Source organism: Streptomyces sp. OR43 (genome assembly GCF_008042275.1).
Taxonomy (GTDB): Bacteria; Actinomycetota; Actinomycetes; order Streptomycetales; family Streptomycetaceae; genus Streptomyces.
On the sequence record NZ_RDBK01000043.1, the window covers coordinates 4,358,961 to 4,415,379 of the forward strand.

Sequence of the window (56,419 nt, forward strand, 5' to 3'; positions counted from 1 at the left end):
AGCCCGTCCGGCGATTGAGGACGGAACCGGCCACCCAGGGGGTCCGCGCACGCGAAAAGGCGTGGAGCACGGGACCGTAATCCGTAATCCACGCCCTGGAACAGGGGAATGACAGGGGCCGCGGCGAGGTGCGAGAGGGGGCAGGGGCCGGTTCCTTCAGGTCAGGAGGCCGGACCACCACCCACACCACCGCACTGGCATCGCACCACCGCCGCGGCCTCGTCCTGCCCGCGCCCCGCACAACCCCTCATCCGGGTGGGCGCGACGACGCGAGCAGGGCTTGTACAGGAGGCGCTCAGTCCTCGCGCAGGGCGCGGACGGCCTCCTCCACGCGCTTGCCGTACTCGGCGTCCGCGGCGTGGAAGTGGGCGAGGTTCTTCTCGATCACGTCATCGCGCGTGACCTGCGACAGGCCCCCCGCGATGTTGGCGATCAGCCGGCCCTTCTCGTCGTCCGACATCAGCCGGTACAGCTCACCCGCCTGGAAGAAGTCGTCATCCTTGGTGTGGGCGGGCGCCTCGTGCGTGCCGGTCCAGCCCTGGACGGCGATCGGGGCGGAGAACGCCGCGTCCGTCTGGGCCGGGCCCGCGTACGAGTTGGGCTCGTAGTTCTTGTCGTGCCGGGCCCCGTTGCGCGTGGCGTGCAGCCCGTCGCGGCCGTAGTTGTCGACGACGGCGGTGCGCGGCGCGTTCACCGGCAGATGGGTGTGGTTGACGCCCAGCCGGTAGCGGTGCGCGTCCGCGTAGGCGAACAGCCGGCCCTGGAGCATCTTGTCCGGGGACGGGCCGATGCCGGGCACGAAGTTGTTCGGGGAGAACGCGGCCTGCTCCACCTCGGCGAAGACGTTGTCCGGGTTCCGGTCCAGGACCAGCCGGCCCACCCGCTGGAGCGGGTAGTCGCTGTGCGGCCACACCTTGGTGAGGTCGAACGGGTTGAAGCGGTAGTCCGGGGCCTCGGCGGCCGGCATGACCTGCACGTACAGCGTCCAGGACGGGTTCACCCCGCGCTCGATGGCCTGGAGCAGGTCCGTCTGGTGGGAGCTGGCGTCCTTGCCGACGAGCTCCGCGGCCTGGTCGGCGGAGAGCGAGCGCACGCCCTGGTTCGTCTTGAAGTGGTACTTGACGAAGAAGGCCTCGCCCGCGGCGTTCGTCCACTGGTAGGTGTGCGAGCCGTAGCCGTTCATGTGACGGTACGAGGCGGGTATGCCGCGGTCGCCCATCAGCCAGGTGACCTGGTGCGTGGCCTCGGGTGCGTGCGCCCAGAAGTCCCAGACGTTGTCCGGCTCCTGACGGCCCGTGAACGGGTCGCGCTTCTGCGAGTGGATGAAGTCGGGGAACTTGATCGGGTCCTTGATGAAGAACACCGGGGTGTTGTTGCCGACAAGGTCGTAATTGCCCTCGTTCGTATAGAACTTGAGGGCGAAGCCGCGCGGGTCGCGTACCGCGTCCGCGCCGCCGAGCGAGTCGGCGACCGTCGAGAACCGGATGAACGTCTCGGTGCGGCGGCCCACTTCCGAGAGGAAGTCCGCGCGGGTGAAGCCGGTGACGTCGTCGGTCACCTCGAAGTATCCGTACGCGCCGGACCCCCGGGCGTGCACCACGCGCTCCGGGATGCGCTCCCGGTTGAAACGGGCGAGCTTCTCCAGGAGGTGACCGTCCTGGAGGAGGATCGGGCCGCCGGCGCCGGCGGTGGCGGAGTTCTGGTTGTCGGCGACCGGGGCGCCGGACTCGGTCGTAAGCACGCGCTGCGTCATGGTGTCGGGGCGACCTTCCGTACGGGAGCTGCTGAACTGCGACGGCCTGAGGGCTCGGGGGCTCCAGGAGCGTAAGTACGCTCCGAACCCGACGTCAACAGTTTGTTGAAATTCATGGTGGTGGGGCTGGTGCGTGGAGAGGTGTTCCGGACGGCGCCGGCGCCTGGGCGCGACAGGACAGGTGTCAGCGCCGACGCCGCCCGGAAGTCTGTGGGCCGGGGGATACGCACCCGGCGGGGGTGGTGCCGGCCGGGCCCGCGCGGGGCCCGGCCGTATACGGAGGTCAGTCCTGGACGGGCCGGCCGGACAGACGCTCGACCGAGCGCAGCAGTGCCGAGTGGTCCAGCCCGCCGTCGCCCTGGGCGCGCAGCGAGGCGACGAGCTGGGCGACCACGCCGCCGACCGGAAGTGCGGCACCGACGTTGCGGGCGGCGTCCGTGACGATGCCCATGTCCTTGTGGTGCAGGTCGATCCGGAAGCCCGGAGCGAAGTTCCGGTTCAGGAAGTTGTCCTTCTTGCGGGTCAGCACGGTCGAGCCGGCCAGCCCGCCGTTGAGGACGTCGAGCGCGGCGGCGAGGTCGACGCCCGACTTCTCCAGGAAGACGACGGCCTCGGCGCAGGCCTGGATGTTGACCGCGACGATCAGCTGGTTGGCCGCCTTCACCGTCTGGCCCGAGCCGTGCGGACCGCACAGCACGATCGTCTTGCCCAGCGCGTCGAGCACCGGCTTCGCGGCGTCGAAGTCGGCCTGCTCGCCGCCCACCATGATGGACAGCACGGCCTCGATGGCGCCGGCCTCGCCGCCCGAGACGGGGGCGTCCAGGACGCGGATGCCCTTCTCGGCGGCGTTCTTCGCGAGGTCCACCGAGGTCTGCGGGGTGATCGAGGACATGTCGACCAGCAGCGCGCCGCGCTTCGCGTTCTCCAGGATGCCCTCGGGGCCGTACGCGATCGCCTCGACCTGCGGGGAGGCGGGCACCATGGTGATGACCACGTCCGCGTCCTTGACCGCCTCGGCGATCGAGGAGGCGCCGGTCCCGCCGGCCGCGGCCAGCCGGTCGACCTTGTCCTGCTCCAGGGTGTAACCGGTGACGTCGTAACCGGCCTTGATCAGGTTCTCGGACATGGGCGAGCCCATGATGCCGAGCCCGATCCACGCAACCTTGGGGAGGTTGTTGCTCATGAGGGTGCCTTCCGATTCAGCGTGTGTACGAGGAGGAGTCCGCTGCCCTCAGCGGGCGGCCCGCGCGGTGGCCGGGAGCCACGCGAAGGACTCGGCGCCCGTCCGGTCGCCCGGCTTGTACTCCAGGCCGACCCAGCCGTCGTAACCGGCCTTCGTCAGCTCGTCGAGCAGCTGCTCCAGCGGGAGCGAGCCGGTGCCGGGCGCCCCGCGGCCCGGGTTGTCCGCGATCTGGACGTGACCGGTCCTGTCGGCGTACGCCGCGATGACCTGGCTGAGGTCCTCGCCGTTCATCGACAGGTGGTACAGGTCCAGGAGGAACTTCGCGTTGCCGAGGCCCGTCGCCGCGTTGACGCGGTCCACGACCTCGATCCCGGCCGGTGCGCTGACCAGCGGGTAGCGCGGCGACTCCGGCTTGTTCAGGGTCTCGATCAGCAGGACCGCCCCGATCCGGTCGGCCGCGCGGGCGGCGAGGACCAGGTTCTCCAGGGCGAGTTCGTCCTGCGCGGCCGGGTCGACGCCGTCGACCCGGTTGCCGTAGAGCGCGTTCAGCGCCTTGCAGCCGACCGAGGCGGCGAAATCCGCTGCCACCTCGATGTTGGCCCGGAAGCGGTCCGACTCCGTGCCGGGCACGGAGAGCGCGCCGCGGTCGGGGCCGGGCAGCTGTCCGGCGTAGAAGTTCAGCCCCACCAGCTGGGTGCCCGCCTCGTCGAGCGCCTTCTTCAGCGCGTCGAGCTCGGCCTGCGGAGGGGTGGGGGTCTCGATCCATGGCCACCACAGCTCGACCGCCGTGAAGCCCGCCGCGGCGGCTGCCGCGGGTCGCTCCAGGAGCGGGAGTTCCGTGAAGAGGATCGAAAGGTTCACATCGAAGCGCTGGTCCGGGTAGCCCATGAGGGTTTCGGCGCTCCTTCCGTATTGCGGAAGTTAGTTTCTGCTTAACGGAAGATTGCCCGGCGGGTGGGGGCGATGTCAAGGGGGTGTCCGGAAATCGGGCCCCGGACAGACCGAAGGCGGGGCGGAGGCCTGCCCGGCCCTCCGCCCCGCCCCGCGTGTCCGCTACCGGATCACCCGGCCGGCACCGTGTCCTGGAACGTCGTCCCCGCCGTGCGGAACGCGCTCACCTTGGCGCTGACCTGTGCCGGGGTGAGGACCTGGTCCTTCACGTGCAGCACGTAGTCCACCTGCTGGTCGTACGAGCGGGGCGCCGTGCTCGTCTGGCCTGCCAGGTCGATCAGCCACTGGTTGAAGTTGATCGACATGCCCCGCTCCGGCAGATACGCCGCTCCGTGGGTCCCGAACAGCTGACCGTCGACGTAATACGTGATCGCGCTGTCGTCGATGGTCACGACCAGGTCGTGCCAGCCCGCGAAGCTCTGCCGGGCCTCGCTGTGCGCGTTGACCGCCTCCCACGGGTCCGGGCGGTAGGTCTCCCACGAGGTCGTGTAGAGGATGTTGCCGCTCTCGCCCCAGCCGCCGTTCGGCAGGTACTCGAAGTCGTATTCCGCGTAGTCGTCCGCCATCGGCGCCTTGAGGTCGTTGATGGTGAAGAACGTCTGGACGAGGTGGTCGCCGTCGGGCCCGGAGACCGGCGCGTCGTCGAACTTCACCCGGGCCGCGTAGGTGCCGTTGCGGAACTTCATCGACTGGGTCAGGATCTCGGTCTGCTTCGTCGACTCACCGCTGCCCGCGGTCGACGTCTCCAGGTTCATCACCGAGTTCCCGCTCTGGGCGGCGAACGTGATGTTCTCCGGAGCCCAGGTGGCGCCGGGCACACCCGGTCCGCCGGAGTTGGACCGGACGCTCCAGCCGTGCGCGGCGATCCGCGGGTCCGTGTGCCCGCTGTAGTCGAAGTCGTCGAACAGTGTCGGCGCGCCCTCCGGCGGATCGGTCGGGTCCGTCGGATCGGTCGGGTCGGTCGGGTCGGTGGGATCCGTCGGGCCGTTGCCCTCCGGGACCTGGCCCCACACCGTGGCGCCGGCCAGTTGCGCGGTCACCTTGGACCAGTCTCCGTACGCCGTCCGGCCCGCGTCGAAGGAGTAGTCGTCGCTCTGCACCAGGGTCTGCCAGCTCGACCGGTAGAAGCGCAGCTGCATGTCACCGGTGTCGGCGCCCGGGGCGAGCGATCCGGCACCTGAGGTGAAACCGATCTCCAGGTAGCGGTCGGCGGTGGCGGTCGGGGAGGCGAGCGTGGCGAACGTACCGGTGATGTTCGCGCAGCCCTTCACCGCCCAGGAACAGGCGAACCGGTAGGCGTCGCCCGCCGCCTCGCCCTTGAAGTAGTAGCGGACCTTGACGGCGCTGAGCTGTACGGCCGCGCTGCCGGTGTTGCGCACCTTCAGCCAGGGCTCGCTCTGGTCGGCGGTGGCTCCCGGCGCACTGGTGCGGTACTGCACGCTGAGCGATCCGCCGGCCGCGCTCGCCGGTGACGGGACGGCCGCCAGGGCCGTACAGCCCAGGGCCACGGTGGCGGCGGCTGCCGCCATCGCGCGGATCCGGCTCTTCGCGAGTGACTTCATGAACGTGTTCCTCTCCGGAACGGTGGTGGGGGAGTGGTTCCTGCGGAGGTGGCGCTGTTCCTGGGGAGTCCTATCGAGGCGGCGCCTTTCCCGGGGAAGCGGCCTGGAGCGACCGGGGGTTCAGGGGGCGGTAGCCGACGCCCAGGGCGTCGAGCCGTGCCGTGTGCCGGCCGAGACGGGACACGAAGCCGGGCCAGTCGCTGCGACCGCCCGACCAGGCCCGGTCCGCCAGGGCGCACAGCCGTGGGTAGGTCAGGTACTCGATCTGCTCCGGCGTACCGGCGTACTCGGTCCACAACTGTGCCTGGGTGCCCAGCACGCGGGCCGCGTCCGCCGCGTCCCAGCCGTCCGGCGCCGGCCGGTGGCCGTGGACGGCCCGCAGCCCGACGGGCGGGCCGGGCTGCGCGGCCGGTTCGCCGGGGTCGGCGGACTGGGCGTAGTCGAGGTACGTGGCCCGGTAGTGCGCGGCGACCACCTGATGGCCGCGGCGGGCCGCAGCCAGCGCGTGGGCCGGGTCGCGCCACGTCATCACCGTGAATTCGGGGGGAAGTTCGGTGCCCGTCTCGGCCCAGCCGACCGGGCGCCTGCCCTGCTCGGCCAGGAAGGATCCGATCCGGCCCATGAACCAGCCGTGCAGCGCCCGGGCGCCGGGCAGCCCCTCGGCGGCGGCCCGCGCCCGCGCCGCCGGACTCGCCTCCCACTCCGCGGTCGGGCACTCGTCGCCGCCGACGTGGATGTACGGCGACGGGAAGACGTCCATGACCTCCTCCAGCACCGACCGGCAGAAGTCGAAGACCTCCTCGTGGACGCCGAACACCGTGTCGCAGACGCCCCAGCGGGTCCACACGTCCAGCCGCCGGCCGGGGTTGTTGCCCAGCTCGGGATGGGCGGCCAGCGCCGCGCGCACATGACCGGGCATCTCGATCTCCGGCACCACCCGCACCCCGCGCGCCGCCGCGTGGCGCACCAGGTCCCGCAGTTCCTGCCGGGTGTACGCCCCCGAGTGCGGAATCCCGTCGAAGTTCTCGTCGAGGCGTCCCGGCGGGCCGGACATCGACTGTCTGCGGTGGCCGCCGATGCCGGTCAGCCGGGGGTAGGCGGGGACGGGCATGCGCCAGCCCTGGTCGTCGGTGAGATGGAGATGGAGGGTGTTGAGCTTGTGCAACGCCATCAGGTCCACGTACCGGCGCAGATAGGACACCGGCTGGAAGTGCCGGGCCACGTCGAGCATCGAACCCCGCCAGGAGTGTGCGGGTACGTCGCTGATCTCGACACAGGGCAGCAGCCACGGCGCGTCGCGCTGGGCGGTGCCCGACAGGGCCTCGGCGGGCAGGAGCTGGCGGATCGTCTGCACGCCGCAGAGCAGGCCCGGGAGCCGCGCGGCGCGCAGGAGCAGGGAGTCGGGGCCGATGGTGAGCCCGTACCCCTCCTCGCCGAGACCGCCGAGCTGAGGGTCGAGTGCCAGCACGACGCGGCCGGTGGCGGAGGGCGGCAGGGGCAGGCCGGTGGCCGGGGCGAGCAGGGTGCGCAGCAGGTCGGCGGCGCCCTCCGCGCCGGGGTAGGCCCGGATGGCGGTGTCCTGGTCGAGGGTGAACCGGCCGGGGCGGACCGAGACCTTGCGGGGGCGGGGCACGAGGGACTGTTCCGGGCGTGATGCGGGCACGGGTGGCCTCCGGGTTCGGATCTCGGGCGTCAGCCCTTGACGGCGCCGGCCGCGAAGCCGGAGGTGACATGGCGCTGGAGCAGCAGGAACACGACCAGCGCGGGCAGGGCGAAGAGGGTCGAGGCGGCCATGGTGGCGCCCCAGTCGGTGCCGAAGGTGTTCTGGAACGACGACAGCCAGACCGGCAGGGTGCGGCTGTCCTGGTGCTTGATGATCAGGAAGTTGGCGTACGCGAACTCGTTCCAGGCGGTGATGAAGCCGAACAGCGAGGTCGCCATCAGTCCCGGTGCGAGCAGGGGCAGCGCCACCCGCCGGAAGGCGCCGGTCCGGGTGCAGCCGTCGACCTGGGCGGCCTCCTCCAGCTCCGGCGGAATGGTGGCGATGAAGCCGCGCAGCACCACGATCGAGAACGGCAGCGTGACCATGAAGTAGACGAGTGTGAGGGTCGGCAGCCGGTCGAGCATGTCCGTGTCGCGGGAGATGATGTAGATCGGGATGATCAACGACTCCCAGGGCGCCATCTGGGCGATGAAGACCATGAGCATGAACTGCCGGCGCCCCTTCCAGCGCATCCGGGCCACCGCGTACGCCGAGCCGATGGCGACCAGCAGCGCCAGCAGGATCGCGCTGAGCGTCACCAGGACGCTGTTGCGCCAGAACAGCTCGAACCCGTCGGCCTGCACGGCCGTGCGGAAGTGGTCGAGCGTCCAGGTGTGCGGGAAGAGCTTCGGATCGGCGGTCTGGATGTCCCGCGACGGTTTGAAGGCGGTCGAGATCATCCAGTAGACGGGGAACAGACAGACCAGGACGGTCAGTACGGCGGCGGCGTTGAGCGGGATCCGCCGGAGTCTCGGGCGCAGCAGGGTCATCGGTACTCGTCCTCCTGGCGGAACATCTGACGGAAGTAGAGGACGAGCACCCCGGACATCAGGACCACGGTGATCATCGAGGCGGCCGAGCCCAGGTCGTAGCGCTGGCCCGCGAGTGCCTTCTGCACCGCGTACACGGGCAGGATCGTCGTGGCGTCGCCCGGACCTCCGCGCGTCATCACCCAGATCTGGACGAACGCCTTGAACGTCCAGATCACTTCGAGCGAGAAGACCAGCAGGAAGATGGGCCGGAGGACCGGGAAGGTCACCGAGCGGAAGATCCGTGAACCGGACGCCCCGTCCAGCCGCGCCGACTCGTACAGCTCCGCCGGAACCGTGGTGAGCGCCGAGTAGACGGTGATCGCCGCGAACGGCACCGACTGCCAGACGATCAGCAGGACCAGGATCGAGAAGGCGGCGGTGCCGTGCGCGAACCACGGATAGCGGTCGAAGGACGCGAACCCGGCCTCGGTCAGCAGCCGGTTGACGATGCCGAACTCGGAGTGGAACAGCCACTGGAAGACCGTGGTGGCCGCGACCACCGGCATCGCCCACGCCAGCACCAGCGAACTGAGCACCACCGTCCGGCCGAACCGGCCCAGCCGCTCGGTCATCAGCGCGACCAGGGTCGCGATCACCATGATCAGGACCACGTTGACCGCCATGAACAGGAAGGTGCGCCGCACCACCTCCCAGAACCGCGGATCGGACAGCAGCGTCCGGTAGTTCCGCAGTCCGACGAACTCCGCGTCGCCCATGATCAGCTGGCGCAGCCGGAAGTCCTGCAGCGAGATCAGCACGGCCCGCAGCAGCGGGTAGAGCAGCAGATAGAGCATGCCGCCGACGGCGGGTGCGATCAGGACGTACGGCCAGAAGCCGCGCGGCTCCCCGGACCGCCGCCGGCGCGGCGGTCCTGCCGTGCCGGTCGCCGGGCGACGCAGGCGGCTGGGGGGTGCGGTCCGTTCCCGGATGACCGACACGGCACGCCTCCTCTCGGTGGTCGGGCGGATGGGTGGAGGCGTCAGGAGGCGGTGTTCATGGCCCGGGTGATGTCGGCGGAGGCCTTGGCGGCCTCCTTCGCCGGGTCGCCGCCGGTCAGGACGGCCGCCATGTAGTCCTTGATCGGGTTCTCCGCCTCGACGGCGGCCCAGCCCGGCGTGTTGGGCGTCGCGTGCCCGTTCGCCGCACCGGCCGCCATGGCCGCGGCCCCGGGATCGGCCGCCACCGCCGAGGCGAGGGTCGTGCGGTTCGGTACGTAGCTCATGGCCACGGCCAGCTTCTTCTGCCAGGCGTCACCGGTGAGTTCCTTGACGAAGGCCAGCGCGGCCTCCTGCTTGCCGGACGCCGTGGGAATCACCAGGTCGGAGCCGCCGGTGAAGACGGCGCCCGGGGTGTCCGCGCTCTTGCCGGGGATCGGGAAGAAGCCGAGCTTGCCCTTCAGCTCCGGGTTCTTCTCCATGACGACGTTCGCGCCGCCCGGGGTCGAGATCACCTGGGCCACCTTCCCCTGGGCCATCACGTCGGCCTGCGGCGGGGAGTCCTCGTCCGAGTCCTTCGGCCCCTTGCCGAGTGCCTGGAGCTGTTCGTAGAACTTCATGCCGCGCAGTGCCCCGGGAGTGTCCAGCGCGCCCTTCCACGTGCCACCGGACTCGGTGGCGAGGTCGCCGCCCTCGTCCCAGACGAAGCCGGCCAGGGCGTACCACATCTGCCCGGGCAGATAGATGCCCTGCGTGCCGCCCTTGTTGAGCTTGCCGGTGGCCTCGATCCACTGCTCGCGCGTCTTGATCGCGGACGCGTCGACTCCCGCCTTCTCGAACAGGTCGGTGCGGTAGATGACGACGCGGTTGGCCGCGTAGTACGGGATGCCGTACTGCTTGCCCTCGTACGCCCCCGGCTCGGCGAGGCCCTTGAGCCAGTCCTTGCCGTTCAGCTCCTCGACCTTGTCGCTGAGGTCGAGCAGGCCGCCGCTCTGCGCGAACTGGGCGACCTGGGTGTTGCCGCTCTCGATCACATCGGGAGCGTCGTTGCTGGCCAGCGCGGCGGTGATCTTCTCGCCGATGCCGTCCCACTCCTGGATCTGGACCCGGACCTTGATCGTGGGGTGGGCGGCCTCGAAGCCCTTCACGAACTCCTTCTGGAACGCGGCGGAGACGCTGTCGCGCATCAGCCACACGTCGATGCCCGTCCGCCCGTCGCCGGACGTGCCGGCCGAGTCGGACGACGAGTTGCAGGCACTGAGAACGGCGGCCATCACGAGCGCGGACCCACCGGCAAGCAAGCGGTACTTCACGGTTCACCTCTGGAGGACAAGGACCTGACCACCTGACCAGTGAAGCCCACTGGACAGCTCACCTCTTGATGGTGGATGAAGGTGGCATAGACCAATGGGACCGTCAACCCCCTTGGTAACTATGGGTTTTGGTGATCTCTCGGAAATGTGGACCGGGATGATTGACCGGGGACCGGCTACACTTCCCTTGACCAGTAGTCGAGTTCGCCGCACTGGTTGCTCAACTGGTAAGTGAGAGAAACGTCAGGAGGGGCAGCGCATGGACGCCGACGCATCGGGAACGGTGCTCAAACGGGAACGGGCCCGCGACGCCGTACTGGAGCTGATCGAGTCGCGCCGCCCGGGGGACGCCATCCCGTCGGAGCGCGCGCTGTGCGCCACGCTCGGCGTCTCGCGGCCCACCCTGCGCGCCGCGATCGACGAGCTGGTGGCCGTCGGCCTGCTGGTGCGCGAGCACGGCCGCGGCATGTTCGTCGCACCCGCGAAGATCACCCAGGAGCTCGTCTCGGCCGACCTGGCCCTGACGGTCCCGCAGGCGGCGGGGGCCTGGTCGAGCCGGCTGCTGGAGTTCACCACCCTCCAGGCCGGCGCCCGGGTCGGCCGCAAACTGCGCATGTCGCCCGCGGCGGAGATCGTGTACGTGGCCCGGCTGCGGCTCGTCGACGGCGCCCCGATGGCCATCGAGCACCTGCACATCAGGGCCGAGCTGGTCCCGGGCCTCTCCGCCCAGGAGCTGGAGCACGGCGACCTGTACGAGCATCTGCGCGAACGCCACGACGTGCACGTCCACGAAGCGGTCCAGGCCATCGAGCCCACCGTGGTGACCCGGGCCGAGGCCCGGCTCCTCGACGTGCCGGAGCTGTCCCCGGCCCTCCTCTTCGAGCGGCTGACCTCGGACACCACCGGCTGTCCCGTGGAGTACGTGCACTCGCTCTACCGCGGCGACCGCTACCGGATCGTCTCCCGTCTGGCCCTCGGCCCGGCGGCCGCCGTGGAGCCCGTGGAGGGTGGACACCACCCGGGGATCCCGCCGGGCGATTTCGCCCAGGGGGACCCGATCACGTCGTCCACCCGGGGCGACATCCAGTCCGGTGACTGACCCGGAGGCCGCCCCCGTACCCGCCGCGCGCACCACGCCACGGCCGGTGCGTCTCTTGTGCGGGCCGACCGCGGGAGACCACTGTGGCTGACACATCCGACGCCACCGACCCCACGAGGTGCCTCGCATGACATCGTCCACCCGCCGCCGCACCGTCCTCGGCGCACTCCTGACGGGCGGCCTCCTCGCCGCCGCCCCCACCCTTCCCACGAGCGAGCGCAGCCCCGGCCCGCCGCCGCACCCGGCGAAACCCGGGGCGCGCCGGACCGGGACGCTCTTCCTGGGCACGTACACCTCGACCACCCCCGGCGGCACCGGCATCGGCGTCGCCTCGTACGACGCGGCGACGGGCGGGATCACCTCCCGCACCGTCGTCATGGGCGTCGAGAACCCCTCGTACCTCGCGGCGCACCCCGACGGCCGCACGCTCTACGCCGTCGACGAGCAGCAGAACGGCGGCGTCACGGCCGTCGCCCTCGCCGCCGACGGCGGCTTCCGGGTGCTGGGGTCACAGCCGACCGGCGGCGCCGGCCCCTGCCACCTCTCGGTCCACCCGGGCGGGCGGTGGCTGCTCAGCGCCAACTACACCTCCGGCAGCGTCGCCGTGCACCCGCTCGCCGCCGACGGATCGGTGGGGGAGCGCACCGACCTGGTCGCCCACACCGCGCCCGCCCCGGGGCCCGGCCAGGAGGGCCCGCACGCCCACCAGATCGTCACCGCTCCCGCCGGAGGCCATGTCCTCGCCGTCGACCTGGGCAACGACACGGTGTACACGTACCGGCTCGACGAGGACCGCGGCACCCTGGAGCAGCTCTCGTACGCCGCACTGCGCCCGGGCGCCGGACCCCGCCACCTCACCTTCCACCCGGACGGCCGCCACGCCTACCTCGCCTGCGAGCTCGACAACACGGTCGTCGTCTGCGGATACGACCCCGCCACCGGCACCCTGGCCCCGGGCGCCCCGCAGTCCACCGGAACCGGCGCGGGCACCAGCTATCCCGCCCAGCTCCTGGTCACCGGCGACGGCCGTTTCGCCTACCTCGCCAACCGGGGACACAACAGCCTCACCCGGTACGCCGTCGAGAACGGCGGGGCCGCGCTCCGCCTGCTGGACACCGTGCCGGTGGGCGGCGACTTCCCCCGGCACACCGCCTTCTCCCCGGACGGGGCCCTCCTCTTCGCCGCCAACCAGCGGTCCGGCACGGTCACCGCCTTCCGGGTCGACGCGGACAGCGGTGCCCTGAGCCCGGCCGGGCGCCCGTTCCCCGCCCCGGCGGCGGTCTGTGTGCTGCCGGTGTAGGGCGTGCGCGGGTGAGCTGCCGGTACAGCGCGTGCGCGGGTTAGGGTCGTGCCCGAGCCGCGGGGCGCCCCGGACGCGGCGCGACGCATGAGGGAGACACAGTGCGCTTGAGAGTGGAGTTCACCACCGAGCCGTTCGATCTCGACGAGGCACCGGCCCACGCGGTCGTGGCCCGCGAGGTCATCCAGTCGGCCGAACTGGACGCGGTGGACGTCGGCCCCTTCGGCAACACCGCGGAGGGCGGCGCCGACGAGGTGCTCACCGCGGTGGACTCCCTGCTGCGCCAGGCACTGGCATCCGGTGCCACCCGGGTCTCGCTCCAGGTCAACGTCATCGGGGAGGACCCGAAGTGACCGGTGCCGCGGACCACCCGCTCGTCGCCGCCGTCAAGCCGCTCGTCGACGCCATGGGCGCCGAGTTGCTCGGACCCGAGCAGGCGCAGGCCGACGACGTCGTCCTGGCCTGGGAGGGCGAGGACGTCATAGCCGTCCGGCTGCCCCAGCTCTCCGACTCGCTGGACCACATCCTGGCCGCGATGGAGCGCCGGCACGGCAGGCCGCTCGCCGAGCTGGACCGCAGGACCAAGCAGGAGGTCGTCCGCACCCTGGAGGCACGCGGTGCCTTCTCGGTGCGGCACGGCGTCGAGACCGTGGCGGGGGCCCTGGGCGTCTCCCGCTTCACCGTCTACAACTACCTGAACCGGGAAAACGGTTCCAAGGCCGAGTAGTTGGGCGCTCGGGTAGATGTAAACGGCATATGAACGGGGGAGCCGTCGTCCGGATCACCGGGCGACGGCTTTTTACATGCACGGAATTTCAACAAAGTGTTGACGTGGTGTTGTGGAGGGCGTTAGCTATCCGCAGCCCGACCGACGCACAGCGAAAAACAGCCACGGAGGCTCCCGTGACTTCGAGCTCCACACCGGGCCTCGCCCGGTTCAACACCCTGGCGGACGACGAGGCGGCGACCGCGTTGCACGAGATCTGTGCCAGTGCGGCCTGGGGAAGAGCGATCCTCTCCCGCCGTCCGTACGCCACCGCCGAAGCCCTGTTCTCCGCGAGCGACACCGCCACGGCGGCACTCGACGCGCGGGACCTGGCCGAGGCCATGGCCGGTCACCCGCCGATCGGCCGCCCGAAGCCCGGGGACCCGACCTCCTCCCGTGAACAGCGGGGGATGGCCGGCGCCACCGAGGAGCTCAAGGCCGAGATGCTCGAACTGAACCTGGCCTACCAGGAGCGGTTCGGACATGTCTTCCTGATCTGCGCCACCGGTGCCACCGGTGAGCAGATGCGCGACGCGGTGAAGTCCCGGACCGGGAACACGCCCGAGCAGGAGCGCGCCATCGTGCGCACCGAACTGGGCAAGATCAACCGCATCCGCCTCACCCGTCTCGTCACGGAAGGCTCGTAAGAGCTCGTCACGGACGGAGAGCCCGTAACGGAAGGAGAGTGAAGGTCTTGAGCACCTTCGCCACCGCATCGGTGTCCACCCACATCCTGGACACCAGCATCGGCCGCCCCGCCGCAGCCGTCACCGTCACGCTCGCCGCCCGCTCGGGCGGCGACGCGCAGTGGGTGGCGCTCGGCGGATCCGCGACCGATGCGGACGGGCGCTGCAAGGACCTGCCGGCCCTGCCGGAGGGCACCACCCACGTACGGCTCGACTTCGAGACCGAGTCGTACTTCACCGCTCAGAAGCAAGCCCAGAAGCAAGCCGAGGCGCAGCAGGACGCCCCCCGCGTAAGGGACAGCGGCGCGTTCTTCCCGGAGGTGGCGATCACGTTCGCCGTCACCCCGGGCGAGCACTATCACGTACCGCTGCTGCTCAACCCGTTCGGCTACTCCGTATACCGAGGGAGCTAGCAGACACATGCCCACGATTCTCGGCCAGAACCAGTACGGCAAAGCAGAGAACCGCGTCGTCAGGATCACGCGGGACGGCGACACCCACCACATCAAGGACCTGAACGTATCGGTCGCCCTCTCCGGCGACATGGACGACGTCCACTACTCCGGCTCCAACGCGAACGTCCTGCCCACCGACACCACCAAGAACACGGTGTTCGCGTTCGCCAAGGAGCACGGCATCGAGTCCGCCGAGCAGTTCGGCATCCACCTCGCCCGTCACTTCGTGACATCGCAGGAGCCGATCAAGGTCGCCCGCATCCGTATCCAGGAGTACTCCTGGGAGCGCATCGCGACCTCGGACAACAGCTCCAGGTTCATCGGATCGGACGAGGTCAACCACTCCTTCGCCCGCAAGGGCCAGGAACTGCGCACCACGCAGATCACCTACGACGGCGAGAAGTGGGAGATCATCTCCGGCCTGAAGGACCTCACGGTCATGAACTCCACCAACTCGGAGTTCTGGGGCTACGTCAAGGACCGGTACACGACGCTCAAGGAGGCGTACGACCGCATCCTGTGCACCGACGTCGCCGCCGCCTGGCGCTACAACTGGACCAGCGACGACGACCGGATGCCCAACTGGGAGAAGTCGTACGAGCAGGTCAAGAAGCACATCCTGCAGGCGTTCGCCGAGACGTACTCGCTCTCGCTCCAGCAGACCCTGTACCAGATGGGTTCGCGCGTCATCAACAGCCGCAGCGAGATCGACGAGATCCGCTTCTCGCTGCCGAACAACCACCACTTCCTGGTGGACCTGGAGCCGTTCGGCCTCAAGAACGACAACGAGGTCTACTTCGCGGCCGACCGTCCGTACGGGCTCATCGAGGCCACCGTGCTGCGGGACGGAGTCGAGCCGCAGATCCCGGTCGACATGACCAACCTCTGACGCGGTGCCGCGCCGGTTCCCGTCCGTCCACAGCGGACGGGGGCCGGGCGGTCCGGAGGGAATTCCCATGGCACAGCCTGCACTTGGGCCCGCGGAAGCAGAAGGCCCGTGTTCCACCCCGCTGGAGAGCCCGGTCCACCCCGTGGGCCGGACGCCTGCCCCGTCGCGGCTCGTCACCGCCGCGCACCGGCCCATCGCCGCCATGTACGCGGGCGTCGTCACCCCACCGCTCATCATCGGACGGGCGGCGGGCCTCGACCCGTCCGGCATGCCCCGGCCGATCGAGGCGAGTGCCCTGATCGCCGCCCGCGCCACACCCTCCTCCGGACGCCCGGCACCGGCGGCTCCGCCGTCCCGTTCGCCGCGCCCGGCTTCTGCGCGGGATTCCCGTCCCGGGCGCGGACCGTCCCGGGTTCCGGCATCAGTGCCGGAACACTCGGCGCGGACCTGCTCGACCTGTTCTTCCACCATCTCGGCACCCACGGCCGCACGGCCGTGGCACTCAAATCCTCCTGGGGTCCTGCCGTGCCCACAACGCTGATGAGAGAAGGAAGCACCATGGCAGCACCGGCAGCCGACCGAGTGGAACGCATCGTCATCGAGAACTGTTCGATCGCGACCGTCGACGCCGACGACACCGAGTACGCCTCGGGCCACGTCGTCGTCGCGGGCAACCGCATCGAGTCCGTCGGCGCGGGCCGGGCACCGGACGGCCTGGAGAACGTCGTACGCAGGATCGACGGCGCCGGGCACCTCGTCACGCCCGGACTGGTCAACACCCACCACCACTTCTACCAGTGGATCACCCGTGGCCTGGCCACCGACCACAACCTCTTCGAGTGGCTGGTCGCGCTGTACCCGACGTGGGCGCGCATCGACGAGCCGATGGCCCGCACCGCCGCGCAGGGCTCGCTCGCCATGATGGCCCGCGGCGGTGTCACCACCGCCATGGACCACCACTACGTGTACCCGAAGGGCTCCGGCGACCTGTCCGGCGCGATCATCGGCGCCGCCCGTGACATGGGCGTGCGGTTCACCCTGGCCCGCGGGTCCATGGACCGCAGCGAGAAGGACGGCGGGCTGCCGCCGGACTTCGCCGTGGAGACCCTCGAAGGAGCGCTGGCCGCTACCGAGGCGACCATCGACGCGCACCACGACACCTCCTTCGACGCGATGACCCAGATCGCCGTCGCACCCTGCTCCCCCTTCTCCGTTTCCACCGAACTGATGCGGGAGGGCGCCGAGTTGGCGCGCCGACGCGGAGTCAGGCTGCACACGCACGGTTCGGAGACCGTGGAGGAGGAGAAGTTCTGCCACGAGCTGTTCGGCATGGGGCCGACCGACTACTTCGAGTCCACCGGCTGGCTCGGCGCCGACGTGTGGATGGCGCACTGCGTCCACATGAACGACTCCGACATCGCCGCGTTCGCCCGCACCGGCACCGGTGTCGCGCACTGCCCGTCCTCCAACGCCCGGCTCGCCGCCGGCATCGCCCGGGTCCCGGACATGCTCGCCGCGGGTGTCCCGGTCGGCCTCGGCGTCGACGGAACCGCCTCCAACGAGTCCGGCGAACTCCACACCGAACTGCGCAACGCCCTCCTCATCAACCGCCTCGGCCCGCACCGCGAACGCGCCCTGAACGCCCGTCAGGCGCTGCGCCTGGGCACGTACGGCGGCGCCCAGGTCCTCGGCCGCGCGGACCAGATCGGCTCCCTGGAGCCCGGCAAGCTCGCCGACCTCGTGCTCTGGAAGCTGGACACCCTCGCCCACGCCTCCATCGCCGACCCGGTGACCGCCCTGGTCTTCGGCGCCGCCGCCCCGGTCACGCTGTCGCTCGTCAACGGCAAGCCGGTCGTCGAGTCCAACCGCCTGACCACCGTGGACGAGGACGCCATCGCCCGCGCCACCCGCGACGAGGCCCGCCGCCTCGCGCAGATCGCCGCCGGAGCCTGACGGCTTCCCGCGGCCCCCGATACCGGCCGGCCGAGGGGGACGGCCCTCGGCCGGCCGCCGTGGACCCGAGCGGGGTCCATGGCAACCGGTGGGGGAGGCGCGTGCCTCAGACGTACGCGCCTCCCGTACCGGTGATCCGAGCTGCCCGCACCAGCTGCACGACCTGCCCCACCTGCACCAACGCACCACACGGGGCCCGGTCCCGGGGACGCATCCGGCACATGTCCCGCAGACCGGTCCCGGCACCACCTCCCTGACACCCACGTCGCCGCAGACGTGTACCCGACCGGAGGAACCGCCGTGGCAGCTACGCCCAGGTTTCGCAACGACGCAAGTGCAGCACCCGACCCGGAATCGTCCCCGTCCGACCGGAAGCATCCGGTCGACGAGACGCTCCCCCCACTGAAGATGTTCACCAGCGGTCTCCAGCACGTGGCCGCGATGTACGCGGGCGTGGTGGCCCCGCCCATGATCGTGGGGCCCGCCGTGGGCCTCAACGCCAAGGAGACCGCCTTCCTCATGGGGGCGAGCCTGTTCACCGCGGGGATAGCCACCCTGCTCCAGACGCTCGGATTCTGGCGCGTAGGCGCCCGGCTGCCGTTCGTCAACGGCGTCTCGTTCGCCGGGGTGACGCCGATGGTGGCGATCGGCAAGGACCGCGGACACGACGGCATCGCCGTGATCTTCGGCGCGATCATCGTCGCCAGCCTCCTCGGCTTCGTCCTCGCGCCCTACTTCTGCAAACTGGTCCGCTTCTTCCCGCCCGTCGTCACCGGCACGGTCATCACCCTGATCGGTGTCTCCCTGCTGCCGGTCGCCTTCAACTGGTCCCAGGGCGGCAACGCCACCGCCGACGACTACGGCTCCACCACCAACATCACGATGGCGGCCGTCACCCTGGTGATCGTCCTCGCCCTGCGGAAACTGCTGCGCGGCTTCCTCCAGCAGATCGCGATCCTGCTCGGACTCGTCATCGGCACGCTGATCGCGATCCCGGTCGGCATCACCGACTTCGGCGCCATCAAGGACGCCGACGTCATCGGCTTCCCCACCCCGTTCCACTTCGGGGCGCCGCAGTTCGAGATCGCCGCGATCGTCTCGATGTGCATCGTGATGCTGGTCTGCATGACGGAGTCGACCGCGGACATGCTGGCCCTCGGCAAGATCGTCGACCGGCCCGCGGACGAGCGCACCATCGAGGGCGGGCTGCGCGCCGACACCCTGGGCAGCGCCATCAGCCCTCTGTTCAACGGCTTCATGTGCAGCGCCTTCGCCCAGAACATCGGGCTGGTCGCGATGACGAAGGTCCGCAGCCGGTTCGTCGTCGCCGTCGGCGGCGGCATCCTCATCCTGCTCGGCCTGTGCCCGGTGGCGGCCTCCGTCATCGCGCTGGTGCCGCTGCCGGTGCTGGGCGGCGCGGGCATCGTGCTGTTCGGCTCCGTCGCCGCGAGCGGCATCCAGACGCTGGCCACCGCCGCGCTGGAGAAGGGCGAGAACGCCCTGATCGTGGCCGCCGCGGTGGGCGTCGGGCTGATACCGATCGCCGCGCCGGACTTCTACCACGCGTTCCCGAAGGACCTGCTCGTGGTCCTCGACTCGGGCATCTCGACCGGGTGCGTCGTCGCGATCGTCCTCAACTTGGCCTTCAACCACCTGGGCCGGAAACCGGGCGCGGAGCCCGACGCGGAGCCGGGAGACCGGGAGAAGGTCGACCCCGCTCCCCTGGCGGTTCACTGACGGCCTGTCCCAGCACTGTGGCGCGTACGGTTCCGTCCTGAAGGCGGCCGTACGCGCCACAGCTGATGGCGATCCGTGCGTCAGCCGATGTGGAAGCTGTCGCCGTACACCTTCCAGTCGAGCGGCGGGTCCAGGTCGAGGTTGCCGTTCTCCAGGAAGACCCGCTGGGCGGTGTCCACCCGGCTGGTGTCCGAGTGCGCCTCCTCCTGCTTCATGGCCCAGACCCGCGCGTCCAGGAAGGCGTTGAGGTAGGTGACCTCGTCGCCGCCCTGGGCCGGCGGCTTCGCCCGCGCGAGGGCGCGCTCGCGGATCGAGCCGAAGCTCGTGCTGTCGCCGCCGTCGCCGTGCATCACGATGGCGTCGTAGTACGCGAACTGGCCCAGGGTGCCCAGCCCGTCGCTCTTGCCCCGGCCGACCGCCGGGTCGAAGTACACCCGGTCGCGTTCGTCGTTCTGCGCCTGCTGGAACGCCGGATCGCCGGCCGCGCTCTCCCAGGCCTCGCTGAACCCGGGGTCGAGACCGTCGTGCGAATCCGTGCCGTCCACGTCGCGCAGGGCGGGCAGGTACGCGGCGAGCGGATTGCCCGGCTCCCGCTGCGTGTACAGCTCCACCAGATCGAGCATGTCGCCGGTGCCGGAGCAGAATCCGATGATGCCGGCCGTGTAGCCGCGGCCGTCGCCGATGTCCTCGATGTAGCCGTACTGCGCCTTCCAGTCCAGCGAGGAGTTCTCCGCGCTGGAGACCAGTTGCATGGCGATGTCCTTCTTCGCCGGATCGTCGAGCCCGGTCGCGGCTGCCTCCTGGTGGTGGACCGCCGTGGGGGCGACGGGTGCGGTGCCCGCGAAGGCGGTGGCGGGAATCGCCGTGAGGGTCAGACCGAGCGCGACGAGTGCGACGCGCACGGATCGGTTGTTGCGACGTGCGGTGCGCTTGTGGGGAGCGTGCACCAGTCCTCCAAGGGAGTTCGTCGTTCCGATTGTTCTGTTAGGAAGCTTTCCTATCAGAGTCGAACGGCGGTCGTACACCCCTGCGACGAGGGCGAGTTCGTGTGGTCCGGGCAGGGGAAAGCCCCGCACCGGGCGCACAGAAGTCCGGTACGGGGCCGCGGAGTGCCGGGTCAGCAGTCCAGGTAGGCCACGTGGATCCAGACGCCGGTGGGGCCGCCCCACAGGTCGCCCATCACCCAGTTGCCCTGCTGGCCCCGGTAGTCGAGGTTCTGGCCGCGGTTCACCTGGCCCAGCACCGGGTAGTCCGTCCCCGGACCGCCACGGAAGTTCACCCCGTTGTCGTTGACCGTGCAGACCTGGGCCGGTGCCGCCTTGACGCTGTGCGCGGCGGTCGTGCCCGGGGTGGCCTGGGCGGCGGGCGAGACGGCCAGTCCCAGACCGGCGGTCAGCATGGCCGCGCCCAGCAGAATCTTCTTCATCATGTCGCGAACTCCTCCGTGATCCGGTCCACGGCGCGTGGACCGTCCGCCCGCCTCAACGGGCCGGCCGGTCATCGGGTCACGGGTGGAGGAAGTCTTCCCTGAAGGAGTGAAAGCGCAGGTCACATGCCATGCACACCGGCGCACACGGGTCGCTCGGCCAACGCTTCGCGCGCCTGTCGATCATGGGTTTACGAAGCCTCCGGGCCCTTGATCACATAGCTGTCGCCGTACACCGTCCATCGCAGCGGTGTCTCCAGGCCGAAGTTCTCCTCGCGCACGAAGACCCGCTGCGCGGTCTCGACCCGGCTGGTGTCGCTGTGCGAGGGCTCCTTGCCGATCGCCTCGACGCGCGCGTCGAGGAAGGCGTCGAGGTACGTGCCCTCGTCGCCGCCGTCCGCCGGCGGCCGGTCCTCCCCGAGTGCCTGGCGGCGCATCGTACGGAACCCGACCGTGCCCTCCGCGTCAGCGGCCCCGTGCATCACATAGGCGTCGTAGTAGATGAACTGGCCGAGTGCGCCCAGCCCGTCCTTCTTCGCCTGGGCCACCGCGGGCTCGAAGTACCCCCGGTCCCGCTCGGTGTCCTGGGCCGCACGGAACGCCCCGTCACCCGCGGCCTTCGCCCACGCCTCGGTGAACGGACGGCCGAGTCCCGTGTGCGCGTCGGTCCCCTTCACCGCGCGCAGGGCGGGCAGGAACGGCTCCAGCGGATTTCCGGGCCGCGCCCTCGCGTACCGCTCGACGACGCTCAGCATGTCGCCGGTGCCGGAGCAGAATCCGATGATGCCGGCCGTGTAGCCGCGGCCGTCGCCGATGTCCTCGATGTAGCCGTACTGCGCCTTCCAGTCCAGCGAGGAGTTCTCCGCGCTGGAGACCAGTTGCATGGCGATGTCCTTCTTCGCCGGATCGTCCAGCCCGGAACCGGGGTCCCCCTTGCCCGAGGAGCTGTCGCGACCCGCCCCCGCACATCCGGACAGCAGGGCGGCGGTCAGGGCGAGGGCGACGGAGGCGATGACGGGAGAACGCGCGGTGAGCTTCACCTTTCCAGCCTGCCAGGCCGTGGGAACGATCTTTACTCATTCGGCTGTAGCGTCAGGGGTATGGATGATCAGTCTGTTGTGGATGTCGGCGACGTACGTCTGGCGTACCGGACCTGGGGCGACCCGTTCGGCTCGCCCGTCGTGCTGCTGCACGGCCTCGGCGATTCCGCCGCGAGCTGGGAGGCGGCCGGGAGTCTGCTCGGTCAGGAATGGCGGGTGTACGCCCTCGACCTGCGGGGACACGGCGAAAGCGACTGGCCCGACGAGTACGACTTCGAGCTGATGCTCGACGACCTCTTCGGCTTTCTGGACGCCTGCGAGCTCGACCGCGTCGGCCTGGTCGGCCACGGCATGGGAGGCGTCGTCGCCCATCTGTTCGCCCAGACGCACGCGGACCGGGTGGAGCGGCTGGTGCTGGTGGAGACCCCGCCGCCGTTCCCCGGGGCGGCGGGCCCCGACGTACCGCCCGAAGGCCCGGTCGACTACGACGAGGCCGTGATCGGTGCCGTACGCACCCAGCTGGCCGACCCCGACCCGGCCTGGGCCGAGGGCCTCGGCGAGATCGTGGCCCCGACGCTGATGCTGGCCGGCGGCCCGGCCAGCACCATGCCGCAGGCCCGGCTCCAGGACATGGCCTCCCTGATCCCGGACTGCCACCTCCTGACGATCGGCGGCGGTCACCGGCTCCACCAGGTCCACGCCGACCAGGTCGCCCAGCAGATCACCGAGTTCTTCACCAGCTGACGCGGCGGTCCTCAGCTCTCCGGCCGCCAGTCCGGGCGCCGGCCGCTGCGGGCGACCGCCCGGTCCAGCAGCGGCGCGTCGTCCGGGACCGGGACCGGCGGACCGAACGGGGAGCCGGCCGGCGGGTTGTCGCCCACGTCGGCCAGCAGCGCCAGCGTGTTGCGCAGATGCGCCTCCTCGGCGCCGTACGGCTGCCCGGTCGACCTCGCCAGGTCCCAGCCGTGCAGTACCAGCTCGTTGAGCGCGACCATGCCGGCCACCTCGCCCGGCAGGTCCACGCTCCCCGCCCGGGTCATGCCCTGCCAGGCGTCGGACGAGCGCCAGGCCGCCACCATCTCGTCGAGCGCCGCGGGCAGCGCGGACCGCCAGCCGCCGTCGAGGACCCCCGACTCCACCGAGGGCGCCGTGTCGGTCGTCGCCCCCAGCTCCTTGCGCGCGGCATCCCGGAACGCCACGGCCAGACCTTCCACGTGGGCCAGCATCGCGCCCACGGTGACATCGGGGCAGGGGGTCGGGCCGGACAGCCGGGCGTCGTCGATGGCGTCGAGCATCCCGGCGATCTGCCGGGCCGCGGGTTCGAAGTCGAGGAGGGGTGCGGAGTTCGTCTGCGTATCCATACCAGTGCAGACTGCCCGAGCGCCCAGGAATCATCGCTCGGCACGCCACGGTGTCCACGTCGTGCCACACCGGTGCGGCGCACACCGGCACATTGCGGAACGTTCCGCTCCGTCCCCTTGTCGGCGACCCCCACACCATGCGATACAGGTCTGGACCATTGCCGTCGGATGGAAGGCACCACCGTGCAACGCCCCCACGCAACCGCCGCGTTGGCCTGTTCCGCCGCCCTGATCCTCGCCACGCTCACCGCCTGCGGCTCGGACGCCGAGGCGGACACCGGGAAACCGACCGCGCCCCGCGGGGTGACCGTCCAGGCGAGCAGTGCCACGTCCGCCCATGTCATGTGGGAGCCCGCCACGGACGACACGGCTGTCACCGCGTACGAGGTCTACCGTCAGGGCCGGAAGGTCAGGTCCGTCCCGGCGGTGAAGTCGATGATCGACGTGGACGGGCTGACCGCTTCCACCGCGTACACCTTCACCGTCCGGGCCCGTGACGCCGCCGAGCAGGAGCTCCTTCGCCACATGCCGCAGGTCGACGACCGCGACATCAGCCGCGGCGAGTACGCGCTCCTCCTCCACCCCCGCCGACCACGAGGCCCCCACGCGGCCGGTGAAACTGCGCGGCAAGGCCGACGGCGGCCGCGCCGCGACCCTGTCCTGGGGCGGCTCCACGGACGATGTCGGCGTCACCTCGTACGACATCTACCAGGAGGGCTCGCGCATCCACAGCGTCCCCGGCGCACAGACCACGGCCCGCCTGACAGGGCTGCGTCCCGGCACCGTCTACACCTTCACGGTCCGCGCCCGCGACGCGGCCGACACCTCGTCGCCCGACAGCAACACCTTCGACCTCACCACCGCGACCGCCCCCGGCGCACCCGCCAGTACCGCGCCCACGGACCTGCGGATCACGAGCAGCGTCCAGGGCAAGGAGTACGCCGTCGACCTGGACTGGGAGCAGCCGGAGACGGGCGGGAAGATACCCGCCTACCAGCTCTACCTGGACGGCCGGCTGACCACCACGATCGTCTGGGGCGGCGAACCGCCCGCGGGCCGGGCGAGCTACCGGCTCACCGTCACCGACCCGCGCGGCACCCGCTACTCGATGAAGATCCGCGCCAAGCTCCCCGACGGGAAGTGGGGCGACTTCTCGGCGGCGCGCACCGTCGTGCTCGGCGGCTGAGCGGTTTCCTGCGGGGGCGGAGAAGGCGGCGACCAGGCAATTGGTCTGTACCTATTGACGAGTTGGTCCAGACCAATTACTCCCCTGTGCTCCATGGAACGACATGTATCCGCTCCCCCCGAGGACCGTCTCACCGGTCCCAGCCGCAAGGGAGAACCATGTTCGAGCACATGCCCCTCAGACGGAGGACGGCGACCGCACTGCTCGCCGTCCTCGCCCTCCTTCTCACCCTGCTGTCCCTCCAGGCCGGTCCCGCGCACGCGGCGGGCAAGCTGACGGCGACCTTCACCTCGGCCGACAACGGCCCGTGGTGGAAAGGCACCTACGTCCTGCGCAACGACACCGACACGGCCGTCACCGGCTGGAGCCTGGAGTTCGACCTGCCCGTCGGCGTCGCGATCAGCTCCTCGTACAACGGCACCGTCACCACCCAGGGCAGCCACCTCACCGCGGTCAACGCCCACTACAACGGGACGGTCGCCGCGCACAGCACCACCGAGCCGTACAGCTTCTGGTTCGTCGCCACCGGCCCGATCACCGCGCCGACCGGCTGCCGCATCAACGGCGACAAGTGCGACGGATCCGCCGACGCGCCGCCCGGCGCCCCCGGCGGGCTGAAGCGGACCGACGTCACCGCCCGTACGGCCTCGCTCTCCTGGACGGCAGCCACCGCCGGGGACTTCCCCGTGGCCTCGTACGACATCCTGGCCGGCGGCAAGGTGGTGGGATCGGCCACGGCGACGACCTCCGCCACGGTCAGCGGTCTCACCCCCGCCACCGCCTACTCCTTCACCGTCCGGGCCAAGGACACCCGCGGCAACACCTCCGCCGAGAGCGCCCCGCTGACCGTCACCACCGTCGACCCGGCCACCGACACCTCCCCGCCGACGGCCCCGGCCGCCCTGCGCGCCACCGCGACGGACTCCTCGTCCGTCACGCTGTCCTGGACGGCCGCGACGGACAACCAGCGGGTCGCCGCGTACGACCTCTACCGCGGCTCCGCCCTGGCCACCACGGTCTCCGGCACCACGACCACCGCCACCATCGGCGGCCTGTCGCCCTCGACCTCGTACACCTTCACCGTCAAGGCGCGCGACGCGGCCGACAACGCCTCGCCCGCGAGCAACAGCCTCACCGTGAAGACCGACGACATCGTGGGCGCCGGCAACTACGCCAAGGTCGGCTACTTCGTCCAGTGGGGGATCTACGGCCGCCAGTACTTCGTGAAGAACCTCCATGACTCCGGCGCCGCCGGGAAGCTCGACATCGTCAACTACGCCTTCGCCAACATCGACCCCAACAACCTCACCTGCCTCAACGGAGTCACCAAGGGCACCACCGCCGATCCCCAGGACCCCGAGCAGGGCACCGGCGCCGGTGACGCGGACGCCGACTACGCCCGCCCGTTCAGCGCCGCCCAGTCCGTGGACGGCGTCGCGGACGACGGCTGGGGCAAGCTGCGCGGCAACTTCAACCAGCTGAAGAAGCTGAAGAAGCTCCACCCGGACCTCAAGATCGTGGTCTCGCTCGGCGGCTGGACCTACTCGAAGTACTTCTCCGACGTCGCCGCCACCGACGCGGCGCGCAAGAAGTTCGTCTCCTCCTGCATCGACATGTACATCAAGGGCAACCTGCCCGCGTACAACGGCGCGGGCGGCCCCGGCACCGCGGCCGGCATCTTCGACGGCTTCGACATCGACTGGGAGTGGCCCGGCACCGGCACCGGGCACCCCGGCAACCACTACTCCCCGGCCGACAAGGGCAACCTGACCCTGCTGCTCGCGGAGTTCCGCAAGCAGCTGGACGCCCTCGGCGGCGGTCACCGCCTCCTGACCGCGTTCACCCCCGCCGACCCGCAGAAGATCGACGAGGGCTGGGACCTGTCCAAGGTCTTCGACTCCCTCGACGTGGCCAACGTCCAGGGCTACGACTTCCACGGCTCGGGCAGCGACAACTCCTGGGAACCGAACCGCGCCGGCCACCAGGCCAACCTGTACACCGACGACCAGGACCCGTACGACTTCCACTTCAGCGCGGACGCCGCCATCAAGGCGTACACCGACGTGGGCGTCGAACCCCGCAAACTGACCCTCGGCATCCCGTTCTACGGCCGCGGCTGGCAGAACGTCACCGACGGCGGAGCGGCGGGCGAATGGCAGCCCGCAGGCGGCGCGGCCCCCGGCCAGTTCGCCGAGGAGGCCGGCACCCGTGGCTACTCCAACCTCATCGGCGCCTACCCGGCGATGGCGGTCCACCACGACGAACAGTCCGTATCGACTTACGGATATACCGGCAACCAGTGGTGGTCATTCGACGACACCTGGTCCATCGGCAAGAAGACGGCGTACGTCAAGGACAAGGGCCTGCTGGGCGTCATGGTCTGGGAGATGTCGGGGGACACCCCGCAGGGCACGCTGATGAGCGCGCTCGACACCGGGCTGCGGTAGGCACCGCGACGCCTCCGCCCCCGGCGCCGTTCGGCACCGGGGGCGGAGGCGTGCACGCGCCGCGTCAGCGCAGCTGCTCGTACGCCGGCAGCGTCAGGAAGTCCGCGTAGTCCTGGTCCAGGGAGACCTGGAGCAGGAGGTCGTGGGCCTGCTGCCACTTGCCGGCGGTGAAGGCCTCGTCGCCGATCTCGGTGCGGATCGCGGCCAGTTCCTCGGCGGCGACCTTGCGGGCCAGGTCCGCCGTGGCGTGCTCGCCGTTCTCGAAGACCACGTCCGCGTTGATCCACTGCCAGATCTGCGAGCGCGAGATCTCGGCGGTGGCCGCGTCCTCCATCAGGTTGAAGATGGCGACCGCGCCCATGCCGCGCAGCCACGCCTCGATGTAGCGGATGCCGACCGCGACGGCGTTGCGCAGGCCGTCGTACGTGGGCTTGGCGTGCAGGGTGTCGATGGCGATCAGGTCGCCCGCGGCCACCGAGACGTCCTCGCGCAGGCGCTCCTTCTGGTTCGGCTTCTCGCCGAGGACCGCGTCGAAGGACGCCATGGCGATCGGGACCAGGTCGGGGTGGGCGACCCAGGAGCCGTCGAAGCCGTCGTTCGCCTCGCGGTCCTTGTCGGCCTTGACCTTCTCGAACGCGACCTTGTTGACCTCGGCGTCCCGGCGTGACGGGATGAAGGCCGCCATGCCGCCGATCGCGTGGGCGCCGCGCTTGTGGCAGGTGCGCACGAGGAGTTCGGTGTACGCCCGCATGAACGGGGCGGTCATCGTCACCGCGTTGCGGTCCGGCAGGACGAACTTCGAGCCGCCGTCTCGGAAGTTCTTGACGATGGAGAAGAGATAGTCCCAGCGGCCCGCGTTCAGCCCGGAGGCGTGGTCGCGGAGTTCGTAGAGGATCTCCTCCATCTCGTACGCGGCGGTGATCGTCTCGATCAGGACCGTCGCGCGGACCGTGCCCTGCGGGATGCCCACGTAGTCCTGGGCGAAGACGAAGATGTCGTTCCAGAGGCGGGCCTCCAGGTGCGACTCCGTCTTGGGGAGGTAGAAGTACGGGCCCTTGCCGAGGTCGATGAGGCGCTGCGCGTTGTGGAAGAAGTAGAGGCCGAAGTCGACCAGCGCGCCGGGCACCGGTGTGCCGTCGAGCTGGAGGTGGCGCTCGTCCAGGTGCCAGCCGCGGGGGCGGGTGACGACCGTCGCGAGCTCCTCGGCCGGCTTCAGCGCGTACGACTTGCCGGACTTCGGGTCCGTGAAGTCGATGGCGCGGTTGTACGCGTCCATCAGGTTGAGCTGGCCGGTGACGACGTTCTCCCACGTGGGGGCGGACGCGTCCTCGAAGTCGGCGAGCCAGACTTTCGCGCCCGAGTTCAGGGCGTTGATGGTCATCTTGCGGTCGGTCGGACCGGTGATCTCCACCCGGCGGTCGTTCAGCGCCGCCGGCGCCGGTGCGACCTTCCAGGAGTCGTCCGCACGGATCGCGGCCGTCTCCGGCAGGAAGTCCAGCGTGGAGGTGCGGGCGATCTCGGCGCGGCGCTCACCGCGCCGGGCGAGCAGCTCGTTACGCCGGGGCGTGAACCGGCGGTGCAGCTCGGCCACGAACGCGAGGGCCGCGGGGGTGAGGACCTCGTCCTGCCGGGGCAGGGGCTCGGCATCGACGATGGCCAGCGAGGACGGCGCTGGTGCGGACATGAGCGGTCACTCCTTCAGCGGGCGGTGCGGGCGACGTCTCACGGCCGCCGGGTCGCCTGAAATGGCACGGCGTGCCAGGGCTCCGGGATACGGCCGTGGTCGCCGTCTGAGGTGCAGAGGGCTTCTGGCCAGTGGATAGTAGTTTCCTCATGGTGGAAGTTCAATGGTTTGTTGATGTCGAGATTCTCCGGGTCGACAGAAGTGGACCCCTGCTGGCGCAGCGTGCCAGTGCGTTCACTCAAGGTGCGCCAGGTCCTCCGCCGTGTCGATGTCGTACGCCTGAGCCACATCGGAACACTCGACGAGCGTGATCGCATCGCGGTGCGCCCGCAGATACGACCGGGCCCCCTGGTCGCCCACCGCCCCCGCCGCGATGCGATCACGCTCGTCGAGTGTTCCGATGTGGCTCAGGCGTACGACATCGACACGGCGGAGGACCTGGCGCACCTTGAGTGAACGCACTGGCACGCTGCGCCAGCAGGGGTCCACTTCTGTCGACCCGGAGAATCTCGACATCAACAAACCATTGAACTTCCACCATGAGGAAACTACTATCCACTGGCCAGAAGCCCTCTGCACCTCAGACGGCGACCACGGCCGTATCCTCAACCCGGAGTGGACCGAGGGCATGGGCTCCTCACTGCGGGCGGGACTCGCCGCCCTCACCGGCACGGGCGCGGACGCGGTGGTCGTCCTGCTGGTCGACCAGCCGGGCATCGGCGCCGAAGAGCACCGGATGGCCGCGCTCTCCGCCGTACGAGGCCGCCGCCAGGCTCGTCCGCGAGCGGTACGCCGCACGTACCCGGGCCACCGCTTCGGCGCCGATGCCCGGCTGGTCGACCAGCAGGACGACCACCGCGTCCGCGCCCGTGCCGGTGAGGGCGGCGAGTCCCGCCCGCAGTGAGGAGCCCATGCCCTCGGTCCACTCCGGGTTGACGCTCACCGTGCAGCCGGACAGTTCGGCGCGGGCCCGCACCTCGTCGGCGGCCGCGCCGAGCACCACGTGCACCGGGCCGCAGCCACCGTCCCGGAGCGTGGCCACCGCGTGGTCGGCCAGCAGGCGGCCGCGGTGCTCCAGCAGCGCCTTCGGGCGCCCGCCGAGCCGCCGTCCGCCGCCCGCCGCGAGCAGCAGGCCGGCGACGACGGACGGGGCGGACGGGGTGGGTGAGGAGGGGGTGTGCGGTGTGCTTGTCATTCCGCCTGGATACACCGGACCGGCCGTTCGCGCACGGACCGGGCCGGCCTCCCGGCCCGCGTCGATGTGGGGGACACCCCGGGTTCCGTCCACGGAGTGGCGCCCGGCACCTGTCATGGCGTTAACTTGCCCGCACCCCCGGACACTTGACCACCGTTCGGGGCTCGGTCGAAACACCGGCACAAAGATGTGCGAGGGGGAGTGCTTTGTTGAAGAGCGTGGGGCAGGCGCGGGTGACCAACAGCGGCGAGGACCCGAGGGTGGCGGAGTTGCGTACGGCCGTCTCCCGGCTCCGGCGGGAGCTGGCCGGACATCCCGCGGAGTTCCCCGACCGGGCGATCGCCGAGGACGAGCTGGCGGCGCTGGACGCGATGGCGGCCGGTGGCGCGCCCGGGATTCCGCGGCTCCGCCGGTCGCTGCTGCTGATCGCGGGGGCGGTCGGCTCGGTCAGCGCGCTGGCCTCGGCGCTCAGGGACGTACGGATCGCCGTCGACCTGTTCGGCGAGCCGCCGCGCTGAGGCCGCCGGGGGGCCACTCAGCGGCGGATGAGCCTGCGGGCCGTCGCCGCCGCCACGGCCGCGGTGCGCGAGTCCACGCCCAGCTTGGCGTAGATGTGCACCAGATGGGACTTCACCGTCGCCTGGCTGAGGAAGAGCTGCTTGCTGATCTGCAGGTTCGACAGGCCGTCGCCGACCAGTCGCAGCACCTCCAGCTCGCGTTTGGTCAGGGCCTGGGCCGGCATCCGCATGCGGTCCATCAGCCGGTGTGCGACGGCCGGCGCCAGGGCCGAGCGGCCGGCCGCCGCCGTACGGACGGCGGCGGCCAGCTCCTCCGGCGGGGCGTCCTTGAGCAGATAGCCGGCCGCCCCCGCCTCCACCGCCGCCAGGATGTCGGCGTCGCTGTCGTACGTCGTCAGGATCAGGACCCGGGGCGCGCCGGGCACCGCGGTGATCGCGGCGGTCGCCTCCGAGCCGTGCATCCCCGCACCACCGAACTGCAGGTCCATCAGGACGACGTCGAACTCACCCGTCGCGGCCAGGGCCACCGCCCGTTCCGCGGTGTCGGCCTCGGCGACGACGCGGAAGTCCGGCTCGGTGTCCAGGACGGCCCGCAGGCCCGCCCGTACGACCGGGTGGTCATCGGCGAGCAGCAGTCGGATCGCGGTGGTCTCGGTCATGCGGCGTCCTGTCCGGTCCGGCCGTCGGGGAGGGGCAGCGGCAGGGTCAGGGCGACGGCTGTGCCCTGGCCCGGCGCCGATTCGACGCTCAGGGTGCCGCCCAGCGAACGGGCCCGGGACCGCATGGCCGGCAGGCCGAAGCCGCCCGTCCCCGTGCCCGCGCTCGCGGCGGAGTCGTCGGTGAAGCCGCGGCCGTCGTCGACGACGTCCAGCGCCACCGAGGTGTCCATGAAGCTCAGTGTGATCTCCGCCCGTCGCGCGCCGGAGTGCTGCACCGTGTTGGCCAGCGCCGACTGGGCGGTACGCAGCAGCGCGACCTCGTAGGGCGTGGGCAGCTCCACCGGGGTGCCGCTCACGGCGAACTGGACCGTCAGCCCGGGCGTGGTGGTGCGGGCCGAGAGCCGTTCCAGGGCGGCGGCCAGGGAGCCGTTCTCCAGATCGGGCGGGGTCAGGGCGCGTACGAAGCGACGGGCCTCGGCGAGATTGTCCTGGGCGGCCGCGCGGGCCCTGCGGACATGGGCCGCCGCGGGGGCGTCCGCGGGGAGGGTGCGCTCGGCGGCGCGGAGCAGCAGCTGGATGCTGGACAGGCCCTGCGCGAGGGTGTCGTGGATCTCGCGGGCCAGCCGTTCGCGTTCGGCGAGCGTCCCGGCGGTCCGCTCCGCCTCGGCCAGCTCCGCACGCGTCGAGACGAGCTCCTCGATGAGCTCGCGGCGCCGCTCGCTCTCGCGGAACAGCGCGTCGTATCCGAGGACCGTGGCGACCGCGACCGCCGCCCCGAGCAGCGGGCCGATGAACGTGCCTGGGGTGACCTGTTCGCCGTGCAGCAGGAAACTGGTGATGGCGGCCGCCGCCGTCACCACCACGGCGGGCAGGCTCCAGCGCATCGGCAGCAGATGCAGCTGGAGGAAGTAGAGCGGGAACGCCACCCACAGCGCGTCCGGCGACAGCACCAGCAGCGCCAGCCAGAGCGCCCACAGCACCGCGAGCCAGAGCGCGCCCGCGGGGGTCCGCGGCTGCACGACGGGAGCGAGAGCGCCCGCCGCGTACGCCGCGGCCAGCACCGCCGCGACCACGACGACGGCCTCCGCGTGCGGTGCGCCGTCGCTCACGGCCTTCACCGCGGCGAGCGCCAGCAGCCCCAGCAGCAGCGCGTGCAGACACAGCCGCAGCGCGGCGGCGACCGGAGGATGGACACGTTTTTCCATGATTCGTCCAGCGTAGACGCGGGGTGCGCGGGGCCGGTCAATCGAAAGGTTGATGTCTCGACCGGCCCGCGGGCGATGTTTCCGAGGCTGTGAGATCCCAGGCTGGAGTCATGTTCGTCGCATGGAGAGATCTTCGGTTCGCCAAGGGCCGGTTCGCGCTCATGGGCACGGTCGTGGTCCTGATCACGCTGCTCGTGGGCCTGCTGTCCGGCCTCACCGCCGGGCTGGCCCGGGAGAACACCTCGGCCGTGACGGGGCTGGACGCCGACCACATCGCGTTCGCCGCCCCGCCCGACGGCCAGTCGGTGTCCTTCACCAATTCGACCGTCCGGGAGACCGCCTGGCGCAGCTGGGAGAAGCAGCCCGGGGTCACCGCGGCGCAGCCGCTCGGCATCCGCACGCTGAACGCCGCCGCGGTGGCGGGAGAGCGGACGGCGGCCGTGTCGGCGTTCGGTGTCGAGCCGGGGAGCGGCCTGGCACCCCGGGGCGCCCCGGTCGGACCGGGCGAGGTCGTGCTCTCCGAGCAGGCCGCCGAGGACCTGGCGGCCGGCGCCGGTGACCGGCTGAGGATCGGCGGCGACGAGGTCACCGTCGCGGCGGTCGCCGGCGACGCCTCGTACAGCCATACGCCGGTCGTGTGGACGTCGCTCGCCGACTGGCAGCGGTTCGGGGCGGAGGGCGCCGGCGGTACGGAGCACGCCACCGTGATCGCGCTGACCACCACCGGCGGCGCCGATCTGGCGGCCGGTGACCGGGCGGCGGGAACCAGCTCGCTCACGCTCGACGGTTCCCTCACCGCGATCGGCTCCTACCAGGCCGAGAACGGGTCGCTCCAGCTGATGCGCGGCTTCCTCTTCGCCATCTCCGCCCTGGTCATCGGCGCCTTCTTCACCGTCTGGACGATCCAGCGCAGCGGCGATGTGGCCGTGCTCAAGGCACTGGGTGCCTCCACGCCGTATCTGCTGAGGGACGCACTCGGACAGGCCGTGGTGATGCTCGCGATCGGTACGGGCGTGGGCGCCGCGCTCGCCTCCGGCATCGGTGCGCTGGTCAGCGGCGGGACCGTGCCCTTCGTCCTGGAGGCGTCCACCGTCCTGTTCCCGGCCGCCGTCATGATCGCCCTCGGCGCGGTCGGCGCGGCCCTGTCCATCCGGCGGATCACCGCCGTCGACCCGCTCACCGCACTGGGGAGTGCCCGATGACCACCGTGCTGCCGCTCGGCCCACGCGGGAGTGCCCGATGACCACCACGCCGCCGCTCGGCCCACGCGGGAGTGCCCGATGACCACCACGCCGCCGCTCGGCCCACGCGGGAGTGCCCGATGACCACCACGCCGCCGCTCGGCCCACGCGGGAGTGCCCGATGACCACCACGCCGCCGCTCAGCTCACCCGGGAGTGCCCGATGACCCTCACCCTCACCGACGTCACGCTCACCTACCCGGACGGCGACGGCCGCCTCACCGCCCTGGACCGTGTCGCCCTCGACGTGCCCGCGGGCACCCTGACCGCCGTCGTGGGCCCCTCGGGCTCCGGCAAGTCGAGTCTGCTCGCCGTGGCGGCCACCCTGGTCACGCCGGACGAGGGCGCCGTCGTCGTCGCCGGTACGGACACGGCCGGGCTCGGCCGCGCGGACAAGGCGGCGCTGCGTCGCGAACGGATCGGCATCGTCTTCCAGCAGCCCAATCTGCTGCCGTCGCTGACCGCCGCCGAACAGCTCCAGGTCATGACCCACCTGTCGGGCGGCGCGGCGCGGACCGCCCGGGCCCGGGCCCTGGAGCTCCTGGACGCGGTCGGTCTCGCCGACAAGGCGGACCGCAGGCCCCACCAGCTCTCGGGCGGTCAGCGCCAGCGGATCAACATCGCACGGGCCCTGATGAACGACCCGGCGGTCCTGCTCGTCGACGAACCGACCAGCGCCCTGGACCACGAACGGGGAGCGGCGGTGCTCGATCTCCTCGTCTCGCTGACCCGGCAGCGGTCCACGGCGACCGTCATGGTCACGCACGACCGGACCCATCTGGGCCGGATGGATCTGACGGTCACGATGGAGGACGGCAGGCTGACCGCCCCGGCCCTGGCCTGACCGCCCCGAAGGCGGATACTGCGAAGGGCGGCCGGAGCCCGAAGGCTCCGGCCGCCCCTTCTCGGTCTCAGCCGGCCGACCCGCTGCTGGCCAGCGCCTCGGACAGTTCCTTCGCGGCCTGCTGGAGGATCGGCACGATGCGCTCCGTGGCCGCCTCGGTCACCCGGCCCGCCGGTCCGGAGATCGAGATCGCCGCGGAGGTGGGGGAGTTGGGGACCGGGACCGCCAGGCAGCGGACCCCTATCTCCTGCTCGTTGTCGTCCACCGCGTAGCCCACCCGGCGGACCTGCTCCAGGGCGTCCAGGAAGCCGTCCGGGCTGGTGATCGTCTTCTCGGTGGCGGCCGGCATCCCGGTCCGCGCGAGCAGGGCCCGGACCTCGTCCGGCGGGGTGTGCGCCAGCAGCGCCTTGCCCACTCCGGTCGAGTGCGGCAGCACCCGGCGGCCCACCTCGGTGAACATCCGCATCGAGTGCTTGGACGGCACCTGCGCCACGTACACGATCTCGTCGCCGTCGAGCAGCGCCATGTTGGCCGTCTCGCCGGTCTCCTCGACCAGCCGGGCCAGATACGGGCGGGCCCAGGTGCCGAGCAGCCGCGCGGCGGACTCGCCGAGCCGGATCAGCCGAGGGCCGAGCGCATAGCGCCGGTTGGGCTGCTGGCGTACGTAACCGCACACCACGAGCGTGCGCATCAGCCGGTGAATGGTCGGCAGCGGAAGCCCGCTGCTCGCGGAGAGCTCGCTCAGGCCGACCTCGCCCCCCGCGTCGGCCATCCGCTCCAGCAGATCGAAGGCGCGCTCAAGGGACTGCACACCACCGCTGGAACCGGCGGACTTGGAGTCGGAAGTGCTGGCGTGGGACGGCGGCACGTCAACGGTCCTTTCGAAGCGGAAGAGCAAGGCAGCAGCCTACCGGGCGCTTCCCGATCGGCCCACTGTCGCAGGGGCACCGTCCTGGCCGGTCAGGGCTCGTTTGTCCCGGTGTCCGGGGCCGGCCCGACGGTTCGTGCGGTGCCACGTATGGCCCATTCTACATTCCGCACTCCGAAATATGACTTTTACTTTGTGGAAATCTCCAGTCCGCGCCGCGCATGGTCGGCTGAGCGGTCCGAGGAGAGGATGGGGTCTTGACGGGTCGCATTCCCGAGTGAAGACTCCTTCAACAGTTCGTTGAATTCATGAAGTGGGGAGCACGGGTGTCCGGTACGGACGTGAAGCTGGTTCTGCGCTCGACGCGCGTCGTCACCCCCGGGGGCACCCGGCCCGCCGCGGTCCACGTCGCGGGCGGGACGATCGACGCCGTCCTGCCCTACGACGCCGAGGTGCCGGAGGGGGCCCGGGTGGAGGACTTCGGCGACGACGTCCTGCTGCCCGGACTCGTGGACACGCACGTCCATGTGAACGACCCCGGCCGCACCGAGTGGGAAGGGTTCTACACCGCCACCCGCGCCGCCGCGGCCGGCGGGATCACCACGCTGCTCGACATGCCGCTCAACTCGCTCCCGCCGACCACCACCGTCGAGCACCTGCGCGTCAAGCAGAAGGTGGCGGCCCCCAAGGTGCATGTCGACACCGGCTTCTGGGGCGGCGCCATCCCCACCAACGTCAAGGATCTGCGCCCGCTGTACGAGGCCGGGGTCTTCGGCTTCAAGTGCTTCCTCTCGCCCTCCGGCGTCGAGGAGTTCCCCGAACTCGACCAGGAGCAGCTGGCCCGGTCGATGGCCGAGATCGCGGGCTTCGGCGGCCTCCTGATCGTGCACGCCGAGGACCCGCACCACCTGGCGGCCGCGCCCCAGCGCAGCGGTCCCGCCTACGCCGACTTCCTCGCCTCCCGGCCGCGCGACGCCGAGAACACCGCGATCGAAGGGCTCATCGCCCACGCGAAGCGGCTGAACGCACGCGTCCACATCCTGCACCTGTCCTCCAGCGACGCCCTGCCGCTGATCGCCGCCGCCAAGCGCGAGGGCGTCCGCGTCACCGTCGAGTCCTGCCCGCACTTCCTCACCCTCACCGCCGAGGAAGTCCCGGACGGGGCCACCGAGTTCAAGTGCTGCCCGCCCATCCGCGAGGCCGCCAACCAGGACGCGCTGTGGCAGGGACTCGCCGACGGCACCATCGACTGCATCGTCTCCGACCACTCGCCCTGCACCACGGACCTCAAGACGCCGGACTTCGCCTCGGCCTGGGGCGGCATCTCGTCCCTCCAGCTCGGCCTGCCCGCCATCTGGACCGAGGCCCGCAGGCGCGGCCACTCGCTCGACGATGTCGCCCGCTGGATGTCGGCCGCCCCCGCCGAGCTGGCCGGCCTGACCGCCAAGGGTGCGATCGAGGCCGGCCGCGACGCCGACTTCGCGGTCCTCGCGCCCGACGCCACCTTCACCGTCGACCCGGCCGAGCTCCTCCACCGCAACCAGGTCACCGCATACGCCGGCCGGACCCTGCACGGCGTCGTGCGCTCGACCTGGCTGCGCGGCGTACGCATCGCCGCCGAAGGCACCCTCGCCGAACCCACCGGCCGACTCCGGACAAGGAACAACTGACCATGACGGCGACACCGCACTTCACCGGCGACGCGAACCCGTACGGCGGCGGCGACCCCTACGCCGACTACCGCACCGCCGACTTCCCCTTCACCCACCTCGTCGACCTCGCCGACCGGCGGCTCGGCGCGGGCGTGATCGCCGCCAACGACGAGTTCTTCGCGGAGCGCGAGAACCTTCTGAAGCCGGAGCCCGCCCACTTCGACCCCGAGCACTTCGGGCACAAGGGCAAGATCATGGACGGCTGGGAGACCCGCCGCCGCCGTGGCGTGAGCGCCGCACAGCCCCACCCGGCGGACGAGGACCACGACTGGGCACTGGTCCGCCTGGGCGCGCCCGGTGTCGTGCGCGGCATCGTCGTCGACACCGCCCACTTCCGCGGCAACTACCCGCAGGCGGTCTCCGTCGAAGGCGTCTCGCTGCCGGGCTCGCCGTCCCCCGAGGACCTCCTCGCCCCCGACGTGAAGTGGACGACGCTCGTCCCCCGTACGGCAGTCGGCGGCCACGCGGCCAACGGCTTCGCCGTCGAAGCGGAGCGGCGCTTCACCCACCTGCGGGTCAGCCAGCACCCCGACGGGGGCATAGCGAGGCTCCGGGTGTACGGCGAAGTCGCCCCGGACCCGGCCTGGCTGACGGCGCTCGGTACCTTCGACCTCGTCGCGCTGGAGAACGGCGGCCGGGTCGAGGACGCGTCCGACCGCTTCTACTCTCCGGCGACGAACACCATCCAGCCCGGCCGCTCCCGCAAGATGGACGACGGCTGGGAGACCCGGCGCCGGCGCGACCGGGGCAACGACTGGATCCACTACCACCTCGTCGAGGAGGCGGATATCCGTGCCGTCGAGATCGACACCGCGTACCTGAAGGGCAACTCGGCCGGCTGGGCCGGCCTTTCGGCCCGGGCCACGGGCGGCGGCGACTGGACCGAGGTGCTGCCCAGGACCCGGTTGCAACCGGACACCAACCACCGCTTCGTCCTGCCGGAGGCCGTACGGGCCGCAGAGGTCCGCATCGACATCTATCCGGACGGCGGCATCTCGCGGCTGCGCCTCTTCGGCTCACTGACCGCGCCGGGCGCCGCACGGCTGACGGCCCGCCACGTCGCACTGGGTGGCTGAACCGGCCCGGCCGGGAGCTGTCCGTATTCGGGCGATACCGTAGGGATGCGGGAGCCTGCCCTGGCTCCCGCACACCCCCACAGGAGTCGCCATGATCTTCATCGCCGTCAAGTTCACCGTGCGCACCGCCGAGCGCGACAACTGGCTGCCGGCCGTCGAGGACTTCACCCTCGCCACCCGGCAGGAGCCCGGCAACGTGTTCTTCGACTGGTCCCACAGCGTCGAGAACCCGGACCAGTTCGTGCTGCTGGAGGCGTTCGCGTCCCCGGAGGCCGGCGCGGCCCACGTGCAGTCGGCGCACTTCGCCGCGGCGATGGACACGATGGCGGACCTGGTGGCCGAGGTGCCCGAGATCATCAACGTCGAGGTGCCGGGCGAGGGCTGGTCGCGCATGGCGGAGGTGCAGCCGCGGTCGTAGCGTGAACCGCCGGCGCGCAGCCCCGGCTCAGAACTCCTCGTGGACCTCGGGGTCGCCGCCGAACCGCTCCTGCGGGCCGGCCGCGATACGCGCCAGCTCGTCCGGCGCCAGTTCGAACCCGAACAGATCGAGGTTCTCGCGCTGACGGCCCGGATCGGCCGACTTCGGGATCGGGACGGCGCCCAGTTGGGTGTGCCAGCGCAGCACGGCCTGGCCGGGCGTCACGCCGTGCGCCTCGGCTGCGGCGACGACCGCCGGGTCCGCCAGCAGATCACGGCCGCGGCCCAGCGGGCTCCAGCTCTCCGTCACGATGCCCTTGGCGGCGTGCACGGCCCGCAGTTCCTCCTGCGGCAGCCGTGGATGCATCTCGATCTGGTTGACGGCGGGCAGCACGCCCGTCTCCTCCTCCAGCCGCGCCAACTGGTTCGCGGTGAAGTTGGAGACCCCGACCGACCGCACGAGCCCGTCCTCGCGCAGCCGGATCAGCGCCCGCCACGTGTCCACGTACAGATCGACCCGGGGCAGCGGCCAGTGGATGAGATACAGGTCCACATAGTCCAGGCCCAGGTTGCGGCGGGACTCCTCGAACGAGGCGAGGGTCTTCTCGTACCCGTGGTGCCGGCCCGGCACCTTGGTGGTGACGAAGACGTCCTCGCGCGGTAGGCCGCTGCGGGCGATCCCGCGCCCCGTGCCGGTCTCGTTGCCGTAGTTCAGCGCGGTGTCGACGAGCCGGTAGCCGCGCTCCAGCGCCCCGGCGACCGCTTCCTCGGCCGCGTCGTCGTCCAGGGGCCAGGTGCCGAGTCCGACCGCGGGGATCGTGCGGCCGTCGTTGAGGGTGTGCGCCGGGGTCGCGGGCATGGTCGTCCCTTCTCTGCGGATCACTGCCCGGCCAGCCTAGGACGGTCCGCCCGGCCCCGCCTCGCGGTGGAGCCGGGCGATGACCTCGTCGACCCGGCCGCGCTCATAGCCGCGCCGCACCCAGCTCGAACCCCGCGACCCCGGTGGGCGGGGCGCCGGCGAGAAGCCGGGTGAGGTAGGCCTCGACCTGGTCGCGGTCGTATCCGCGCCGGGCGATACGGAGTCCGAACCGCTCGTACAGTGGACGGTCGTCCTTCTCGCCCGGCACGGACACGTGGGCCTCCTCAGGGCGCGATCGCTGCCGCCACCCTGCCACGCTCAGGCCGCGTGGCCACCGTCCACGGCCAATTCCGCACCGGTGACGAACGCCGCCTCGTCACTGGCCAAGTAGGCGATCATCGCGGCCACTTCGCCGGTCGTGCCGAACCGGTCCAGCGCGTTGGCGGCCCGCTGCCCGGCGGCGAACGGTCCGTCGGCGGGGTTCATGTCGGTGTCGACCGCGCCCGCCTGCACCAGGTTGACCGTGATGCCGCGCGGACCGAGCTCGCGGGCGAGCGGCTTGGTCAGCCCGGACAGTGCCGACTTGCTCATCGCGTAGAGCGTGCCGCCGGGGCCGCCCGCGTACCGGCTCAGGGCCGTGCCGACCGAGATGATGCGGCCGCCCTGCTCCAGGACACCGGCCGCCGCCCGGCAGGCCAGGAACACCGCCCGGACGTTGACCGCGAGGACCCGGTCGACATCGGCGTCGGTGATGCCGTCGATCGGGCCGAGGACCCCGATGCCCGCGTTGTTGACGAGGATGTCGAGCCGCCCGAAGGTCTCCGCCGCCCGGTGCACCGCCCCGGGGACGGCCTCCGGGTCGGCCGAGTCCGCACGCAGGGCCACGGCGCGACGGCCGACCGCCTCGATCTTCCGTACGACCTCGTGGGCGGCCTCCTCGTCCCGTACGTAGGTCAGCGCCACATCGGCGCCGTCCTGGGCGAGCCGCAGGGCGGTCGCGGCGCCGATGCCGCGGCTGCCGCCGGTCACGAGCGCGGTGCGGTTCGTGCTGACGTCGCTGTTCATGAGGGTTCCTGTTCCTTCGCCGGTCGTGCTGACAGGAACAAGGAAAGTCCTTTCGCGCACCGGAGACCGGCGGGAAACGGACGCCCACTCCGGTACGGCGGCGTCCGCCGCCGATGAGTTTCGGCCGTCGCCGCGGTCGGAACAGATGGAAGCGCGAACGGCGGATCTCCCGGAGGAGCACGACCATGGCACAGCTGACGTTGACCACCTTCGTGACCCTCGACGGCGTCATGCAGGCGCCCGGCGCCCCCGACGAGGACACGAGCGACGGATTCGAGTACGGCGGCTGGGTCGCGCCGTTCCTGGACGAGGGCATGGGGCAGTTCATGACCGAGGTGTTCGACCGCGCGGCGGCGTTCGTGCTGGGCCGGCACACGTACGACATCTTCGCGGCGTACTGGCCGGGCGTCACCGACCCCGGCGACCCGATCGCCTCCCGTCTCAACGCCCTGCCCAAGTACGTCGTCTCGACCACTCTGGAGCAGGCGGACTGGCAGAACAGCACGGTGATCTCCGCCGGTGTCCCGGAGGAGATCGCCCGGATCAAGGACCGCACGGAAGGCGGCGAACTGCAGATCCACGGCAGCGGCCTGCTCGCCCGGTCCCTGATGGCACACGACCTGATCGACGCGTACCACCTGCTGGTGTTCCCGGTCGTGCTCGGCCGCGGGCGGCGGCTGTTCGGGGACGGCGGGCTGCCGACGGCCTTCGGGCTGACCGGCTCCCGGACGACGCCGAGCGGCATCACGATCCAGACCTACCGTCCCGCGGGACGGGCCGCCTTCGGCTCGGTCCCGGACGGCAGCTGAGCGATCGGACCGGCAGGGGGCTCGCCTTCGCGGGAGGGCGCCGGGTAGCGTGATCGTTCCGCGTGCGAGCCAGTGAGGTCTCCACATCCGCCCTGTGGAGAACCAGGAGACCCGGGTGTCCTCCGTCGCCGTGCCCGTCCTCGCCCCGCCGCGCCGTGCGTGGCTGACCGATCTGCCCGTCCTGCTCGTCGCCGTGGTGTGGGGCTCCAGCTATCTGGCCGCCAAGGGCATCACCACGGCGCAGACCGTCATCGCCGTCCTCGTACTGCGGTTCGCCGTCGTGCTGCCCGTCCTGGTGATCGCCGGATGGTCCCGGCTGCGGGCGCTGACCGCCGCCCAGTGGCGGGGCGCGGGGCTGCTGGGCCTCGTGCTCAGCGGGATCTTCCTGGTGGAGACGTACGGCATCGTGCACACCTCGGCGACCAACGCCGGGCTCATCATCAGCCTCACCATGATCTTCACCCCCCTCGCCGAGGCCGCCGTGACGCGGACCCGGCCGACCGGGGCCTTTCTCGCGGCCGCCGGGCTGTCCGTCGCCGGAGTGGTCCTCCTGACGCAGGGCGGCGGATTGACCAGCCCCTCGGCGGGCGACCTGCTGATGCTCGTCGCCGCCCTCGCCCGCACCCTGCACGTGCTCCTGATGGCGCGCATCAAGTCCGTCCGGTCGGCGGACTCGCTGTCCCTCACGACGGTCCAGCTCGGCAGCGCGGTCGCCGTCTTCGCCCTGCTGGCCGCCGCCCCCGGCTCGGGGGAGTCACCGTGGTCGGTCGCTGCCGGGTTCGGTGCCCGGGAATGGGGCGGGCTGCTGTTCCTGTCGGTCTTCTGCACGCTCTTCGCGTTCTTCGTGCAGATGTGGTCCGTACGCCGCACCTCGCCGTCCCGGGTCAGCCTGCTGCTCGGTACGGAACCGCTCTGGGCCGCCGCCGTCGGCATCGCGATCGGCGGCGAACGCCTCGGCGTCCTCGGGGTCGCGGGCGCGGCGCTCGTGCTGGCCGGAACGGCGTGGGGGCGCCGCAGCGCAGAGCCGGTCACCTCTTGACCTTCACCCCCGGTCACTCGTCACTCCTCGGCCTTCACCCGGTCACTCCTTGACCGAGTCCGACGCGATCATGATGGCGACCCCTGTCACCACCAGCACGATGCACACGAACAACGAGTGGTCACCGAGGAACGGCAGCCGCCGGACCACGCTGAAGAACCTGAACCAGTCGAGCCATTCATGGAGCAGCCCGGCCGCACCCTGGACGAAGACCAGGAAGCCGACCGTCTCGCAGAGCTTCTTCATGGCAACGAGCCTGGCGGGCCGCGCATGGGCGTCGCGTCGGCCGGTGGTCTGCGCCGCCGGTCCGAAAGTCTCGCCTTCCACGACTTTGGTCGCTTCGCGGCCCGGAACGCCCGAAAGCCCCGCCACGGCTGCGTAGCTTTGTCGATATGACGCGCACCGAATACCCCTGGCTGCAGCCCTCGGCGATGGCCGACCCCGAGCTGCCGGGCGACCGGGGCAGCCGGACGCGCCGCACCGTACGGGACTGGATCGTCGACATCACGGCGTTCCTCTGCGCCGCGGGGTTCGGGCTGGCGGTCGTTGCCGCGATCGACGCCGACGAGACCACCTCCGACGTCTTCGTCCTCATCGACTCGCTCGCCGGGGCCGCGGCCTGCTGCGCGCTGTGGGTGCGGCGCCGGTGGCCGGTCGGCCTCGCGGTCGCGCTGACCCTCCTGTCCGTCGTCGAACCGGTCGCGGCGGGGGCCTGGCTGGTGGCCCTGTTCAGCGTGGCCGTCCACCGGCCGTTCCGCCCCGTGGCGTTCATCGGCGCGGGAGCCCTGCTGGTCGCCCCCGTACAGCCGTATCTGCGCCCGGACCCGTCCACCTCGTTCATCGCGTCCACCATCATCGGGTTGCTGCTGGTCCTGCTCGTGCTCAGCTGGGGCATGGTCGTACGGTCCCGGCGCCAGCTCGTCGTGACCCTGCGGGAGCGGGCCAGACGGGCCGAGGCCGAGGCCGGGCTCCGGGCCGAGCGGGCCCAGCGGCTGGCCCGCGAGGACATCGCCCGCGAGATGCACGATGTCCTCGCCCACCGGCTGACCCTGCTCAGCGTCCACGCGGGCGCCCTGGAGTTCCGCCCCGACGCGCCCCCGGCCGAGGTCGCCCGTGCCGCCGGAGTCATCCGGGACAGCGCCCACGAGGCGCTCCAGGACCTCCGCGAGATCATCGGCGTCCTGCGCAGCCCCCGCGACGGGGACGGCGACCGGCCCCAGCCCACCCTCGCCACCCTGGACGCGCTCGTCGCCGAGTCCCGCCTGGCCGGCATGAAGGTCACCCTCGACAACCGCATCGCCGACCCCGCCGCCGCCCCGGCCGCCGCCGGCCGTACCGTCTACCGCATCGCCCAGGAGGGCCTGACCAACGCCCGCAAGCACGCGCCCGGCGCCGAGGTCACCGTCCGGGTCACCGGCGGTCCCGGCCGGGGCATCACCGTAGAGGTGCGCAACCCGGCCCCCGGCGAACCGTTCGAGCAGGTACCGGGATCCGGTCAGGGCCTCATCGGGCTGACCGAGCGGGCCACCCTCGCCGGAGGCCGTCTCGACCACGGACCGGAACCGGACGGCGGGTTTGGGGTGCGGGCCTGGCTACCGTGGTCCTCATGACCATCCCGGCTCCCGCCTCCGCGCCCCGTCCCGTCCGGCTGCTGATCGTCGACGACGACCCGCTCGTCCGGGCCGGGCTCACGCTCATGCTGGGCGGCGCCGAGGACATCGACATCGTGGGGGAGGGGGCCGACGGCAGCGAGGCGGCCGAACTCGTCGACCGGCTCCGGCCGGACGTGGTCCTGATGGACATCCGGATGCCCGTCATGGACGGGCTGACCGCGACGGAGGCGCTGCGCGGCCGTCCCGACGCACCCGAGATCATCGTCCTGACGACGTTCCACGCCGACGAACAGGTACTCCGCGCCATTCGTGCCGGAGCCGCCGGCTTCGTCCTCAAGGACACCCCGCCCGCGCAGATCGTCGACTCCGTACGGCGGGTGGCGGCCGGGGACCCCGTCCTGTCGCCCGCGGTCACCCGGCAGCTGATGGCCCGTGCCACGGGCGCGGGCCATCAGGAGCGGGCCGGCCGGGCCGAACGGGCGCGGCAGCGCATCGCCTTGCTGGCCGACCGCGAGCGCGAGGTGGCGGTCGCCGTCGGACACGGCCGCTCCAACGCCGAGATCGCCGCCGCCCTCTACCTCAGCGTGGCGACGGTGAAGACCCAGGTCTCCCGCATTCTCGCCAAGTTCGACTTCAACAACCGTGTCCAGATCGCGCTGCTGGTGCACGACGCGGGCCTGCTCGACGACCAGGACGACACGGGCCGGTCCTGAACCCGTCGACCCCGCCGGGCGGGCGGCCTAGGCTGACCGGACCGATCAGACCGGGAGGGCGGGCCCATGTCCGATGTCGATGCCGATCTGCGCGGAGCAGCCGGCTTCACCGCGAATCCCCACCCCTACTACGCGGCACTACGGGCCGCAGGTCCGGTGCACACCGTCCGCACCGACGAGTTCGACCGGATCTGGCTCGTCGTGGGGTACGACGCGGGGCGTGCCGTCCTCGCCGACCCGAGATTCGGCAAGGACTGGCGTGAGCTGCCCGGCCAGTCGGGCGGGGGCGACCCGATCAACGCCAACATGCTCGAGATGGACGCCCCGGACCACACCCGTCTGCGCAAGCTGGTCGCCCGGGAGTTCACCCCGCGCCGGATCGAGGCGCTGCGCCCCCGGGTGCAGCAGATCACCGACGGACTGCTCGACACGATGCTGCCCGCCGGGCGGGCCGACCTTCTGGACGCGCTCGCCTTTCCGCTGCCGCTGACCGTCATCTGCGAACTCATCGGCGTGCCCGACATGGACCGGGCCGCCTTCCGTGTGATGTCCAACGCCGTGGTCTCCCCGGCCGGTGCGCGGGAGGAGGGCGACGCCGTCCGCGCGATGGGCACCTACCTGACCGAACTGATCGAGGACAAGCGCTGTTCGCCGGGTGATGACCTGCTGAGCGCTCTGATCGCAGCACGCTACGAGGACGCGGACACACTGTCGCGCGACGAACTGGTCGGCATGGCCTTCCTGCTGCTGGTCGCGGGTCACGAGACGACGGTCAACCTGATCTCCAACGGTGTACGGGCGCTGCTCGCCCACCCCGGCCAGCTGGCGGACCTGCGCGCCGACTTCGGCCTTCTCGACGGGGCGGTGGAGGAGATGCTCCGCTACGAGGGGCCGGTGGAGAACGCCACCTTCCGGTTCGCCCGGGAGAGCGTCAGGATCGGTTCGCGGACCATCGCGGCCGGTGACCCGGTCCTGGTCTGCCTGGCGGGCGCGGACCGCGACCCCGCACGCTATCCCGGTCCCGACCGCTTCGACATCCGTCGCGAGGCGCAGGGGCACCTGGCCTTCGGCCACGGGATCCATTTCTGTCTGGGCGCACCGCTGGCCCGGATGGAGGGCCGCATCGCGATCCGTACGCTGCTGGAACGCTGCCCCGGCCTCGTGTCCGACCCGGACGCCGGGGCACCGGACTGGCTGCCTGGCATGCTGATCCGCGGAGTGCGCAGTCTCCCCGTACGTTGGTGACACCGAAGGGACCCGTCGTGACCGGACTCGACCTGCAGATGGCACAGAAGGTACTCGACAGCCAGCCGTTCAGCGCCCTCGTCGGCGCGCGGATCACCGCGTTCGGCGACGGCGCGGCCACGCTGGAGATCGACAGCCGCGAGGAGTTGCGGCAGCAGAACGGATTCCTGCACGGCGGAGTGCTCGCCTACGCCGCAGACAACGCCCTCACCTTCGCCGCCGGCACGACGCTCGGCCCGGCGGTCCTGACCGGCGGCTTCTCCATCCAGTACCTCCGCCCCGCCACCGGCGCCTCGCTCGTCGCGCGCGCGGAGGTCGTCCACACCGGGCGACGGCAGGCCGTGGCACGTTGCGATCTGTCCGTCGTGGGGCAGGACGGTACGGAAACACTCTGCGCCGTCGCCCAGGGCACCGTGCTGAGCGCCACCCCGTCCTGAAGGAGCCCCACGTGACCACCGAAGCCATAGTCGACCTCGGGGCGCTCGGCGAGCGGTTCACCCGCGATCCGTTCCCCGTGTACGCGGACTTACGTGCCCGCGGCCCCGTGCACCGGGTCCGGATCCCGGAGGGCTCCCTCGCCTGGCTCGTCGTCGGGTACGAGGAGGGCCGGGCCGCGCTCGCGGACCAGCGGTTCTCCAAGCAGTGGAGCAACGCCTCGCCCTCCCTCGGTGCCGGCCAGGTCGCCTCGGGAACCTCCATGCTCAGCTCGGACGCACCCGCCCACACGCGGCTGCGCAAGCTGGTGGCCCGTGAGTTCACCTCCCGCCGGATGCAGCAACTCGTCCCACGTGTCCAGCAGATGACGGACGAGCTGCTCGACACCATGCTGGCGCGCCCGGACCGCAGGACCGATCTCGTCGAGTCCCTGTCCTTCCCGCTGCCCATGTCCGTCATCTGCGAACTGCTCGGTGTGCCGTTCCTGGACCGCCAGGTCTTCCGCGAGTGGTCCAACACCGTGGTGTCCTCCCTCGACGCCGGGGTACGCCGCGACGCGACCGTCCAGATGTCGGGCTTCCTCGCCGGGCTGCTCGACGACAAGCGGGAACAGCCCGGCGACGACCTGATGAGCGCACTGATCCACACGGCCGACGAGGAGGGCGACCGGCTCTCGGCCGGCGAACTCATGGGCATGGCCTGGCTGCTGCTCGTCGCCGGCCATGAGACCACGGTGAACCTGATCTCCAACGGGGTACTGGCCCTGCTCGCGCACCCGGACCAACTCGCGCTGCTCCGGGCCGGCTTCGGTCTGATCGACAACGCGGTGGAGGAGATGCTCCGCTGGGCGGGCCCGGTCGAGACACCCACGTACCGCTTCACGACCGAAGCGATCGACATCGGCGGCACGGTGATCCCGGGCGGCGGTGAGCTCGTCCTGGTCGCGATGTCCGACGCCAACCGCGACCCGGACCGCTACCCGGAAGCCGACCGTTTCGACATCACCCGGGACGCCCGCGGGCACCTGGCCTTCGGCCACGGCATCCACTTCTGCCTGGGTGCGCCGCTGGCCCGCATCGAGGCGGCGGTGGCCATCAGATCGCTGCTGGAGCGCTGCCCCGAACTGGCGCTGGACGGGGACCCGGCGGAGCTGACCTGGCGTACGGGCATGCTCATCCGGGGGCCGGAAGGACTGCCCGTCAGGTGGTGAGGCGCCGGCGGCGCGCCCCGGGGTCAGGCGGACGGGATCTCCGTCAGCTCCACCGCGCGCCGCTCCCGCCGCGAGAGCTCGCACGCCTCCGCGATCCGCAGGGCGCTCAGCGCCTCCCGGCCGTCGCACGGATTGGCCGCCTCGCCGCGCACCAGCCGTACGAAGGCGTCGAGTTCGGCCTCGTACGCGGCGGCGAAGCGCTCCAGGAAGCCGGGCCAGGGGTCGGCCGGGGCGCCGGGTCCCTCCGGTTCGGCGGAGGTGAGCGGGGTGCGGCCGTCGAGGCCCACCGCGATCTGGTCGGTCTCGCCCGCGAGCTCCATCCGGACGTCGTACCCCGCGCCGTTGCAGCGGGTCGACGTCGCGGTGACGAGGGTGCCGTCGTCGAGGGTCAGCAGCGCCGCCGCCGTGTCCACGTCGCCGGCCGCGCGGAACATCGGGTGCCCGCCGTCCGACCCGGTGGCGTACACCCGCGTCACCTCGCGGCCCGTCACCCAGCGGACCATGTCGAAGTCATGGATCAGGCAGTCCCGGAACAGCCCGCCGGAGAGCGGCAGGTACGCGGCGGGCGGCGGCGCGGGATCGGAGGTGGCCGTCCGTACGGTGTGCAGCCGGCCGAGCGCCCCGCCGCGCACCGCGGCGCGTGCCGCCGTGTACCCGGCGTCGAACCGGCGCATGAAGCCGAGCTGGAGGACGCTGTGCGTACGCTCCGCCTCGCGCAGCGCCCCGAGCGTGCCCGCCAGGTCCAGCGCGACGGGCTTCTCGCAGAAGGCGGGCAGTCCCGCCCGGGCGGCCCGGCCGATCAGCTCGGCGTGGGCGGAGGTGGCGGAAGCGATCACCACGGCGTCCACTCCGGCCTCGAACAGCTCCGTCGCCGTGGCCACGGCGCGCGCCCCGGTCCGGCGGGCGACGGCGACCGCGCGGGCCGGCTGGGCGTCCGCCACCACCAGCGCCTCGACCGCGGGATGGCGGGCGAGGACACCCGCATGGAAGGAGCCGATCCGGCCGGTGCCGAGGAGTCCGATGCGCATGGTTCCAACGTGCCGTCCACCCGTATCGATGTCAATCGAATGTCCTGACAAATCGCGGGCGCTTTCGGCCGGTTGGCCGGGGGTGACCCCGCCCGGTCACCGAGTGTGACTGTCAGGACAACAGGACAACAGGACAACCGAACCACCGGACTACCGGAGTTGCGGACGTGCGGGTTACGCTCCCGGCGTGCCGAAATCCACCGCCGACGCGACCGCCCTCGACCTGGGGGTGGACCGCTCCAGCCCCGTTCCGCTCTACTACCAGCTCGCCCAGCAGCTCGAGGCGGCGATCGCGGACGGCAGACTCGCCGCCGGCGGACTCCTCGGCAACGAGATCCAGCTCGCCGCGCGCCTCGGGCTGTCCCGGCCCACCGTCCGCCAGGCCATCCAGTCGCTCGTCGACAAGGGCCTGCTGGTCCGGCGCCGCGGCGTCGGCACCCAGGTGCTGCACAGCAAGGTCAGGCGCCCCCTCGAACTCAGCAGCCTGTTCGACGACCTGGAAGCCGCCGGCCGGCACCCCTCGACCACCGTCCTGACCAACGTCCTGCGGCCCGCGTCCGCTGCCGTCGCCGCGGCACTGGGCGTCACGGAGGGCGCCGAGGTGCGGTACATCGAGCGCCTTCGCGAGGCGGACGGCGAACCCCTCGCCCTCCTGCACAACCACCTGCCCGCCGGGCTCCTCGACCTCTCCGGCGAACGGCCGGCCGCCACCGGCCTCTACCGGATGATGCGCGGCGCGGGCATCACCCTGCACAGCGCCCGCCAGACCGTCGGCGCCCGCCTCGCCACCGCCGACGAGGCCGGGCCGCTCGGGGAGAGCGAGGGCGCCGCCCTGCTCACGATGGAGCGCACCACCTTCGACGACACCGGCAGAGCGGTCGAATTCGCCTCCCACCTCTACCGCGCCTCGCGCTACGCCTTCGATTTTCAGCTCCTCGTACGGTGACACGGGGCCCCGGCTCTCGTACGGTGTCACAGGCTTCCCGGCTACCCGTACGGTGACGACGGCCGCACCCGGCCGCCCCCGCCCCCGTACACGCCCCTGTCCGACACACGCGCCGCGCCCCTGCCGGGCAGGCGCGGCCCGGGCTCGGGGATACTTGCCCAGCCGGGCCGGGACCGTATGGCCCCGGCTCCACCAGCAGCACAGCGAGCAGCACAAGAAGGGCACGGCGTCGTGGCAAGGGTTCGGACAGGGGTACGTGCGATGGGCGCCGTGCTTGCGGCGGTGCTCGGGGCCTCCCTCATGGGATGCAGCAGCACCGGCGGCAAGCGGGCGGAGGAGCGGGCGGAGCAGGCCGCGGCCGAGGGCCGGTCCGCGGTGAACACGCCCCGCTGGACGTTCGCCATGGTCACCCACTCGGGCGACGGCGACACCTTCTGGGACATCGTCCAGAAGGGCGCCAAGATGGCGGCCGACAAGGACAACATCAACTTTCTGTACTCCCACAACGACGAGGGACAGCAGCAGGCCCAGCTCGTCCAGGCCGCCATCGACAAGAAGGTCGACGGGCTGATCGTCACGCTCGCCAAGCCCGATGCCATGAAGGCCGTCGTCGCCAAGGCCGTCAAGGCCGGCATCCCGGTCATCACGGTGAACTCGGGCTCCGCCGAGTCGAAGGCGTACGGCGCGCTCACCCACATCGGCCAGGACGAGTCGATCGCCGGCGAGGCCGTCGGCGACGAGCTGAACGCCCGGGGCCGCAAGAAGGCCCTGTGCATCCTCCACGAGCAGGGCAACGTCGGCCACGAGCAGCGCTGCGCCGGCGCGAAGAAGACCTTCGACGGCCAGATGCAGAACCTCTACGTCGAAGGCACCAACATGCCCGACGTCCAGGCATCCATCGAGGCCAAGCTCCAGGCCGACAAGGACATCGACGCGGTCGTCACCCTGGGCGCGCCCTTCGCGGACGCCGCCGTCCAGGCGAAGAAGACCGCGGGCAGCAAGGCCGAGATCGACACCTTCGACCTGAACGCCAAGGTCGCGGCCGAGCTCCAGGCCAAGACCCTCGGCTTCGCCGTCGACCAGCAGCCCTACCTCCAGGGGTACGAGGCCGTCGACCTGCTCTGGCTCTACCGCTACAACCGCAACGTGCTCGGCGGCGGCAGGCCGGTCCTGACCGGCCCGCAGGTCATCACCTCCGACGACGCCGCGCAGCTCGCCGAGTACGCGGACCGGGGAACCCGATGACCGCGGGGCCCGGTACGTCCTCCGCCGTGGCGGACGAACGGCTCGTTCGCGTCTCACCGCTGCGCAAGCTGCTCGGCCGCCCCGAGCTCGGCTCGGTCGTCGGCGCGCTGGCCGTCTTCCTCTTCTTCGCCGTCGTCGCCGACAGCTTCCTGCGCGCCACCAGCTTCGGCACGGTGCTCTACGCGGCCTCCACCATCGGCATCATGGCGGCGCCGGTGGCGCTCCTGATGATCGGCGGGGAGTTCGACCTCTCCGCGGGCGTGATGGTCACCAGCTCCGCGCTGATCTCGTCGATGTTCAGCTACCAGATGACGGCCAACGTCTGGGTCGGCGTCTTCGTCTCCCTGCTGGTCACGCTCGCCATCGGCGCGTTCAACGGCTTCATGCTGACCCGGACGAAACTTCCGAGCTTCATCATCACGCTCGGCACGTTCCTGATGCTGACCGGTCTCAACCTGGGATTCACCAAGCTGATCAGCGGGACCGTCTCGACGAAGACCATCGGCAACATGGAGGGCTTCGACTCGGCCCGCGCGGTCTTCGCCTCGCACTGGACGGTCGGCGGCGTCGAGCTGAAGGTGACCATCCTGTGGTGGGCCGTCCTCGTCGCCATCGCCACCTGGATCCTCATCCGTACCCGCTTCGGCAACTGGATCTTCGCCGTCGGCGGCGAGGCCGACGCGGCCCGCGCCGTCGGCGTCCCCGTGATCCGGACCAAGATCGGCCTCTACCTCGGGGTCGCCTTCGCGGCCTGGGTCTCCGGACAGCACCTGCTGTTCAGCTACGACGTGGTGCAGTCCGGCGAGGGCGTCGGCAACGAGCTGATCTACATCATCGCGGCCGTCATCGGCGGCTGTCTGATCACCGGCGGATACGGCTCCGCGATCGGCTCGGCGGTCGGTGCCTTCATCTTCGGCATGACCAGCAAGGGCATCGTGTACGCGGAGTGGAACCCGGACTGGTTCAAGTTCTTCCTCGGAGCCATGCTGCTCCTGGCCACCCTGCTCAACGCATGGGTACGCAAGCGCGCGGAGGCGACGAAATGACGGCCCCCAAGGAATCGAGCGTGCCCGCGGACACCGGCCGGGCGCTGGTCGAGCTGGACCACGTCAGCAAGTTCTACGGCAACATCAAGGCCCTCCAGGACGTCTCGCTGGAGGTCCACGCCGGAGAGATCTCCTGCGTCCTCGGTGACAACGGCGCCGGCAAGTCCACCCTGATCAAGATCATCGCGGGGCTGCACCGGCACGACACGGGGACCTTCCTGATCGACGGCGAGGAGACCACGCTCGCCAACCCGCGCGACGCCCTGGACCGGGGCATCGCCACGGTCTACCAGGACCTCGCCGTCGTCCCGCTGATGCCGGTCTGGCGCAACTTCTTCCTCGGCTCCGAGCCGACGAAGGGCACCGGTCCCTTCAAGAGTCTCGATGTCCGGCTGATGCGGCAGACGACCCGCTCCGCGCTGCTGCGGATGGGCATCGACCTCCGCGACGTCGACCAGCCCATCGGCACGCTGTCCGGCGGCGAGCGCCAGTGCGTCGCCATCGCCCGGGCCGTCCACTTCGGCGCCAAGGTCCTCGTCCTGGACGAGCCGACCGCGGCGCTCGGCGTCAAGCAGTCCGGGGTCGTGCTCAAGTACGTCGCCGCCGCCCGGGACGCGGGACTCGGCGTGGTCCTCATCACGCACAACCCGCACCACGCCTACCTCGTCGGTGACCGCTTCGTGCTGCTCAAGCGGGGCGCCATGGCGGGCAGCCACACGAAGGCCGACGTGACGCTGGACGAGCTGACACGCCAGATGGCGGGCGGCAGCGAGCTGGAGGAGCTCAGCCATGAGCTCGAGCGGGCCCCCGGCCCGCTGGGCGGCCTCCGGGACGAGAAGCCCTAGGACGGCACCTCCGGGCGACCGCGTCCGCGGACCTTGCCCAGCGCCCGACGGGACCGGTGTCCGGTCCCGTCGGGTTCCGGGCGGCAGGCCGGCCGACGTACGGACCGGGGCCGGCAATGGCAGAATCGACACCGGTGGGCACCGTCCGCCGCCGGAAGCACGACGAACCGGCCCCCCAGACCCCGCAGGGACGATGAGCACGTACCGCGACTTCACCCACCGCGGGTCCGCCCGCGCCACCGTCCTTCGGACCGTCGGCACCAGGGAGCGGCGCTCACACCTCACCGCGCCGCGGGTGCCCACGGTCGGCATCGACATCGGCGGGACGAAGGTGATGGCCGGCGTCGTCGACGCCGACGGCAACATCCTGGAGACCCTGCGCACCGAGACGCCCGACAAGTCCAAGAGCCCCAAGGTCGTCGAGGACACCATCGTCGAGCTGGTGCTCGACCTCTCGGACCGCCACGACGTCCACGCGGTGGGCATCGGCGCGGCCGGCTGGGTCGACGCGGACCGCTCCAAGGTGCTGTTCGCCCCGCATCTGGCCTGGCGTGACGAACCCCTGCGCGACGCCCTCGCCTCCCGGCTCGTCGTCCCCGTCATGGTCGACAACGACGCCAACACCGCCGCCTGGGCCGAATGGCGTTTCGGCGCCGGCCGCGGCGAGGACCACCTCGTCATGATCACGCTCGGCACCGGCATCGGCGGCGCGATCCTGGAGGACGGTCAGGTCAAGCGCGGCAAGTACGGCGTCGCCGGTGAGTTCGGCCACATGCAGGTCGTGCCCGGAGGCCACCGCTGCCCCTGCGGCAACCGTGGCTGCTGGGAGCAGTACAGCTCCGGGAACGCCCTCGTCCGGGAGGCCAGGGAACTGGCCGCGGCGGACTCCCCGGTCGCCCACGGACTCATCGAGCGGGTCAAGGGCAACATCCCCGACATCACCGGCCCGCTCATCACCGAACTGGCCCGCGAGGGCGATGCGATGTGCATCGAGCTCCTCCAGGACATCGGCCAGTGGCTCGGCGTCGGCATCGCCAACTTGGCCGCCGCGCTCGACCCCTCCTGCTTCGTCATCGGAGGCGGTGTCAGCGCCGCCGACGACCTCCTGATCGGCCCGGCCAGGGACGCCTTCAAACGCCACCTCACCGGCCGCGGCTACCGGCCCGAGGCCCGGATCGCGAAGGCGCAGCTCGGCCCCGAGGCGGGTATGGTCGGCGCGGCCGACCTCGCCAGACTCGTGGCACGGCGCTTCCGGCGCACCAACCGCCGGCGCGTCGAGCGGTACGAGCGGTACGCCCAGATCTACGACCAGGCCGCCAGCACCATCCGTAACACGCGTAACACCCGCACTTCCTAGGGATCACCGCACCCATGACCGCAGTCGAGCACCCCGTCGTGCCGCGCCAGTCCCCGCCGCCCGGCGGGGGACCGACGCCCGAGGACCGGCGCCGGACCGTCCGCCGGCGCCTGATCACGGCGACCATCATCGTGCTGCTCATCGGCATCCCGGCCGGCTATCTGCTGATCTCCGCGGGCCAGAGCCGCCGCTCCGGCCAGGACAAGGCCGCCGAGGCGGCGGCGCAGGGGCTCCGTGAGGGCTGGCCGTCACGGATGCTCCGCCGCATCTTCGAGGTGCCGATCCCCAAGGACGCCGTTCAGGTCCAGTACTACGAGACCAACAACTGGAAGGCCAGCCGGATGTACGTGCAGTTCCGCACGTCGTCCAACGGCCTGGACCGCTTCCTGACCCAGGTGGGCACGGGCCGGGCCGCACTGGAGAGCGGCAGGTTCACCATCGGCGAGCGCGACATGAAGATCGCGGGCTGGTACTTCAACGGCGGCCTGTCGTGGGCGGGCACCACGCACACCAACAAGGATCCGCGCCCCACGCAGGACATCACCGTCAACATGACCGACCCGGCGGCACCGGTCGTCTACGTCGTCTCCGCGGCGACGCCCTGACCGCTCCAGGAGCGGCGCGGCGCCCGTCTGCCGTGATCAGAAGTCGACGGGCTCGCGGATCAGCGGGCAGGTCATGCAGTGGCCGCCACCACGTCCCCGGCCGAGTTCGGCGCCGACGATCGTGATGACCTCGACGCCCGCCTCGCGCAGGAGCGCGTTGGTCTGGGTGTTGCGGTCGTAGGTGAAGACGACGCCCGGCCGGAGCGCGACGGCGTTGTTGCCGCTGTCCCACTGCTGCCGCTCGGAGGCGTACACATCGCCGCCCGTCCCGACCACCCGAAGCCCGGGCAGACCGAGCCCCTTGGCGACGACGTCGACGAACGGCGTCGATCCCTCGTCGGTGATCTCCACCCCCGGGCCCTTGTCGCCGGGGCGCAGCGAGAAGGTGTGCACCGCGTCCATGATCTTGGGGTAGAGGGTGACGAGGTCCCGGTCGGCGAAGGTGAAGACCGTGTCGAGATGCATGGCGGAGCGGAGCCTGGGCATTCCGGCGACGATGACCTGCTCGGCCGCGCCGTTCCTGAACAGGGAGGCGGCGACCTGGGTGATGGCCTGGCGGGAGGTGCGTTCGCTCATGCCCATGAGGACGACCCCGTTGCCGACGGGCATGATGTCGCCGCCTTCGAACGTGGCCTGGCCCCAGTCCTGTTCCGGATCGCCCCACCACACCACGCTGTCCCTGAAGTCGGGGTGGAAGGTGTAGACCGCCTTCATCAGCAGGGTCTCACCGTGCCGGGCGGGCCAGTAGAGCGGGTTCAGCGTCACACCGCCGTACAGCCAGCAGGTGGTGTCACGGGTGTACAGGGTGTTGGGGAGCGGGGGCATGAGGTACTCCCGGGCCCCGGTCGCCTCGCGGGCGAGCGCCACGTAGCCGGAGCGGAATCCGGCCGGCAGGTCGGCGGTGGACAGCCCGCCGATGAGGTACTCCGCCAGCTGACGGGAGTCGAGCGAGTCCAGGAAGGCGCGGGTGTCGTCGATGAGCCCGAGGCCGACCTCGTTGGCCACGATCTTGCGGTCCAGGAGCCAGCTCCTGGCCTCGGGAATGTCCATGGTCCGGGCGAGCAGCTCGTGGAGCTCGACGACCTCGACTCCGTGCCCGGTCAGCTGGTCGACGAAGTCCGCGTGATCGCGCTGGGCGTTCTCCACCCACATGACGTCGTCGAAGAGCAGCTCGTCGGAGTTGGTCGGGGTCAGCCGGCGGTGGGCGAGGCCGGGCGCGCACACCAGCACCTTGCGGAGCCTGCCGACCTCGGAGTGAACGCCGAGGGCCGGTCCGGGAGTGGTGGCTGAACTCATCGCAGTGCGCCTTTCGGTCGGGTACGGCACGGGTCGGGTACGGGTCACAGTTCGATCCAGCCCATCGCCAGGGCGATCACGCCCAGCACGGCACCGGCGACCGAGACGGCGCAGATGAGGGCCTCGCGGGGGGAGAAAAGCCGCCGGTTCTGCTCGCGCCGGGCCTGGGCGAACAGGAAGGTCGCGGGGGCGTAGAGGATGAAGGAGACGAGGACGAACTTCAGCCCGGCCGCGTACAGCAGGAAGGCCGTGTACACCGTGGCGACGACGGCGACCGCGAGCTCCGGGCGGGTGCTCCGGCCCGAGGTCTTCGCACGGTCGGGTCCGAAGCAGATCTTCACGGCGAACCCGGCGGCGAGCAGGAACGGGATCAGGCTCAGGGCACTGGTCAGGTCGAGCGCGAAGTTGAACGCGTCGTCGGAGAACATCGTGACGACCAGGACGACCTGGCTCAGCGTGGTCGTCATGAGCAGGGCGGGGACCGGCACGTCCTCGGAGGTGGCGCGGCCCAGGAACCGGGGCATGTCCTTGTCCTTGGCGGCGACGAAGAGCACTTCCGCGGCCATCAGCGTCCAGGCGAGATACGCGCCCAGCACGGAGACGATGAGACCGACGCTGACGAAGACCTTCCCCCAGGTGCCGACGGCGTGTTCCAGCACACCGGCCATGGACGGCTGGCGCAGCTCGGCGATCTCGGCCATCGGCATGATGCCGTACGAGACGATGGTGACGGAGGCGAAGACGGCGAAGACGCTGAGGAAGCCGAGGACCGTGGCCCGGCCGACGTCCTCCCGCCGTTTGGCGTGCCGGGAGTAGACGCTTGCGCCCTCGACGCCGAGGAAGACGAAGACCGTGGCCAGCATCGTCCCGCGGACCTGGTTGAACAGCGAGCCCGCGTAGTCGGCCCCGCCCCAGTTGTCCACGAACACATCCGTGTCGAGGCAGAACAGCGCGAGGACGACGAACACCAGGATCGGCACGACCTTGGCCACGGTGACGATCCTGTTGATCGCCGCTGCCTCCTTGACG

At 71.2% G+C, this 56,419-nt stretch carries 53 protein-coding genes and 5 pseudogenes (1 of these 58 running past the window's edge); 34 read left to right on the plus strand and 24 right to left on the minus strand.

The annotated features are described in order from the left end of the window. Window positions 1-295: 295 nt before the first annotated feature. The 8 genes from EAO72_RS38705 to EAO72_RS38740 all read right to left on the minus strand — a co-directional run bounded on the left by EAO72_RS38705 (window position 296) and on the right by EAO72_RS38740 (window position 10,271). The gene (locus EAO72_RS38705; RefSeq protein WP_148021666.1) at window positions 296-1,753 is read right to left on the minus strand and encodes a catalase; all 1,458 of its coding nucleotides are present in this window, start codon (window positions 1,751-1,753) and stop codon (window positions 296-298) included. A gap of 283 nt (window positions 1,754-2,036) precedes the next feature. Next, complete coding sequence (locus EAO72_RS38710; protein ID WP_148021667.1) at window positions 2,037-2,936, minus strand: 2-hydroxy-3-oxopropionate reductase; 900 nt, start codon at window positions 2,934-2,936, stop codon at window positions 2,037-2,039. 48 nt (window positions 2,937-2,984) lie between these two features. Beyond that, window positions 2,985-3,824 (minus strand): TIM barrel protein, encoded by an 840-nt coding sequence (locus EAO72_RS38715; protein ID WP_148021668.1) that lies wholly within the window; start codon window positions 3,822-3,824, stop codon window positions 2,985-2,987. Between the two features lie 173 nt (window positions 3,825-3,997). After that, the gene (locus EAO72_RS38720) at window positions 3,998-5,449 is read right to left on the minus strand and encodes a cellulose binding domain-containing protein (protein ID WP_148021669.1); all 1,452 of its coding nucleotides are present in this window, start codon (window positions 5,447-5,449) and stop codon (window positions 3,998-4,000) included. A 70-nt stretch (window positions 5,450-5,519) separates the two neighbouring features. Next, window positions 5,520-7,112: a beta-N-acetylhexosaminidase gene (locus tag EAO72_RS38725; RefSeq protein ID WP_148021670.1), complete on the minus strand. Its 1,593-nt coding sequence runs from the start codon at window positions 7,110-7,112 to the stop codon at window positions 5,520-5,522. 29 nt (window positions 7,113-7,141) lie between these two features. Beyond that, window positions 7,142-7,981 (minus strand): carbohydrate ABC transporter permease, encoded by an 840-nt coding sequence (locus EAO72_RS38730; RefSeq protein WP_148021671.1) that lies wholly within the window; start codon window positions 7,979-7,981, stop codon window positions 7,142-7,144. After that, a complete protein-coding gene (locus EAO72_RS38735; protein ID WP_148021672.1) occupies window positions 7,978-8,961 on the minus strand; it encodes a carbohydrate ABC transporter permease in 984 nt (327 codons plus the stop codon). Before EAO72_RS38735 ends, EAO72_RS38730 begins: the two co-directional genes overlap by 4 nt. Window positions 8,962-9,002: 41 nt before the next feature. Further along, window positions 9,003-10,271: an extracellular solute-binding protein gene (locus tag EAO72_RS38740; protein WP_148021673.1), complete on the minus strand. Its 1,269-nt coding sequence runs from the start codon at window positions 10,269-10,271 to the stop codon at window positions 9,003-9,005. Window positions 10,272-10,530: 259 nt separating this feature from the next. On the opposite strand from EAO72_RS38740, the gene EAO72_RS38745 reads away from it, so the two are divergent. From EAO72_RS38745 to EAO72_RS38795, 10 genes and pseudogenes are all read left to right on the plus strand, one after another. Then, entirely contained in the window at window positions 10,531-11,370 is an 840-nt protein-coding gene (locus EAO72_RS38745) for a GntR family transcriptional regulator (protein ID WP_148021674.1), read from the plus strand. A 127-nt stretch (window positions 11,371-11,497) separates the two neighbouring features. Then, window positions 11,498-12,670, plus strand: coding sequence for a lactonase family protein (locus EAO72_RS38750; protein ID WP_148021675.1), 1,173 nt, complete (start codon window positions 11,498-11,500; stop codon window positions 12,668-12,670). A gap of 101 nt (window positions 12,671-12,771) precedes the next feature. Beyond that, on the plus strand, window positions 12,772-13,023 hold the full coding sequence (locus EAO72_RS38755) for a YkoF family thiamine-binding protein (protein ID WP_261991771.1): 252 nt from the start codon (window positions 12,772-12,774) through the stop codon (window positions 13,021-13,023). Next, the gene (locus EAO72_RS38760; RefSeq protein ID WP_148021676.1) at window positions 13,020-13,397 is read left to right on the plus strand and encodes a helix-turn-helix domain-containing protein; all 378 of its coding nucleotides are present in this window, start codon (window positions 13,020-13,022) and stop codon (window positions 13,395-13,397) included. Before EAO72_RS38755 ends, EAO72_RS38760 begins: the two co-directional genes overlap by 4 nt. Before the next feature lie 176 nt (window positions 13,398-13,573). Further along, entirely contained in the window at window positions 13,574-14,083 is a 510-nt protein-coding gene (gene uraD, locus EAO72_RS38765) for a 2-oxo-4-hydroxy-4-carboxy-5-ureidoimidazoline decarboxylase (protein ID WP_187285348.1), read from the plus strand. A 47-nt stretch (window positions 14,084-14,130) separates the two neighbouring features. Next, complete coding sequence (uraH, locus tag EAO72_RS38770) at window positions 14,131-14,535, plus strand: hydroxyisourate hydrolase (protein ID WP_148021677.1); 405 nt, start codon at window positions 14,131-14,133, stop codon at window positions 14,533-14,535. Window positions 14,536-14,542: 7 nt separating this feature from the next. Beyond that, a complete protein-coding gene (pucL, locus tag EAO72_RS38775; RefSeq protein ID WP_148021678.1) occupies window positions 14,543-15,466 on the plus strand; it encodes a factor-independent urate hydroxylase in 924 nt (307 codons plus the stop codon). 354 nt (window positions 15,467-15,820) lie between these two features. Beyond that, a pseudogene (locus EAO72_RS44225) lies at window positions 15,821-15,979 on the plus strand (purine permease); the annotation flags it as partial. Between the two features lie 45 nt (window positions 15,980-16,024). Next, complete coding sequence (locus EAO72_RS38790) at window positions 16,025-17,419, plus strand: 8-oxoguanine deaminase (RefSeq protein ID WP_148022284.1); 1,395 nt, start codon at window positions 16,025-16,027, stop codon at window positions 17,417-17,419. A gap of 300 nt (window positions 17,420-17,719) precedes the next feature. Further along, on the plus strand, window positions 17,720-19,156 hold the full coding sequence (locus tag EAO72_RS38795; RefSeq protein WP_148021679.1) for a nucleobase:cation symporter-2 family protein: 1,437 nt from the start codon (window positions 17,720-17,722) through the stop codon (window positions 19,154-19,156). 80 nt (window positions 19,157-19,236) lie between these two features. On the opposite strand, the gene EAO72_RS38800 is transcribed toward EAO72_RS38795, so the two are convergent. The 3 genes from EAO72_RS38800 to EAO72_RS38810 form a co-directional block, all read right to left on the minus strand. Continuing rightward, entirely contained in the window at window positions 19,237-20,103 is an 867-nt protein-coding gene (locus EAO72_RS38800) for a chitosanase (RefSeq protein ID WP_148021680.1), read from the minus strand. A gap of 170 nt (window positions 20,104-20,273) precedes the next feature. Next, complete coding sequence (locus EAO72_RS38805; RefSeq protein WP_148021681.1) at window positions 20,274-20,585, minus strand: SH3 domain-containing protein; 312 nt, start codon at window positions 20,583-20,585, stop codon at window positions 20,274-20,276. 188 nt (window positions 20,586-20,773) lie between these two features. Further along, window positions 20,774-21,622, minus strand: coding sequence for a chitosanase (locus tag EAO72_RS38810; RefSeq protein WP_148021682.1), 849 nt, complete (start codon window positions 21,620-21,622; stop codon window positions 20,774-20,776). Between the two features lie 60 nt (window positions 21,623-21,682). On the opposite strand from EAO72_RS38810, the gene EAO72_RS38815 reads away from it, so the two are divergent. Beyond that, on the plus strand, window positions 21,683-22,366 hold the full coding sequence (locus EAO72_RS38815; protein WP_148021683.1) for an alpha/beta fold hydrolase: 684 nt from the start codon (window positions 21,683-21,685) through the stop codon (window positions 22,364-22,366). A gap of 11 nt (window positions 22,367-22,377) precedes the next feature. Here EAO72_RS38815 and EAO72_RS38820 read toward each other — a convergent pair whose 3' ends face one another. Then, window positions 22,378-22,983 carry a TIGR03086 family metal-binding protein gene (locus EAO72_RS38820; RefSeq protein ID WP_148021684.1) on the minus strand — a complete coding sequence of 202 codons (606 nt, stop codon included), beginning with the start codon at window positions 22,981-22,983 and terminating at the stop codon, window positions 22,378-22,380. 168 nt (window positions 22,984-23,151) lie between these two features. Here EAO72_RS38820 and EAO72_RS38825 point away from each other — a divergent pair. After that, a pseudogene (locus EAO72_RS38825) lies at window positions 23,152-24,169 on the plus strand (fibronectin type III domain-containing protein). A gap of 158 nt (window positions 24,170-24,327) precedes the next feature. Then, entirely contained in the window at window positions 24,328-26,616 is a 2,289-nt protein-coding gene (locus tag EAO72_RS38830; protein ID WP_148021685.1) for a glycosyl hydrolase family 18 protein, read from the plus strand. Between the two features lie 64 nt (window positions 26,617-26,680). Here the strand turns inward: EAO72_RS38830 and aceB are convergent, their stop codons facing one another. Further along, window positions 26,681-28,300, minus strand: coding sequence for a malate synthase A (gene aceB / locus EAO72_RS38835; RefSeq protein WP_148021686.1), 1,620 nt, complete (start codon window positions 28,298-28,300; stop codon window positions 26,681-26,683). Between the two features lie 360 nt (window positions 28,301-28,660). Here aceB and EAO72_RS43600 point away from each other — a divergent pair. Further along, a pseudogene (locus EAO72_RS43600) lies at window positions 28,661-28,756 on the plus strand (nucleotidyltransferase family protein); the annotation flags it as partial. A gap of 172 nt (window positions 28,757-28,928) precedes the next feature. Beyond that, window positions 28,929-28,982: pseudogene (locus tag EAO72_RS44230) on the plus strand (hypothetical protein); the annotation flags it as partial. 33 nt (window positions 28,983-29,015) lie between these two features. Here EAO72_RS44230 and EAO72_RS42340 read toward each other — a convergent pair. Further along, window positions 29,016-29,495 (minus strand): annotated as a pseudogene (locus EAO72_RS42340) (nucleotidyltransferase family protein); the annotation flags it as partial. 218 nt (window positions 29,496-29,713) lie between these two features. On the opposite strand from EAO72_RS42340, the gene EAO72_RS38855 reads away from it, so the two are divergent. Then, window positions 29,714-30,013, plus strand: coding sequence for a DUF5955 family protein (locus tag EAO72_RS38855; protein WP_187285432.1), 300 nt, complete (start codon window positions 29,714-29,716; stop codon window positions 30,011-30,013). Window positions 30,014-30,030: 17 nt separating this feature from the next. Here EAO72_RS38855 and EAO72_RS38860 read toward each other — a convergent pair whose 3' ends face one another. Continuing rightward, a complete protein-coding gene (locus tag EAO72_RS38860; RefSeq protein ID WP_148021688.1) occupies window positions 30,031-30,672 on the minus strand; it encodes a response regulator in 642 nt (213 codons plus the stop codon). Then, window positions 30,669-31,877 carry a sensor histidine kinase gene (locus tag EAO72_RS38865; RefSeq protein WP_148021689.1) on the minus strand — a complete coding sequence of 403 codons (1,209 nt, stop codon included), beginning with the start codon at window positions 31,875-31,877 and terminating at the stop codon, window positions 30,669-30,671. Before EAO72_RS38865 ends, EAO72_RS38860 begins: the two co-directional genes overlap by 4 nt. 110 nt (window positions 31,878-31,987) lie before the next feature. On the opposite strand from EAO72_RS38865, the gene EAO72_RS38870 reads away from it, so the two are divergent. After that, a complete protein-coding gene (locus EAO72_RS38870; protein WP_148021690.1) occupies window positions 31,988-33,079 on the plus strand; it encodes an ABC transporter permease in 1,092 nt (363 codons plus the stop codon). Window positions 33,080-33,280: 201 nt separating this feature from the next. Next, window positions 33,281-33,961 (plus strand): ABC transporter ATP-binding protein, encoded by a 681-nt coding sequence (locus tag EAO72_RS38875; RefSeq protein ID WP_148021691.1) that lies wholly within the window; start codon window positions 33,281-33,283, stop codon window positions 33,959-33,961. Between the two features lie 67 nt (window positions 33,962-34,028). Here the strand turns inward: EAO72_RS38875 and EAO72_RS38880 are convergent, their stop codons facing one another. Beyond that, entirely contained in the window at window positions 34,029-34,829 is an 801-nt protein-coding gene (locus EAO72_RS38880) for an IclR family transcriptional regulator (RefSeq protein WP_148021692.1), read from the minus strand. Window positions 34,830-35,155: 326 nt separating this feature from the next. On the opposite strand from EAO72_RS38880, the gene allB reads away from it, so the two are divergent. The 3 genes from allB (at window position 35,156) to EAO72_RS38895 (ending at window position 38,035) form a co-directional block, all read left to right on the plus strand. Next, complete coding sequence (allB, locus tag EAO72_RS38885) at window positions 35,156-36,499, plus strand: allantoinase AllB (RefSeq protein WP_148022285.1); 1,344 nt, start codon at window positions 35,156-35,158, stop codon at window positions 36,497-36,499. Between the two features lie 2 nt (window positions 36,500-36,501). Then, a complete protein-coding gene (alc, locus tag EAO72_RS38890) occupies window positions 36,502-37,617 on the plus strand; it encodes an allantoicase (protein WP_148021693.1) in 1,116 nt (371 codons plus the stop codon). Window positions 37,618-37,708: 91 nt separating this feature from the next. Next, complete coding sequence (locus EAO72_RS38895; protein WP_148021694.1) at window positions 37,709-38,035, plus strand: putative quinol monooxygenase; 327 nt, start codon at window positions 37,709-37,711, stop codon at window positions 38,033-38,035. A gap of 27 nt (window positions 38,036-38,062) precedes the next feature. On the opposite strand, the gene EAO72_RS38900 is transcribed toward EAO72_RS38895, so the two are convergent. The 3 genes from EAO72_RS38900 to EAO72_RS38905 all read right to left on the minus strand — a co-directional run bounded on the left by EAO72_RS38900 (window position 38,063) and on the right by EAO72_RS38905 (window position 39,958). Further along, window positions 38,063-38,893, minus strand: coding sequence for an aldo/keto reductase (locus EAO72_RS38900; protein WP_148021695.1), 831 nt, complete (start codon window positions 38,891-38,893; stop codon window positions 38,063-38,065). A 103-nt stretch (window positions 38,894-38,996) separates the two neighbouring features. Beyond that, window positions 38,997-39,167 carry a hypothetical protein gene (locus EAO72_RS42345; protein WP_187285350.1) on the minus strand — a complete coding sequence of 57 codons (171 nt, stop codon included), beginning with the start codon at window positions 39,165-39,167 and terminating at the stop codon, window positions 38,997-38,999. Window positions 39,168-39,211: 44 nt separating this feature from the next. Further along, window positions 39,212-39,958: an SDR family NAD(P)-dependent oxidoreductase gene (locus EAO72_RS38905; protein ID WP_148021696.1), complete on the minus strand. Its 747-nt coding sequence runs from the start codon at window positions 39,956-39,958 to the stop codon at window positions 39,212-39,214. A 185-nt stretch (window positions 39,959-40,143) separates the two neighbouring features. On the opposite strand from EAO72_RS38905, the gene EAO72_RS38910 reads away from it, so the two are divergent. Further along, window positions 40,144-40,767, plus strand: coding sequence for a dihydrofolate reductase family protein (locus tag EAO72_RS38910; RefSeq protein ID WP_148021697.1), 624 nt, complete (start codon window positions 40,144-40,146; stop codon window positions 40,765-40,767). A 115-nt stretch (window positions 40,768-40,882) separates the two neighbouring features. Then, on the plus strand, window positions 40,883-41,806 hold the full coding sequence (locus EAO72_RS38915; RefSeq protein ID WP_148021698.1) for a DMT family transporter: 924 nt from the start codon (window positions 40,883-40,885) through the stop codon (window positions 41,804-41,806). A 42-nt stretch (window positions 41,807-41,848) separates the two neighbouring features. Here the strand turns inward: EAO72_RS38915 and EAO72_RS38920 are convergent, their stop codons facing one another. Next, entirely contained in the window at window positions 41,849-42,052 is a 204-nt protein-coding gene (locus EAO72_RS38920) for a hypothetical protein (RefSeq protein ID WP_148021699.1), read from the minus strand. A gap of 146 nt (window positions 42,053-42,198) precedes the next feature. On the opposite strand from EAO72_RS38920, the gene EAO72_RS38925 reads away from it, so the two are divergent. The 5 genes from EAO72_RS38925 to EAO72_RS38945 all read left to right on the plus strand — a co-directional run bounded on the left by EAO72_RS38925 (window position 42,199) and on the right by EAO72_RS38945 (window position 47,022). Then, window positions 42,199-43,416, plus strand: a complete 1,218-nt coding sequence (locus tag EAO72_RS38925) for a sensor histidine kinase (protein WP_148021700.1) — start codon at window positions 42,199-42,201, stop codon at window positions 43,414-43,416. After that, window positions 43,413-44,132: a response regulator gene (locus tag EAO72_RS38930; RefSeq protein WP_148021701.1), complete on the plus strand. Its 720-nt coding sequence runs from the start codon at window positions 43,413-43,415 to the stop codon at window positions 44,130-44,132. The genes EAO72_RS38925 and EAO72_RS38930 overlap by 4 nt, the downstream gene beginning before the upstream one ends. A gap of 66 nt (window positions 44,133-44,198) precedes the next feature. Then, a complete protein-coding gene (locus EAO72_RS38935; protein WP_148021702.1) occupies window positions 44,199-45,377 on the plus strand; it encodes a cytochrome P450 family protein in 1,179 nt (392 codons plus the stop codon). 17 nt (window positions 45,378-45,394) lie between these two features. Beyond that, on the plus strand, window positions 45,395-45,814 hold the full coding sequence (locus tag EAO72_RS38940) for a PaaI family thioesterase (RefSeq protein ID WP_148021703.1): 420 nt from the start codon (window positions 45,395-45,397) through the stop codon (window positions 45,812-45,814). Window positions 45,815-45,825: 11 nt separating this feature from the next. After that, window positions 45,826-47,022, plus strand: a complete 1,197-nt coding sequence (locus EAO72_RS38945) for a cytochrome P450 family protein (RefSeq protein WP_148021704.1) — start codon at window positions 45,826-45,828, stop codon at window positions 47,020-47,022. Window positions 47,023-47,045: 23 nt separating this feature from the next. Here the strand turns inward: EAO72_RS38945 and EAO72_RS38950 are convergent, their stop codons facing one another. Continuing rightward, window positions 47,046-48,050 carry a Gfo/Idh/MocA family protein gene (locus tag EAO72_RS38950; protein ID WP_148021705.1) on the minus strand — a complete coding sequence of 335 codons (1,005 nt, stop codon included), beginning with the start codon at window positions 48,048-48,050 and terminating at the stop codon, window positions 47,046-47,048. Window positions 48,051-48,237: 187 nt separating this feature from the next. On the opposite strand from EAO72_RS38950, the gene EAO72_RS38955 reads away from it, so the two are divergent. The 6 genes from EAO72_RS38955 to EAO72_RS38980 all read left to right on the plus strand — a co-directional run bounded on the left by EAO72_RS38955 (window position 48,238) and on the right by EAO72_RS38980 (window position 54,094). Continuing rightward, window positions 48,238-48,996: a GntR family transcriptional regulator gene (locus tag EAO72_RS38955; RefSeq protein ID WP_148021706.1), complete on the plus strand. Its 759-nt coding sequence runs from the start codon at window positions 48,238-48,240 to the stop codon at window positions 48,994-48,996. A 231-nt stretch (window positions 48,997-49,227) separates the two neighbouring features. After that, entirely contained in the window at window positions 49,228-50,241 is a 1,014-nt protein-coding gene (locus EAO72_RS38960; RefSeq protein WP_459112831.1) for a substrate-binding domain-containing protein, read from the plus strand. Continuing rightward, complete coding sequence (locus EAO72_RS38965) at window positions 50,238-51,287, plus strand: ABC transporter permease (RefSeq protein WP_148021708.1); 1,050 nt, start codon at window positions 50,238-50,240, stop codon at window positions 51,285-51,287. Before EAO72_RS38960 ends, EAO72_RS38965 begins: the two co-directional genes overlap by 4 nt. Beyond that, entirely contained in the window at window positions 51,284-52,132 is an 849-nt protein-coding gene (locus EAO72_RS38970) for an ATP-binding cassette domain-containing protein (RefSeq protein ID WP_148021709.1), read from the plus strand. Before EAO72_RS38965 ends, EAO72_RS38970 begins: the two co-directional genes overlap by 4 nt. A 193-nt stretch (window positions 52,133-52,325) precedes the next feature. Then, window positions 52,326-53,489: an ROK family glucokinase gene (locus EAO72_RS38975; RefSeq protein ID WP_148021710.1), complete on the plus strand. Its 1,164-nt coding sequence runs from the start codon at window positions 52,326-52,328 to the stop codon at window positions 53,487-53,489. A 14-nt stretch (window positions 53,490-53,503) separates the two neighbouring features. Next, a complete protein-coding gene (locus EAO72_RS38980; RefSeq protein ID WP_148021711.1) occupies window positions 53,504-54,094 on the plus strand; it encodes a hypothetical protein in 591 nt (196 codons plus the stop codon). Window positions 54,095-54,130: 36 nt separating this feature from the next. Here EAO72_RS38980 and EAO72_RS38985 read toward each other — a convergent pair whose 3' ends face one another. Together EAO72_RS38985 and EAO72_RS38990 are read right to left on the minus strand one after the other, a co-directional pair. After that, window positions 54,131-55,390 carry an arginine deiminase gene (locus EAO72_RS38985; protein ID WP_148021712.1) on the minus strand — a complete coding sequence of 420 codons (1,260 nt, stop codon included), beginning with the start codon at window positions 55,388-55,390 and terminating at the stop codon, window positions 54,131-54,133. Window positions 55,391-55,434: 44 nt separating this feature from the next. Next, window positions 55,435-56,419: the 3' portion of a basic amino acid/polyamine antiporter gene (locus EAO72_RS38990; protein WP_148021713.1), read on the minus strand. 476 nt of this gene lie beyond the right edge of the window; the window shows 985 of its 1,461 coding nt (coding positions 477-1,461); its start codon lies off the right edge, out of view — the gene reads right to left on this strand; it ends in the stop codon at window positions 55,435-55,437.

Excerpts from the sequence above, each read along its gene's own strand:
- EAO72_RS38895 (WP_148021694.1), top strand. The coding sequence starts at position 37,709 with ATGATCTTCATCGCCGTCAAGTTCACCGTGCGCACCGCCGAGCGCGAC.
- EAO72_RS38745 (WP_148021674.1), top strand. The coding sequence starts at position 10,531 with ATGGACGCCGACGCATCGGGAACGGTGCTCAAACGGGAACGGGCCCGC.
- EAO72_RS38950 (WP_148021705.1), bottom strand. The coding sequence starts at position 48,050 with ATGCGCATCGGACTCCTCGGCACCGGCCGGATCGGCTCCTTCCATGCG.
- EAO72_RS38790 (WP_148022284.1), top strand. The coding sequence starts at position 16,025 with ATGGCAGCACCGGCAGCCGACCGAGTGGAACGCATCGTCATCGAGAAC.
- EAO72_RS38705 (WP_148021666.1), bottom strand. The coding sequence starts at position 1,753 with ATGACGCAGCGCGTGCTTACGACCGAGTCCGGCGCCCCGGTCGCCGAC.
- EAO72_RS38750 (WP_148021675.1), top strand. The coding sequence starts at position 11,498 with ATGACATCGTCCACCCGCCGCCGCACCGTCCTCGGCGCACTCCTGACG.
- pucL (WP_148021678.1), top strand. The coding sequence starts at position 14,543 with ATGCCCACGATTCTCGGCCAGAACCAGTACGGCAAAGCAGAGAACCGC.
- EAO72_RS38865 (WP_148021689.1), bottom strand. The coding sequence starts at position 31,877 with ATGGAAAAACGTGTCCATCCTCCGGTCGCCGCCGCGCTGCGGCTGTGT.
- EAO72_RS38715 (WP_148021668.1), bottom strand. The coding sequence starts at position 3,824 with ATGGGCTACCCGGACCAGCGCTTCGATGTGAACCTTTCGATCCTCTTC.
- EAO72_RS38905 (WP_148021696.1), bottom strand. The coding sequence starts at position 39,958 with ATGAACAGCGACGTCAGCACGAACCGCACCGCGCTCGTGACCGGCGGC.
- EAO72_RS38920 (WP_148021699.1), bottom strand. The coding sequence starts at position 42,052 with ATGAAGAAGCTCTGCGAGACGGTCGGCTTCCTGGTCTTCGTCCAGGGT.
- EAO72_RS38925 (WP_148021700.1), top strand. The coding sequence starts at position 42,199 with ATGACGCGCACCGAATACCCCTGGCTGCAGCCCTCGGCGATGGCCGAC.
- EAO72_RS38830 (WP_148021685.1), top strand. The coding sequence starts at position 24,328 with ATGTTCGAGCACATGCCCCTCAGACGGAGGACGGCGACCGCACTGCTC.
- EAO72_RS38980 (WP_148021711.1), top strand. The coding sequence starts at position 53,504 with ATGACCGCAGTCGAGCACCCCGTCGTGCCGCGCCAGTCCCCGCCGCCC.
- EAO72_RS38805 (WP_148021681.1), bottom strand. The coding sequence starts at position 20,585 with ATGATGAAGAAGATTCTGCTGGGCGCGGCCATGCTGACCGCCGGTCTG.
- EAO72_RS38730 (WP_148021671.1), bottom strand. The coding sequence starts at position 7,981 with ATGACCCTGCTGCGCCCGAGACTCCGGCGGATCCCGCTCAACGCCGCC.
- EAO72_RS38720 (WP_148021669.1), bottom strand. The coding sequence starts at position 5,449 with ATGAAGTCACTCGCGAAGAGCCGGATCCGCGCGATGGCGGCAGCCGCC.
- EAO72_RS38815 (WP_148021683.1), top strand. The coding sequence starts at position 21,683 with ATGGATGATCAGTCTGTTGTGGATGTCGGCGACGTACGTCTGGCGTAC.
- EAO72_RS38860 (WP_148021688.1), bottom strand. The coding sequence starts at position 30,672 with ATGACCGAGACCACCGCGATCCGACTGCTGCTCGCCGATGACCACCCG.
- alc (WP_148021693.1), top strand. The coding sequence starts at position 36,502 with ATGACGGCGACACCGCACTTCACCGGCGACGCGAACCCGTACGGCGGC.
- EAO72_RS38975 (WP_148021710.1), top strand. The coding sequence starts at position 52,326 with ATGAGCACGTACCGCGACTTCACCCACCGCGGGTCCGCCCGCGCCACC.
- EAO72_RS38930 (WP_148021701.1), top strand. The coding sequence starts at position 43,413 with ATGACCATCCCGGCTCCCGCCTCCGCGCCCCGTCCCGTCCGGCTGCTG.
- EAO72_RS38870 (WP_148021690.1), top strand. The coding sequence starts at position 31,988 with ATGTTCGTCGCATGGAGAGATCTTCGGTTCGCCAAGGGCCGGTTCGCG.
- EAO72_RS38985 (WP_148021712.1), bottom strand. The coding sequence starts at position 55,390 with ATGAGTTCAGCCACCACTCCCGGACCGGCCCTCGGCGTTCACTCCGAG.
- EAO72_RS38970 (WP_148021709.1), top strand. The coding sequence starts at position 51,284 with ATGACGGCCCCCAAGGAATCGAGCGTGCCCGCGGACACCGGCCGGGCG.
- EAO72_RS38910 (WP_148021697.1), top strand. The coding sequence starts at position 40,144 with ATGGCACAGCTGACGTTGACCACCTTCGTGACCCTCGACGGCGTCATG.
- EAO72_RS38935 (WP_148021702.1), top strand. The coding sequence starts at position 44,199 with ATGTCCGATGTCGATGCCGATCTGCGCGGAGCAGCCGGCTTCACCGCG.
- aceB (WP_148021686.1), bottom strand. The coding sequence starts at position 28,300 with ATGTCCGCACCAGCGCCGTCCTCGCTGGCCATCGTCGATGCCGAGCCC.
- EAO72_RS38965 (WP_148021708.1), top strand. The coding sequence starts at position 50,238 with ATGACCGCGGGGCCCGGTACGTCCTCCGCCGTGGCGGACGAACGGCTC.
- EAO72_RS38875 (WP_148021691.1), top strand. The coding sequence starts at position 33,281 with ATGACCCTCACCCTCACCGACGTCACGCTCACCTACCCGGACGGCGAC.
- EAO72_RS38820 (WP_148021684.1), bottom strand. The coding sequence starts at position 22,983 with ATGGATACGCAGACGAACTCCGCACCCCTCCTCGACTTCGAACCCGCG.
- EAO72_RS38900 (WP_148021695.1), bottom strand. The coding sequence starts at position 38,893 with ATGCCCGCGACCCCGGCGCACACCCTCAACGACGGCCGCACGATCCCC.
- EAO72_RS38710 (WP_148021667.1), bottom strand. The coding sequence starts at position 2,936 with ATGAGCAACAACCTCCCCAAGGTTGCGTGGATCGGGCTCGGCATCATG.